Consider the following 55,794-nt stretch of genomic DNA (forward strand, 5'->3'; position numbering starts at 1 on the left):
CCATACCGAAGCCGGATGGAACCTGATTATCGTCGGCAATGCCGTGGGCTTCGTCTTCGCCGTCATCGTACTGTCGACGGTCGTGGTGTCGTTCCCGCTGCTGCTCGACCGTGATGTCGGCGCCGTCTCCGCGGTCCAGACGTCGATCCGGGCGACGCTCGTCAATCCGGTGCCGGTCGCTGTCTGGGGCCTGATCGTCGCTGTCGGGCTGCTCATCGGCTCGATCCCGGTCTTTGTCGGGCTTGCGGTGGTCATGCCGGTGCTCGGACATGCCACGTGGCATCTCTATCGCAAGATGATCGAGCCTTCCAAGATCGAATGATCAGCGGAAATATTTGAAGTAGGACGAGACCTGGGCCGAGGTGTTGGACGAGGCGTGAAGGCGGATGCCGATCCTGTCGCCCCGATACCAATGCACGATACCGGTGAGGTGGCCGAGTTCGTCGCTGTCGATCGTCACTTCCTGGCCGGTCTTGGCGTTGATGTCGAAATAAAGCTGGAAGCAGATGCCTCCGGGGGAAAGATCCTTGACGACCCCTCGGCTCTTGCCGCCCTTGCAGGCGACTTCGCCGGTAAACTTCGTCTCCGTTCTCTTGGCCTTGCGTTCGACAACCTGCGGCATGTCTCGCCTCCCGTTCTCTCTTGAAACGGCAGGATTGCACTGAAGGCTAAGGATTGGATTGAAAAAACCAGTCGCATTTGACGCAACTGGCTCAAAGCGGAACGAAAAAGGGGAGCCGCGGGGCTCCCCTGTCTCTATCAGCCGAAGACCCGGCGGAAGATCGTATCGACATGCTTGGTGTGATAACCGAGGTCGAACTTTTCGCGGATCGCCTCTTCGGAAAGGGCCGCGCGGACTTCCGCATCGGCCAGCAGTTCCTCAAGGAAATCCTTGCCCTGTTCCCAAACCTTCATGGCGTTGCGCTGGACGAGGCGATAGGCATCTTCGCGGGAAACGCCGGCCTGCGTCAGTGCCAAAAGCACGCGCTGCGAATGCACGAGGCCGCGGAACTTGTTCATGTTCTTCAGCATGTTGTCGGGATAGATGACCAGCTTCTCGACGACGCCGGCGAGACGGTTCAGCGCGAAATCGAGGGTAACCGTCGTATCCGGGCCGATGGCGCGCTCAACGGAGGAGTGCGAGATATCGCGCTCGTGCCAGAGGGCGACGTTTTCCAGCGCCGGGACTACCGACATGCGCACGAGGCGGGCAAGGCCGGTGAGGTTTTCGGTCAGCACCGGGTTGCGCTTGTGCGGCATGGCCGACGAACCCTTCTGGCCCGGCGAGAAGAACTCTTCGGCTTCCAGGACCTCCGTGCGCTGCATGTGGCGGATTTCGATCGCCACATTTTCGATCGAGGAGGCGATGACGCCGAGCGTGGCGAAGAACATCGCGTGGCGGTCGCGCGGGATGACCTGCGTCGAGATCGGCTCGGGCTGCAGGCCGAGCTTTTCGCAGACATATTCTTCGACGCGCGGATCGATATTGGCGAAGGTGCCGACAGCGCCGGAGATGGCGCCGGTGGCGATTTCGGCGCGGGCGGCGACGAGGCGGTCGCGGTTGCGGCTCATCTCGGCGTAGAAGCGAGCAAGCGTCAGGCCCATGGTGGTCGGCTCGGCATGGATGCCGTGGCTGCGGCCGATGCGCACCGTGTCCTTGTGCTCGAAGGCGCGGGCCTTCAGGGCTGCGAGAACGCGGTCCATGCCGGTCAGCAGGATATCGGCTGCGCGCACGAGCTGGATGTTGAAGGTGGTGTCGAGAACGTCCGACGAGGTCATGCCCTGATGGACGAAGCGGCTGTCGGGGCCGACGAATTCAGCAAGGTGGGTGAGGAAGGCGATGACGTCGTGCTTGGTGACGGCTTCGATCTCATCGATGCGGGCAACGTCAAATTCGGCTGCGCCGCCTTTTTCCCAGATCGTCCTGGCCGCTTCCTTTGGGATCACGCCCAGCTCGGCAAGCGCGTCGCAGGCATAGGCCTCGATCTCGAACCAGATGCGGAACTTGGTTTCGGGTGACCAGATGGCGACCATTTCCGGCCGGGAATAGCGGGGGATCATGGGCTTTGCTTTCTCAAGTGGTGACGTTGGCTGTGCCTCTAGCAAAGATGGGCGGCAAGCTCAACGCCCGAGGGGCGCGGGATGCCGCGGCTTTGCCAGCCAGAGGCTCGTGACGGCAAGAATGACGGCGCCGAACGGCATGAACAGGCGCACACCCATCACCACGAACTGGTAGACGGAAGCCGCGCCGGTGAACATGAATTGATACACCCAGATGCGGGTGCCGAAAGGTGCATGCCAGCGGGCATAGAACTGCCGGTATTGCATGGCGAAGAGGAAGGCCGTCGCCAGGATGGTGAAGGTGGTGAGGCAGAAGAAATAGGCGGCAAAGCGCGCATCCGCCCGCCGGCCCTCGGCGGAGAAGCGGGCGAAGGAGAGCGCAAAAGGCCAGGCCAGCACGCCGCCGCAGAGGTAAAGCACCAGCACGGCGAAAAGCCGCGAGGTTTCCGCCCGGTTCTGGAGGTAAAGCGCGCCAAAAGCGGCGGCCGACATCAGGATACCCCAGAGGATGGCGCCCCAGAAGAGTTCGCCGCTGCCCGGCGCGGTTCGCTTGAGGCGCAGCAGGGTGCGTTTCAGCAGGCCTTGCGGTTGAAGCGGGCCGGCATCGCCATCGGCCGTCATGGCATGTCCGTTGCGGGCACGGCGATCCAGCGGCCGTCGCTGCCTTCGAAGCCGTAGCGGAGCACCTGTACCAGCGCGACATGGACGGCGGGAGCGCCAAGCGGCTGATGTACGGCGACGGCGCCGATCCGATAATCCGTCGGGCAGCCTCGGCTTTCCGGCAGACGATCATCCTGATGCAGCAGGCGGGTCGAGGGCTTGCCGTCTTCCTGGGTGAAGGCGAGGCGGAAACCCTTGGTATCCGGCGCAAGGTCCTTGCAGCTCTCTGCGGCGGGAAGGGGGATATTCTCCAGCGTCAGCGTATAGGGGCCGCCCACGGGCGGCAGAACGGCGTGGGCGCGGTAGGTGAGCGTCCTGCCGTCACCGCCCTCCGTCACCGGATTATAGGCGGCCAGCAGGCCGGGATTGTCGGTGAGGCCATAGCGGCCGATCAGGGGGGCGGCGGCTTTGAGCGACTGCGCCCGGACGGTGCCGAGCGAAGCGTTTTCGTCGTCGATCCGCTGCCGGATCGGCGTGCCCGCGACGAAGCGGTCGGTTTTGGTATCGATGGCGTAGAGGGTCGAATAGGGAAAGCCGGAGCCGTCCTGGACGCCATATTCCTCGAAGGCGAAAATACCGCCATCAGCGGAAAAACCGATGGTCTGGAGGGAGGCGATGTCGCCGGCCAGCGCCGGCGAGGAAAAAAGCGCAAGCCAGCCCGCGATCCAGCCGATGCTGCGGGCCGGCGCGGCCATCAGCGCGCGTTCTCCGCGCGCGTGCGCAGCTCGCCGATCATGTCGCGATAGGCTTCGATCTTGCCGCCCTTGAAGATGGCGGAGCCGGCGACGAAGGCATTGGCGCCCGCTGCCGCGACATCGGCGATCGTTTCGGTGGTGACGCCGCCATCGACTTCGATTTCGATCGGACGATCGCCGATCATCGAGCGGATCTTGCGGATCTTGTCGATCACCGAGGGCAGGAATTTCTGGCCGCCGAAGCCGGGATTGACGGACATGACGAGCACCAGATCGACCGTATCGAGCACATATTCGAGCACATCCGGCGGCGTGGCCGGATTGAGCGACACGCCGGCCTTCTTGCCAAGCGCGCGGATCGTCTGCAGCGAGCGGTGCAGGTGCGGACCGGCTTCGGCATGAACGGTAATGATATCGCAGCCGGCCTTGGCGAAGGCTTCGAGATAGGGATCAGCCGGCGCGATCATCAGGTGGCAATCGAAGGTCGCCTCGCTGTAGGAGCGCAGCGATTTGATTACATCCGGGCCGTAGGAGATGTTCGGCACGAAATGGCCGTCCATTACGTCCAGATGAATCCAGTCGGCCCCGGCATCGGTGACATCGCGTACTTCCTGTCCGAGCCGGGCGAAATCGGCGGCCAGAATGGAGGGGGCGATGCGGATCGGCAGTGTCATGATGCGGGGCTCCTCAGGTTTTCCGGGCAATAGCATCGCTTCGGTCGCCAAACAAGTTTGGCCGCGCATTTCCCCGAAAGCTATTATCCTCCGCGTCTTTGCGACCATGTCGGCATCAGGTCTCCCTTCGCCGCCGTCGCATCGTGGACGCCACGGGCGATTGCGCGGGCCATGGTCGAGGCCGCAAGAGCGCAGAGCGTGACGAAACCGCGCTCATCCGGCTTGATGCCGCTTTTGCCGGTCGCCAGTGCAAAGACGATGTCGCCGTCGAAAGGCGTATGCGATGGCCAGAGCGCGCGAGCAAAGCCATCATGAGCGGCGATTGCCAGCCGCTTTGCCTCAGCCTTACTCAAGACGGCATCCGTGGCGATGACAGCGATGGTGGTGTTGCGCATTTCGGCCGGCGCGTCGCCCATCTTGGTGCGCACCTGCCGGGCGTCTGCGGGAAACGGATGGGGGAGGCCGAGATCGCCAAACTCGCCGTCTTCCTCGAAAGGAGCGGCCCAGAAATGCGGGGTGGTGCCGACGGTGGCGGAGCCGAGGGCATTGACCGCGACCAGTGCACCGATGCTCACGCCATCTCTGCTCTGGGTCGATGCTGTCCCGAGCCCGCCTTTCAGGCCTGCCGTCAACGCGCCGGTGCCTGCGCCGGCCGTGCCGGTCGAAAACTCGCTCCCGGCATTCAGGACCGCCTGATAGCCGAGTTCGCGATAGGGCGCGTAGCGACCCCAGTCCTTGTTTCCGCCATTCAGCAGATCGAACAGGATGGCGGCGGGCACTATCGGCACTCGCACCGGGCCGATGGCAAAGCCGCGCCCCTTTTCTGCAAGAGCCGCCTGCGCTCCCGATGCCGCATCGAGCCCGAAGGCTGAGCCGCCGGACAGCACGATCGCATCGACGGCCTGCACCGTGTTGTGCGGTTCGAGCAGATCGGTCTCGCGTGTGCCTGGCGCGCCGCCCAGAACCTGGCAGGCGGCCACGGCCGGCTCTTCGCACAAAACGACGGAGACGCCGGATTTCAACAGATGGTCTTCGGCATTGCCGACACGGATGCCGGCGACGTCGGTGATGGAATTGAGCGGGCCGGGCTTCATGTCAATCCACCGCCGGCGGAGCAGGGGAAAACCGGCCGTCGCGCCATTCGAGCAACTGGTACGGATTTTCCGCCAGTTCGTGATGCGCATCGAAGCTGATGGGACCAATCACTGTTTCGAACTTTCCGCGCGCCACCGCATCGCGCAGAGGGATGTCGTCCGTGCCGGCGAGATCCTTTGCCGCTTCGAGCAGGGTGCGTGCTGCAAAAGCAGGGAGCACATAGCCTTCCGCGACAATGCCGGCCTCCGACAGCGCCTTCGTCACCTCGGCCGCCTGCGGCTGGCGTGCATAGTCGGGCAAGGCAACAGCCAGAACACCGTTTTGCAGCGGCACAGGCTGGTCGGGGGCATTGAGGGTCTCGCCACCGAGGAAAGTGAGGCCGATTTTTTCGGATGCCGTATCGCGCGCCATGACGGCCATATCGGCGCGATCGCCACCGACGAAGACATGGGTCGCGCCGCTTTTGGCAAGGCGGCGCACGAGCGCGACCTGCTGCTCCTGCGACGGCCGGTAGGTATCGGTGAAGATGGCGGACAGGCCGATTTTCTCCAGCGAGGTGCGCACGGCCTCCACCAGTTCGCGGCCATGGATGGTGCCGTCGTCGATCAGCGCGAGCGGTTTGTCCTTCCAGCGGTCGAGGATGACGTCGGAAATCTTTGCTGCTTCCTTCGCCGCACCCGGCACGACGCGGTACAGCGGCCAGTTGTTCTTGGCGGCATCCTCCATCAGGATATCGGAGCGGACGCTGACGGTCAGCGCCGCGATATTCGCCTCGTTCAGCGCGGCGATGCTCGCCTCCAGGCTTTCGGTGCAAAGAAAGCCGATCGCGGCTTCCGCGCCGCTGTCGAGGATCGCCTTGGTCAGCTTTTCGCCGTCGCCGGCTTCGCAGGTTTCGGGGATGACGACGATCTGGCTACCGTGATCCTTGGCCTCAAAGGCGGCGCCATCGACGATCTGCTTACCGAGCAACGCAAACGGGCCATCCGCCGGCGCAACGACGGCGACCTTCAGGCCGGCCGCGGCGGCCGGCGCTGCGCCGAGCGCAACGATCGCGGCGAAAGGCAGGATCAGCCGACGCATTCGCAATTCCATTTCATCCACCATCGGCGCTCACCGCCGGATTGTATCCGAACGTATCGGGCTTATCGGAGCTTTTTTAAAGATGTCGGGATACGGGTCAAAGGAAAAGATGGCGATCAAGGGAAAAGATGTCGTAACGCCCTTTGTGCGGGCAATTGCCGCTTACATATTTTTTCCCAGAGACTATGTGTAGGGCCGTGAATTTTTCCGGAGCTTCGCATTGCACACGCTTGATCCCCTCGCATACCGCAACGCCATGAGCCGCTTTGCCGGCCACGTGCATATCGTAACGGCAGCACAGGGGGATATGCGCCGCGGGGTGACGATCACGGCCGCCTGCTCGGTTTCGGACGATCCGGCAACGCTGATGGTCTGCCTGAACCAGGCCAATCCGCGCAACGAGATTTTCCGCACGAACGGGTTCTTTGCGCTCAACACGCTGGCCGCGGACCAGATCGATATCGCCCACGTGTTTTCCGGGCGCGACGGCATCGATATGGCGAAGCGATTCGATTACGGCATCTGGCAGCCGCTTTCGACCGGAGCGCCGACGCTTTCCAACGCCGTGGCCGCGTTCGACTGCAAGCTTGTCGATATCAAGACCGTCGCCACCCATATGGTGCTTTTCGGCGAAGTCGTCGATATCCGTCTCGGTGACGACAGGCCGGCTCTGATCTATCTCGATCGAAGCTACAGGACGCTTTGAGCGTCATACGTTTCCTGATTCTAGCCGCCTGAGCCGGTGTGCGGCGTCGGGTCCTGATCGGTCGGGGCCAACTGCTGCTTCTCCCCGGCAGGTGGCGTGGTAGTCGGCTGGTTCGTGGAGGTTCCATCAGCAGGAGCCATCGACGGTGTCTGGGTTTCGCTATTCGTGCCCACATTGCGATCCACGCTTTCGCCGAACAACTCTGCGCCCGCCCAGGCAATCAAGGCCAGGAGGAGGCCGCACACCAGAACTACGAGGACAGGTTTACCGAGTCTGCCCTGCCGTGCCTCGCTCGTCGTTACCCGTACATCTCTGGTGTCGTCGGAAACACTGTTGCCGCGTTCGTCGATATGGGTCCCCATAGCATACTCCTCTCACGCATGATGCGTTGGAAGGGCAACGGAGAAGACGGGCAAATGTTCCTGGGAAGAGGGAATAGCGTTACGCGTGCAGGTTTTGCACACGCCCATCAGCGTTGCATTGCGCCCGAAAGAGAAGGCGCAATCAAATATGTATCGCGTGATGTGAAGTTTTGGAGGCCTCGCCCGGAATTGAACCGGGGTACAAGGATTTGCAGTCCTCTGCGTCACCACTCCGCCACGAGGCCTCTCGGACTTGATCAACAAGTCGTGGCGGGCGTTTAGAACGAATCTGACATCGGTGCAAGAGGGGCGTTGTGAATATGATCCTTTTTCCATGCTGGTGGAAGGCTTCAGCACATCCTACGTTCAGCCAAGCGGCTTGTCGTCGCCGTCATCATCGTCGTCGACATCGATGATCTGGTAGTTGTCGGCGCTTTTGAAAGCACCCCAGCCGAGGTGTCCGAGCAATACGCCGCTGAACACCAGCACCACGAGAAACCTGATAATCAACATTCGGCACCTCCTTCCTGATTTGCCCACCATACGCAGGAAGAGGTGGCTGTCCATTCACATCGAAACAAGAATCGTAACAGGCATTGCAGGTTGCAAAAGCTCCGCCTTCGATTGCTGTTGGACGGCTCACATTTCGCTCGCTCGGCCCACTACGAGCACAGTATTGCGGGCGGCCAAGAAAGGCCTGTGAAAACCTAATGATAGCGCCGTATGAGGCCGACGAGCTTGCCCTGAATCTTGACGCGGTCAGGGCCGAAGATGCGGGTTTCATAGGCCGGATTGGCTGCCTCGAGAGCTATGGAGGCGCCCTTGCGGCGGAAGCGCTTCAGCGTCGCTTCTTCGTCATCGACGAGCGCAACGACGATTTCGCCGGGGCTGGCGCTGGTGGTGTTGCGGATGATCACCGTATCGCCATCGAGAATGCCGGCCTCGATCATCGAATCACCACGCACTTCGAGCGCATAGTGCTCACCCGCGCCAATCATCTCCATCGGCACGGAAATGTCGTGGGTGTTGTTCTGGATCGCGGAGATCGGCACGCCCGCGGCGATGCGGCCCATAACGGGCACGCTGACCGAATGATGCTCCGGAACGACGGGCGCTTTTACCGGTGGCGGTGGGGCGGCGTCGCGGCTACCCTGGATAACGCTGGGCGAAAAGCCGCGCTTAGGCTGCAGGCTCGGCGAATAGGCTTCCGGAAGTTTGATGACCTCCAGCGCGCGGGCGCGGTTGGGAAGCCGGCGGATGAAGCCGCGCTCCTCCAGTGCTGTGATCAAGCGGTGGATGCCGGATTTCGAGGCGAGGTCCAGCGCGTCCTTCATTTCGTCGAATGAAGGGGGCACGCCGGATTCCTTCATCCGTTCGTGGATGAAAAGCAGCAGTTCCTGTTGCTTACGGGTCAGCATGACATTTCACTCCGGAATTGCGAAACAAATCAAGAACAGACACTATATGTTCCATTTGTGTTCCGCAAGGGCTTAAAAGCAAGTGAATTTTCCGGAATGGCATGCAGAATCATTCCGGCCAGCGGTTTGCCGGCCGGTCAGCTTTTGGGGCGGCTATACAAAATCGCTAGTGGTAGTAGAAGCAGGCGCACTCCGCCTTGGCTTCGTCGCTGTCGCTCCAGACGCGCACCGCGAGCTTGCGCGCAGCCCCCGTTTCGTCCAGGCGAATGCCGAGCAGCGATGTTGCGGCAACCTTCGGACTGAGCGCGTTTATTTCCACCGTCTTTCCGACCTGATGAACTCCGTCCTGCGGCGTCCAGGTGAAGAATTGCAGGTTGTAATGCATCGCATCTCCTCCGTCACATTTGCAGCCATACGGGTTCAAAGGCTCACATTATCATGATTTGCAGCGGTTTTCATCTTTTGTGGCTACAGACGGCATCGTTCAATGTTGAATGCATTGTTCACTTTATACAGTCTTCAAATTGTGAACGTTCGGCGCAATATTCTCCTCAACAGCTCAGGAGAAAGATCATGAGAGAGCCATTCTTGCAAATCGGAGACTTCGCCATCTGGACGCTGATTCTGGGGAGCGTAATCGGCTATCAGCTTTGGACTCATTCCGACCCGGCACCTCTGACGACAGCTTTTGTGATGGTCGCCGGTTAAAAGGTCGCGAAAAAAACGCAAACGAAAACCGCCTGCCGGGAAACGACCTGGCAGGCGGTTTTATTATGGGAAGAAGCGTCGCTTCCGATCAGGCCTTGCCGGCGATCAGCATGAAGGCCGGGATATCGTCGCCGAAGCCGACCGGGGTCGGGCCGTCGTCCTGGTCGCGGCGATAGCGGTTGCGGCGATCGCGATTGTCGTTGTTGGCAGCGTGCGAGGCCGAGTTGTTCCGGTTGCTGGTCTGCGGCTTCGGTTCTGCCTTGCGTTCTGCTCTCACGGGTTCTGCCTTTGCTGTGACCGCTGCTTCGGTCGTGACTGCACTATCGTCGCGTTTGGTGTCGGATTTGTGACCGGCTGCGCGTTCCGTCTCCCGTTCGGCCCCGCGATCACGATCGCGATCACGGCCTCGACCGCCACGCTTGCCGTCGCGCTCGGATTTGCGACGGTCGGACTTGCCGTTCTCGTGGCTTTCCATAGGGGCGGGGAGTTCGGAAAGATCACCGTTCAACCATTCGATCTTCAGGTCGATCAACTTTTCGATGGCGTCGGTGAACTTGGTATCGCGCTTGGTGACCAGCGTGAAGGCGGCGCCCGGGCGGCCGGCGCGGCCGGTGCGGCCGATGCGGTGGACATAGTCTTCCGCGTGGATCGGCACGTCGAAATTGAAGACATGGCTGACATCGGGGATGTCGAGGCCACGGGCTGCGACGTCGGAGGCGACGAGCAGTTGGATGTTGCCGTCCTTGAAGTTGGCGAGCATCGTGGTGCGCGAACGCTGGTCCATGTCGCCGTGCAGCGCGCCGACGGAAAAGCCGTGGCGTTCGAGCGAGCGGAAGAGGTCGGCGACATCAAGCTTGCGGTTGCAGAAGATGATCGCGTTCTTCAGCTCTTCCTGGGCGCGGATGAGGTCACGCAGCACTGCGCGCTTCTCGTAGTCTTTCGCATGGGCGGCGACGAAGCGCTGCGTCACGGTCTTGGCGGTGGAAGACGGCGGGGCGACTTCGACCCGCTCCGGGTTCTGCAGGAAGCGGTCGGCGAGCTTCTGGATTTCCGGCGGCATGGTCGCCGAGAAGAACAGCGTCTGGCGCGTAAAGGGGATGAGCTTGGCGATGCGCTCGATATCCGGGATGAAGCCCATGTCGAGCATGCGGTCGGCTTCATCGATGACGAGGATTTCGACGCCCGTCATCAGCAGTTTGCCGCGTTCGCAATGGTCGAGCAGGCGGCCGGGGGTGCAGATCAGCACGTCTGCGCCGCGCTCCAGCTTGCGGTCCTGCTCATCGAAGGAGACGCCGCCGATCAGCAGCGCGATGTTGAGCTTGTGATTCTTGCCGTATTTTTCGAAGTTTTCGGCGACCTGTGCAGCGAGTTCGCGCGTCGGTTCGAGAATCAGCGTGCGCGGCATGCGGGCGCGGGCGCGGCCCTTTTCCAGAAGCGTCAGCATCGGCAGAACGAAGGAGGCCGTCTTGCCCGTACCCGTCTGTGCGATGCCGAGGATATCGCGACGCATCAGGGCCGGGGGAATGGCTCCCTCCTGGATCGGCGTCGGAATGGAATAGCCCGCATCGGCAACAGCGGAGAGTACTTTTTGGCTCAGGCCAAGATCAGAAAACGTGGTCAATTGGAAATCTGTTTCCGTTCCGGTTCGCAAAGAACACTGGTGACATCGCACTCACACTTGGGGTGCGTTGTGGGGGCTCATAGGCTCAAAGCGGAACAAAGTCAAGAAAACCGGGCGTTTGATCGATCGGGCCGTCAATAAAAAGAAGTATTTTCGCGTCGCCTTTTAAAGAGTGCGCGAACAGTCGGCGTGGCGGTGCGCGGTTTTCCAGGCCGCATCTCGTCGATGCGCGTCAGTTGACCAGCTTGTCGAGCTTTGTGCCGGCCATCAAAAACCGCATCGGGTCAACGGCTTGCCCGTTCAGCCTCACCTCATAGTGGAGGTGCGGGCCGGTGGAGCGGCCGGTGCTGCCGGTCAGCGCGATCGCTTCGCCGGCATTCACATGGTCGCCGACCTTGACGAGAATGCCGGAGAGGTGGGCGTAGCGAGTGGAAACGCCGTTGCCGTGGTCGACTTCCACCATATTGCCGTAGCCGCCGCTGCGGCCGGCCGAAACGACCGTACCCGGCGCGGTCGCGGCAATGCGGGTGCCGGTCGCGGCACGAAAATCGATGCCGGCATGCAGTGCAAGCCGGCCGAGGAAGGGATCGACCCGGTTGCCGAAGCGGCTGGTGATGTCGCTTGCCGGCGAAGGGTTGGAGAAGGGCAGTTTTTTCACTTCGCCGCGCATGTGTTCGAGCCGCACCAGCGCATTGTCGAGCGCCACCAGCGAATTATCGAAATCCTCGGTGGTTTCCGGCGCCACATAGGGGCCGCCGATGGCCGTGTCGTCCGCAGCCGGGGTGGCCTCGGCGGTCTCGGGCGTGTCGGTATCGACATCGAGCCCGGTACGCTCGACGATGGCGGCGATTTCATCGGCCGTTTCGGAGGTCTGCTCGGTCAGGTCCTTGATGCGGGATTTCTGTGCCCGATCGATATTCTTCAAGGACAGGGTGATGCGCGAGAAAAGCCGGTCCGAGCGATCGCCGAGCGATTCGCGCATCGGCATCTCGGCATAGGCGAGCGCCGTTTCTCCCGCAGGCTTTGCCGAGGTGTCGGCGGAGGCGAGACCCATCAGCCGCTCGATCGCCTTGATGCCGCCGGAAGCGTCGGCGCGTTTCTGATAGGCATTGATCGGGGCTTCGAGCGGGGCAGACTGCTCGTCTTCGACAGGGATGCCGGCGTTTTCGGCCCGGTCGAGCAGCGAGCCGAGCTTACCGTGGCGTGAGGTCAGGGCAAGCTGTTGCTGCAGCAGCTTTTCGACCTTCTCTTCGACCACCTGCTGGTCGAGGAGCTGGCGGCTGGTGACACGGTCGACCTGGGCGCGCAGCGCTGCGATGCGGTCTTCATATTCGTGCTGCATGCGCGCCTGGCGCGCCATGGTGCCGCCGATCAGGTCGTCGCGCAGCACGAGATAGGAGGTGGCGGCGAGATAGCCGATGCCGAGCGCGCAGACGACGGAAACCGAAAGCGCGGCCATCCAGGGCTGGAGGGTGATATGCCGCACCTTGTCGCCCCTGGCGAGAATCAGGATGTGTTTTTCGGCCTTCTTCCCGAAAACGCGACTTTCCGTCCGCCCTGACACCCGACCGCCCCCGTCATACCCGTGCGCTTTTACTGGCAACGATTAGACCTTGTTAAGGTTAACAAAGCCTTTCATCGGTGACTTTTGGCAGCAGTTTCAGATGTTGGTGGAGGCCGTCATCGAACGGTAGAAAGACGGCGTCAGGCCGGCCTCGGCGCGGGCGATATCGTTGAACGGGGCTTTAAGCGGACCGCGAAAATTGGTGCGGACCAGCGCCTGGAACGTCGCGGCCGGATCTTTCTTCTGGCGGGCGCAGAGAAAGCGGAACCACTTGGCGCCGACGGCGACATGGCCTTTTTCGTCTTCATAGATCACGTCGAGCACGGCGACGCTTTCCATGTCGCCGGCCTCGCGCATCTTTGCCTGCAGGGCCGGCGTCACATCGAGGCCGCGCGCTTCGAGAATCAGCGGCACGACGGCGAGCCGCGCCGTCAGGTCGTTGCGGGTGTCGTGGGCGGCCTGCCAAAGACCGTCATGGGCGGGCATGTCGCCGTAATCGGCGCCGAGTTCCCGCAAGCGGCCGCGCACCATGCGAAAATGCTTGGCCTCCTCGAAGGCAACTTTCATCCAGCCGTCGAAGAAGGAATTCGGCACACGCTCGCTGGCGAATCGCGCGACGATATCGAGGGCGAGATCAACGGCATTGAGTTCGATATGGGCGATGGCGTGCAACAGGGCGATGCGCCCGCGGGTCGAATGCAGCGAACGGCGCGCGACCTTGGTCGGGGCGATGAGTTCAGGCCGGGCGGGGCGTCCCGGCCGGTCGGGTACAGCAAGGTCGAGCGGCGAACGCAGCGAGAGGGTGCGCTCGTGCCAGCGCCGGGCGGTTTCCTGGGCAAGCTCGGTCTTCAGGTCGAGATCGGCAGTGGCGATCGCCCTTGCGGCGCCGTCGCGAAGGCTGTGGATCGCGGGAAGGCTGCTCATGCAGGCGCGCCGGCAGCGCGTGCCGTGGCTTCCTGCAGTACCTCGTCGATATGGCCTGAGATTTTGACCTTCTCCCAGAGCTTTGCCACCGTGCCATCCGGGGCGATCAGCAATGTCGTGCGTTCGACGCCCATATATTTGCGGCCGTAGAGCGACTTTTCGACCCAGACGCCATAGGCCTCGCAGATATCCTTGGTCTCGTCGGATGCGAGAGGGGTCTTCAGGCTGTATTTCTTGACGAACTTGTCGTGTTTTTTCACCGGATCGGGAGACATGCCGAGCAGGCTCACGCCCGCAGCCGTGAAAGCGTCGGCTTTCGCGCTGAAATCGATCGCTTCGGTGGTGCAGGTGGGGGTATCGTCCTTGGGATAGAAGAACAGGACGAGCCATTTTCCCCTGAAATCGGAAAGCGAGACCGTGCCGCCGCCATCGCGGGGCAGCGTGAAGTCCGGGGCCTTGTCGCCGGTTGCCACTTTCGCCATGAATTCACCTCGCTTTCGACCATTTCATACTCTAGCTCGCGCCACCTCGGCTTTAGCGGCTTCTGCCCCCGCACGTAAAGCCCTCGCGCCCGCGATGCGGGCCGACATCGCAAGCCCGCACTTGACGGGCGGCAAAGGTCTATTCGATATGCGGTGAGACCTGTGCTGCATATTCGGGGTATAATGAAAACGGCGCTCCTTTTTGGGGCGGGACTGTCCGGCAGGAAACGGTGGACCATATGACTGGACAGAACTCGATCGGGGAAGGCACGCAGCGTCGATGAGCGACATCCGCGGCGAAAAGGTAAAGTTCCGCAGACACGAGATCGTGGCGCTGCACGATCTGCCTTCGGCGCAGGCCCACGACCCCTGCATCGTGCATCCGGGCAGCCGCGGCACTTTTCGGACGGCAGCCGGCGTCTTTCTCGGCATCGCCGCCTTTGCCGTGGCGCTGGTTCTGCTGCTGGTCGTGGCGATCGAAGGCGGGTTGATCGACAGACCGCTCAATGCGCGCGCAACAGCTGCGCTCAATGCCGCCCTCGGCAGCGGCTATCATGCGGAGGTCGGCAATACCGTTCTGCGCATGACATCCGGCGGATCGTTGGCGCTGAAGGCGAGCGATGTGACGCTGGTCGAAAACGCCTCCGACAAGCGGCTGATCACCACGCGCTCCGTCTATATCGAATTGAATTCTCTGGCTTTGTTGGCCGGGCGCCTGTCGGTCTCGCAGATCGAGGCGGAAGGGGCCATGCTCGATCCGACGCTTCTGCCGCAGGGCAAGCCGATCGATCTCACCACCATCCGCATCAGCCAGATCGGCGATGGCCTCGAAGGCGTCTTTACCCAGATCGATGCGATCTCGCGGCTGATCGCCCGCAGCAACACCCAGAACATGCGTATCGCCGATATGCGGCTTTCGCTGTCCGGCCCGCGCAACAAGGTCGTGCCGATCCAGATCGATACGCTCGATTTCAGCCGTGATGTCGACGGCGCGCTTCGTATCGAGGGCGCTTTCGATATCGACGGAACGCCGGCGCAACTGCATCTGGCCGCGACCGGCCGTCCTGACCGGACGATGCAGCTCGACGGCGATGTCAGCGGCCTGCCGCTGGCCGCTCTTTTGCACCGCACTGCAACCCCGGCCGAGCCGGCCTTCGGCATCGACAGCACCGCGAGCCTGACGATCAAGGCCCTGCGCGGCGCGGAGGGCGGTGCGCCGACGCTGAATGTGAGCGCCAAATCCGAAGACGGTACGTTCGAGGCCGGTGGGCTGTCGTCCTCGCTCAAATCGTCCGAACTCAATCTTTCCTATGATTTCGGGCGCGGCTCGATCGAAGTGTTGCCGTCCATCGTTCGCGTCGGGCGTTCGTCCTTCCCGTTCTCGGGTGCAGTCATCGATCTCGACAAGATCAACAACGACCCGCGCAAAGGCTTTGCCCTCGACCTGCTTGTTCGCGCGGCCAGCTCCGCACCGGTGGATGTTTCCGATCCGCCGCTGATCTTCGACGCCAAGGCGAGGGGGCAGTTCCTGTCGGAAACCCATGAGCTGCTGTTCGATCAGTTGAAGGTCGCGAGCGGGCAGGGCTCGGTTGCCGGCTCGCTGTCGGTGCGATTCGGAAAGACATCGCCGCAAATCAGCTTTGCCGCCCTGAGCGACGAGTTGCAGCCCGCCGCCGTCAAGCAGCTCTGGCCCTGGTGGGTGGCGAAGACCGCCCGCAAATGGGTGGTGGCCAATATTTTCGGCGGCACCGTCACCAATGGCCGCATCGAGGTCTTCTTGCCGGAAGGGCGCATTGCCGAGAATATCGGCCCGCTGCACCTGAACGACCAGGAACTCACCATCGGCTTCGATATCGCCGATACCCGCGTGAACCTGCCGGGCGATATCCCGCCGCTTCGCGACGCCGCCGGCACTTTCCGCCTGAAGGGGCAGGACCTCGATGTCGACCTGAAGGCCGGTGCGGCCTATTTCGGCTCCGGCCGGACGGTGACGCTGACGGGCGGCGATTTCGCCATTCCCAATACCTATGAGAAGCCGCTGATGGCGGAGATGCGGCTCGATCTTGCCGGCAATGCCGATGCGATCGCGGAACTTGCAAGCTTCCGGCCGATCGATGCGCTGAAGCACACGCCGTTCAAGATCGAGGATTTTTCCGGTCCCGTCACGGCGCAGGTGGGCGCGCGTTTTGGCCTCGTTGCCGACCAGAAACCACCGCCGCCGCAATGGCAGACGCAGATCGCGCTTGACGGGGTCGATCTGAAGACGCCGATCGCCGGCCGCGCCATTACCGCCGTCAAGGGCACGCTCAGAATCGACCAGAACCAGGCGGAGCTGAAATCCACAGCCGATATCGATGGCGTGCCGATGGAGATTTCGGCGCTGGAGCCAGTCGGGGCGAAAAGCACGGTCAAGCGGCAGCGGGATATTTCCGGCACACTCGACGACAAGGCGATCGCCAAGCTCGCGCCGGGGCTGGGCGGTATCCTCAGCGGCCCGGTCGGCATCGATATCGCCGCGGACGATACGAACGTGCAGAAGATCACGGCCGATCTCGACAATGCTTCTCTCGTTTTGCCCTGGGTCGGGTGGTCGAAGGGACGCGGAATCGATGCGAAGGTCGATTTTTCCACGAAGACGACCGACGGGGTGACCGAGATCAGCGACCTGACGCTGAAGGGCGACGGGTTTGGCGCAAGCGGCGATCTGGTCATCGACAAGAGCGGCTTGCGCAAGGGCGATTTCACCTCCGTCCGCCTTGCCTCCGATGACGATTATCGCGTTGCCATCGAGCGGCAGAAGGGCGGCTACGGCGTTGTCGTCAATGGCCGGGCGGCGGATTTCCGCCCGCTCATCATGAGCATGCGCACCCAGGACAAGCCGCGCACCGGCGGCGATGCCCAGCAGGTGTCGGTTTCGGCAAACCTCGATACGGTTTCCGGCTTCCATTCGGAAAACCTGTCAAACCTCAACCTTCGCTATTCGGCGCGCGGCAGCCGGATCGATAGGCTCGATCTGTCCGCCGTCACCAAGAGCGGCCAGGCGGTGGTTGCCAAGATGGTGGCGAACGGGCCGGACAACACATTGCAGCTAACCAGCGGCGATGCCGGCGCGCTGGCGCGCTTTGCCGATCTCTACGGCAACATGCGCGGCGGCCTTTTGAATGTGAAGCTGCGCGACCGGGGCGCTAATTCCTGGCGCGGCAGTATCGACATCCGCAAGTTCTCGCTCGTCAACGAGGCGCGGCTGCAATCGCTGGTCTCGACGCCCACCGGCTCGGACGGCAGGAGCCTCAATCAGGCGGTCAAGCGCGATATCGACGTGCGCTCGGCCCGTTTCGAGCGCGGCTTTGCCAATCTGGCGATCGACCAGGGTATGGTGGCGCTCGATGACGGCATCGTGCGCGGCGTCGATATCGGCGCGACCTTCCAGGGCATACTGCGCGACAAGAACGGCAATATGGATATGACCGGCACCTTCATGCCGGCCTATGGCCTCAACCGGTTGTTCGGCGAACTGCCGCTGATCGGCGTGTTGCTCGGCAACGGCACCGACCGCGGCCTGCTCGGCATCACCTTCAAGCTGACCGGTTCCTTCGAAAAACCGGACCTGATGATCAACCCGCTGTCGATCATCGCCCCCGGCGTCTTCCGCAACATCTTCGAATTCCAATAAAAAAGCCGGCGTCTTGCGCCGGCTTTTCCGTGATCAGCAGGTTGAGGGGAATCAGGCGGGACGCACCAGCGCGTGCTTCTTCTTGCCGACCGAGAGCTTGACGATGCCCTCTGCGGTAATATCGCCGGTGCCGATCAGCTGCCGCTCGTCGGAAACCGCCTTGTCGTTGATGCGGACAGCGCCGCCCTGCACATGCCGGCGGGCTTCGCCGTTGCTGCCGGCAAAGCCGGCCCGCACGATCAGTGCCAGAAGGCCGATGCCGGCTTCGAGTTCGCCGGTGGACACATCGACGCTCGGCAGGTTCTCGGCGATAGCGCCTTCCTCGAAGGTCTTCCGGGCTGTTTCGGCGGCTTCCTCGGCGGCGGCGCGGCCGTGAAGGATCGCCGTCACTTCCGTTGCGAGGATCTTCTTCGCTTCGTTGATTTCCGAACCGCCGAGCGCGCCGAGGCGGGCGATCTCGTCCATCGGCAGGGTCGTGAACAGCTTCATGAAGCGGATCACGTCGGCATCCTCGGTGTTGCGCCAGTACTGCCAGAAATCATAGACCGGCAGCAGTTCGGCATTGAGCCAGACCGCGCCCGAGGCCGACTTGCCCATCTTGGCTCCGGAGGAGGTGGTGAGCAGCGGCGAAGTCAGCGCGTAGAGCTGCGGCGTGCCCATGCGGTGGCCGAGATCGATGCCGTTGACGATATTGCCCCACTGGTCGGAACCGCCCATCTGCAGCCGGCAGCCGGTGCGCTTGTTCAGTTCGACGAAATCGTAGGCCTGGAGGATCATGTAGTTGAATTCCAGGAACGACAGCGACTGTTCGCGGTCGAGGCGCGTCTTGACGCTGTCGAAGGACAGCATGCGGTTGACCGAGAAGTGACGGCCGACATCGCGCAGGAATTCGAGGTAGTTAAGCGGGCGCAGCCAGTCGGCATTGTTGATCATCAGCGCCGGATTGCCGGCGCGATCGTAGTCGAGATAATTCGAGAAGCAGCGCTTGAGCGAGGCGATATTGTCCTCGATCATATCGACGGTCATCAGCTTGCGCGCTTCCTCCTTGAAGGAGGGATCACCGACCATGCCGGTGCCGCCGCCCATCAGCGAGATCGGCTGGTGGCCGGTTTCCTGCAGCCAGTGCAGCATCATGATCTGCAGCAGATGGCCGACATGCAGGCTCGATGCGGTCGGATCATAGCCGATATAGGCCGTCACTTTTTCCTTGGCGAAGAGGGCATCAAGACCAGTCTCGTCGGAGACCTGGTGGATGAAACCGCGCTCTTTCAGCGTGCGCAGGAAATCGGACTTGTACTCGGACATGAGATCGTCTCTCTCGGTGGCGTGTTGGGGATCGAGCAGCGCTCTTGTTGGATAACGGCCGGGCGTTTACCACTGTTTTTGCAAAGATGCACCTGTTTCGGCAGCAAACGGGCGAGGGCAAGGGAAGAAAGACAGGCATGACGGCTATACGCACGGCAATCGGGCTCATGAGCGGCACCAGCATGGACGGCATCGATATCGCCCTCCTCAAGACCGACGGGGAAGACCATGTCGAGCGCGGCCCTTCCATGGGCGTCGGATACGAGCCGGCGTTCCGCGACCGACTGAAACAGGCGCTCGTGGAGGCGAGCGGCCTTACCGAGAGGACCGAGCGGCCGGGCGATCTCGCTGCCGTCGAACGAAACCTGACGATGCGCCATGCGATCGCCGTAAATGATTTCCTCCATCGCAATGGGCTGAAGGCCGCCGATATCGATGTGATCGGCTTCCATGGACAGACGGTGTTGCATCGGCCGGACGCGGCGCTGACAGTGCAGCTCGGCGACGGCCAGCTGCTGGCCGATCTCACCGGCATTCCCGTCGTTTTCGACATGCGCGCCAACGACATGGTCCACGGCGGGCAGGGGGCGCCATTAATCCCGGCCTATCATCAGGCGCTGGCTCGCGGGCAGGGCACGTCTTCGGCAACCGTGTTCGTCAATATCGGCGGCATCTCAAACCTCACCTATATCGGCTCGAACGGCCAGATCGCCGCCTATGACAGCGGCCCCGGCAATACGCTGATCGACCAGTGGGTGGAGGAGCATACCGGCAAGGCCTTCGATGCTGGCGGCGAGATCGCGAGCCGCGGCAGGGTCTTATCCGCGCTCGCGGGACGCTATCTCGATCATCCGTTCTTTTCCGCCAATGTCCGCCGTTCGCTGGACCGCAACGATTTTCACCCGCCGGTGCGAACGGAGGCAGGCTTGGAAGACGGAGCCCGCACGCTTGCCTATGTGACGGCGGCGGCGATCCTGAAATCCGCGTCGCATCTTCCCGAGCAGCCGGCGCGCTATGTTGTCTGCGGCGGCGGCCGGCTCAATGAGGTGATCATGGGGCATCTACGGGAGCTTGCGGCCCGAGATGGCGCGGATGTCGTGCCGGCCGAAGCGCTCGGTTTCAACGGCGATTCGATGGAGGCGGAGGCCTGGGCCTATCTGGCGGCGCGCTCGAAGCGGGGACTTCCGCTGACCTTTCCGGGAACGACGGGTGTGGCGCTACCGGTCAGCGGCGGCGTGTCCGTCATACCCCGGCCGTAAATGGAAATTAACGGTTCCTTTGCCGGAAGGCGCTAATATTGCAACGATCCTCTCTTGTGGACGCCGGCCGCGCCCATGGGGGAAAGGGCGCGAGGGGCGCCCGCCACGGACGGATATATGAACGGCGCGCTTTTTCTCCTGATCGTCAACTTCCTGATCGCGCAGCTGTTCTGCGTCTTTTTCCTGGTCATTGCCGGGCGCAGCCGTTTTCCCGCCGCCGCCCGCTGGTTTGCCGTCGCCTTCGCCACCGCCTCGCTTGCCGCGATCTTCGAGATGCTGATCCGCATCGACGATTTCGATCGTCTTTGGGCTTTCTGCGCCTTCTCGTCGCTGCTTTTGGGGGTCTATTTCATCCGGGTCGGCATCGGTTATATCTATTCGTTCCCGGTGAATATCGGCGGCGCGCTGCTGCTGTTCGGCGTGTCGGCCACGGTAAACCTTGCGATCTTCGATCTGCCGCGCAACAGCTGGACCCATGCGCTGGGTTATCAGTTGCCGTTCTTCGTCGTCGAGGTGGTGTCCGCGCTGGCGGTCTATCGTTCCGGAAGAAAGGCCGTTGCCGACAGGACACTGATGATCCTACTTCTGCTGACGGGCCTGCATTTTCTCAGTAAATCCTATTTCGCGGTGATGATGGCGGGAGCCGATGCGCAGGCCTATCTTTCCACCGTCTATGCGCTGGTATCGCAGAGCCTGGGCGCCATCCTCGTCGTTTCGACCGGGCTGACGCTGCTTGCCGTCATCGTCGTGGAGATTATGGACGAGGCGAAATTCCGCTCCGAGGTCGATCCGCTCTCGTGCCTTTTGAACCGGCGCGGTTTCTTCGAACGGGTGAACCAGGTGCTTGCCCGGCCGATCGCTGCCTTCCCCCATTGTGTCGTTCTCGTCGATATCGATCACTTCAAGACCGTCAACGATACCTACGGCCATTTTGCGGGCGACCAGGTGATCGTTCGGCTGGCCCAGACCCTCCTGGAGCAGGCGCCCGCGGATGCCATTTGCGCTCGGCTCGGCGGCGAGGAATTCGCGGTGTTCCTGCCCTCGACGGGCGATGCGACGGGATATCTTTATGCGCAGGCGGTCCGTGGAAACTTTTCCGCGCATAAATTCGCCGGCATGCCGGACGATGTGCGTCTGACAGCGAGTTTTGGGGTCTGCATCATGAGGGATGCGCGCGAGCCGATCGATACCATCCTGCATCTCGCCGACAAGGCGCTCTATGAGGCTAAACGCAACGGCCGCAACCGCGTGGTACGAGCCAATCAGGCAGGTCGGGACTCGGTGGCTTATCTCACACGCCAGGTCAGTGCCTGACGAAAATTCTTATCAATAGTTTGAGGGCGGTCGATGACCGCCCTCAATTTTTTATTAGAGTCTGTCTGGTTCAGTCTGAATCAGACTCAGGCGAGCTTTGCAGCGATCTTTGCCACATGCGCGCCCTGATAACGGGCGGCTTCCAGTTCGATTTCCGAAGGCTGGCGCGAGCCGTCGCCGCCGGTGATCGTGGAAGCGCCGTAGGGCGAACCGCCCTTGATCTCGTCGAGGCCCATCTGGCCCTGGAAGGCATAGGGCAGGCCGACGACGACCATGCCGTGGTGCATCAGGGTCGGGATGAAGCCGAGAATGGTCGATTCCTGGCCGCCATGCTGGGTGGCGGAGGAGGTGAAGACCGAGCCGACCTTGCCGACCAGCGAACCCTTCATCCAGAGAGCGCCGGTCTGGTCGATGAAGTTGCGCATCTGCGAGGCGACCGTGCCGTAACGGGTGCCGGCGCCGAAGATGACTGCATCATAATCCGCAAGTTCTTCCGGCTTGGCGATGGGGGCCGCCTGATCGGTCTTGAAGTGGGAAGCCTTGGCGACCTCTTCGGGCACGAGTTCGGGAACGCGCTTGACGGTGACATCGGCGCCGGCGGACTTCGCACCCTCGGCAACGGCGTAAGCCATGGTTTCGATGTGGCCATAAGCCGAGTAGTAGAGGACCAGTACCTTTGCCATTGTGTTCTCCTGTGAAAAGGACCATTCGTTGTCTGTTCGCCATCACTCTATCCATTTGCCGGCGCAGAGCCAGAACGCAAGCGGACGACAGACTGTTTGATGATAGTTGACAGTGCTACGACGCCTATGAACAATCCCGTGATCCGGAACAGACCATGACAGAGAAGACGATCGTAACGGCCGCTATCCTCGCTATCGGAGACGAACTGCTATCGGGTAGAACCAAGGATAAAAATATCGGCCATCTCGCTGATCTATTGACGCTTTCCGGTGTCGACCTCAAGGAGGTCCGCATCGTTGCCGATGACGAGGAGGCCATCGTCGAGGCAACCAACGCTCTGCGCTCCCGATATGATTATCTCTTCACCTCCGGCGGCATCGGCCCGACCCATGACGACATCACGGCGGATGCGATTTCCCGCGCTTTCGGCGTGCCCTGTGTCTACGATCCGGAGGCGATGAGGCTGCTTGCCGCCATGTACGAGCGCCGCGAGATGGAATTCACCGACGCCCGCAAGCGCATGGCCCGCATGCCGGAGGGGGCAAGGCACATCCCCAATCCTGTCTCGACCGCCCCCGGCTTCAACATCGGCAATGTCTATGTCATGGCCGGGGTGCCGCAGGTTTTCCAGGCGATGGTCGATGCCGTGCTGCCGACGCTGAAGAGCGGAACCAAGGTGATATCGCGCGCCGTGCGCTCACCTTTCGGCGAAGGCGATATCGGCGGCCCGCTGACGGAGGTGCAGAAGCGTCACCCCGAAACCAGCATCGGTTCCTATCCGAAATATGACGGCAAGTTCTTCTCGACCGAACTCGTCATCCGCGCCCGCGACGAGGCGGTGCTTACCGCAGCGGAAGCCGATGTCATTGCGATGATCGAGGACATCAAGCGCGCCAAAGCGGCTGAACAGCCCTCAGCGTAGGTTCCGCAAGGTTTCGTTGAGGTCGCCGAGGTCGGCGATCTCGCGAAACCGCGGATGGTTTTCCGGCTTTTCCGCGTGCTCGTAGCTCCAGGTCAGCGCATGCGGCACGTAGACGCTCCAGCTGCCGGCTTCCAGCGCAGGAAGCACATCTGATTTCAGCGAATTCCCGACCATCAGGCTGTGCTCGGCCCCGTCGCCATGGCGAGCGAAAGCTTTGCTGTAGGTAACGGGCGACTTGTCGCTGACGATCTCGACAGCGTGGAAAAAATCGCCGAGGCCGGACGCCGCAAGCTTGCGCTCCTGATCGAAAAGATCGCCCTTGGTGATCAGCACCAGCCGGTAGTCGCGGTGCAGCGCCTGCAGCGTCTCGCGTGCATGCGGCAAGACCTCGACCGGATGCTTCAGCATCTCGCGGCCCGTCGCCAGGATTTCGTGGATGAGGCTGGCCGGCACATCGCCGCTGCTCACCTCCAGCGCCGTCTCTATCATGGACAGCGTAAAACCCTTGATGCCGAAACCGTAGAGCGCAAGATTGCGCTTCTCGGCAGCGAACAGCCGCTCGGAAAGATGATCCGGCTCCGCATAGTCGCGCAGCAGCGCCGCAAACTGGGCCTGCGTCAGCTTATAGAAATGCTCATTCTGCCAGAGCGTATCGTCGGCATCGAAGCCAATCGTGGTGATCTGCTGCGTCATCGGTCTGTCTTACGGCGCGGAGACGGTGAAAGCCTGTTCGACGCTTGCCGTCTTCTTGCTGTTGGCGTCGTTGAAGTGGAAGCGCAGGATGTAATCGCCCGCCGGCGCTCCGGTCACGTCGATGGAGAGGGTGGCATAGATTTCCTGATTGCGGAAATAGCCTGTGAAGGTGAAATTGCCGAAACCCTTCTGGCTCGCCAGCACTTCGCCCTGCTTGTTGAGAATATCGAAATCGACGGTGAAATGGGTCTGGATCTTGCCCTGCGTAGTGGAGGGCACCCAACTCAAGCCGATTGGCTCGACATAGGAAACCAGCGTTTCGCCCGGTTTGAAGATCGAGGTATCCTTGGTGTCGTACATGGCGTAACCGGCCGGATCGCCCTTCACGAACACGGCCTTGCCGATCGAAAATGGCAGGCCCGCGGAAAAATCGCTGACGGCGCTGCGCAGCACGTCATAGGCCCCGACCGTATCGCCTGCCGCCGCCAGGCTTTCCGCTTTTGCCGCTGCTTCTTGCAGAGGTCCGGCAGAAGCAATCGTCGGCAGAAATCCGGCAAGGGCCGCAGCGAGACAGAGCCGTTTCAGGCCCGCCCTCGGAAAATCGATCACCGCCATACCCGCCTCCCAGCTTTTGTTTCCGGCGATCATCGGCATTTGCTTTTATGAGTCAAGCCGATGCAGCCGTTTCCGCAAGGGCTATAAAACATGAAATTGCAATTCATGTTTATAATCGAAACGGTAGCCTTGACCGTGCGGCTGTGGCATAGCCAAGCGATGCAAAAACAGGCAGGACCCACACGATGAAACTCGACGTTCCGACGGCTACCGAAGCGCTGCGCACGCTCTTCCCGCCGACCCCGCTGCAGCTCAACGAACATCTGAGCGCGCGCTACGGAGCGAGCATTTATCTCAAGCGCGAGGATCTTTCGCCGGTGCGCTCCTACAAGATCCGCGGCGCCTTCAATTTCTTCCGCAAGGCGATTGCGGCGGGCGCTGCCGACAAGACCTTCGTCTGCGCCTCCGCAGGCAATCACGCCCAAGGGTTTGCGTTCGTCTGCCGGCATTTCGGCGTTCCGGGCGTCGTCTTCATGCCGGTCACCACGCCGCAGCAGAAGATCGACAAGACCCGCACCTTCGGCGGCGAATTCATCACCATCCGCCTCGTCGGCGATATCTTCGACCAGTGCTACAAGGCCGCCCGCGATCATGTCGAGGCAATCGGCGGCGTCATGGTGCCACCCTTCGACCATCAGGATATCATCGAGGGGCAGGCGACCGTTGCCGACGAACTCATCGAACAACTGCCCGAGGGCGTGACCCCGGACCTCGTGATCCTGCCGGTCGGCGGCGGCGGGCTTTCGGCCGGCGTGACGACGTTTCTTGCCGACCGCCTGCCGGCGGAGGCTTTCGTCTTCTGCGAGCCGAGCGGCGCGCCGAGCCTGAAGCGCAGCCTCGAAACCGGCTCCGTCGTGACACTCGAGCAAGTCGATAATTTCGTTGATGGCGCAGCCGTCGGCCAGATCGGTGACCTCAATTTCGCGGTGCTCAGCCGCTTTTCGCCGGATCAGGTGCTACTGCTTGCGGAAAACGCGATCTGCGAGACGATCACCGACATGCTGAATGTCGAGGGTGTGGTGCTCGAGCCGGCCGGTGCGCTGTCGATCACCGCACTCGAAACGCTCGGCCGGGAGGCGTTGGAGGGCAAGACGATCGTTGCCGTCGTCTCCGGCGGCAATTTCGATTTCGACCGCCTGCCGGACGTGAAGGAGCGCGCCATGCGCCACGCCGGCCTCAAGAAATACTTCATCCTGCGCATGGCCCAGCGTCCGGGCGCCCTGAAGGATTTCCTGAGCCTGCTTGGCGAGGAAGACGATATCGCCCGCTTCGAATATCTGAAGAAATCCGCGCGCAATTTCGGCTCGATCCTGATCGGCATCGAGACCAAGCATCCGCAGAATTTCCCGGAACTGAAAGCGCGCTTCGATGCTGCCGGCCTGCGCTATCAGGACATCACCGACAATGAGATTCTTTCCAATCTAGTAATTTAAAATCAAACGCCTATCTATTGTTTCTAATCCATTTGATTAACTCTGCAGCAAGCCTTTGCGTGCTGCCGGGTGAAAGTGCGTCGCCGGCGGGAAGGTGGAAATCGATATCACCGATTTCGCCCGGATCGATCATCGTGACCGGTCCGCCCCAACGCCGGGCGACATCGGCGGTGCGTTTGGGATCGACCACGGTATCGCGCGGCGAGGCGATGAAGAGCGCCGGCACCGAGGCTTTCTCGAACGCAATTGCGGCAACCCGTTTCACCAGCGCGGCCATCGGCAACAGGGCCTCGACCGGATAGCTGTTGGTCCAGTAGGCCGCATGCAGATCATTGCGTGGCTCGAAAGCGCGTTCCTTGCCGATGATCAGGCGTGCCAGCAACCTGGAAAAAGGCCCGGTCAACAGCCGTGCGGCCTTGGCCTTGATGCCAAAATTGGGCGAGAGAAAAACCACGCCCGCGACGCGCTCGGAATTCACCGTGGGCGAGAGGATAGCGTCCGCGCAGAGCGGCGCGCCGGTAGAGGTTGCGATGACCACCATCCTTTCGCCAAGCAGTGCGCCGATTGCGAGCGCCTCGGCCATATCGGCTTGCCAGTCCGCAACGGTCGCCTCGGCCATGGCCTGGCCGCTGCGCCCGTGGCCGGCGAGGCGGGTGTAGAACAGGTTGGCGCCGAGCGCGCGGGCGACAAGATCGGGCAGGGGCCGGACCTCGCCCTTGGAGGCCGAAAACCCGTGCACGTAGACGACGCTGAGCGGCGTCTTCTCCTTGACCTCGGACCAGATGATTTCCTTCGCGAGCCCCGGCCGGATATCCGAAAAGGCCGCCTCGCGGTCGGTAAGCCAGGTTTCGAGGTCGGATGCGTCGAGAGGGATATCCGGCATGTTTCGCGTAACGGCTCCAAACGGTGGGGATCGCGCGAAGTTATGCTTTGCCGGGGGCAAACACCATGCTAGGTGTTCGCCATGGCTTCGTTCTTTTCAAAATTATTCGGTCTTTCGGGCGGCTCGGAAAACAAGGCCGCCGAGGTCGGCAGCGCTCCCAAAACGGAAACCTATGCCGAATGCCTGATCAAGGCGACACCGATGCGGGAAGGTTCGCAGTTTCGTCTCGCCGGCTCGATCGAGAAGGTGGTGGGCGGTGAGACCGTGGTGCGGACCTTCATTCGCGCCGATCTCTTTACCTCCGAGCAGGATGCGATCGACGCCACGCTGCGCAAGGCGCACCAGATCATCGACCAGAACGGTCCGTCGCTGTTTTCCGATGGAACAGCGCCGCGCGCCGTCTGACTGGATTATCCTAAAGAATTCTTTAAACTTTCGGGCTATGTTCAGGGATAAGGAATTTCTCTGAGCGCTTGCCATGACCAATCTTTTTCTCCTCGTCAGCGAGGGGCTCGTTTATGCGACGGTGATGGTCGGGCTCCTGCACATGCGCCACAGGCTGGGCCTGGGCGTGTTCGTCGCGGCACTCGGCGTCCTGCATTTTATCGAAACCTATCTGGCGGCCGTGTTCTACGTGGACCTGCCGACCGGCTCGATTTCTCCCGGTTCCGTCGTGCTGTTCTCCGGCAAGCTGATGATGATCCTGCTTCTCTACGTGAAGGAGGATGCCGCCACCGTTCGTCAGCCCATCTACGGCCTGCTCGTCGGCAATTTCCTGACGGTCATCCTCGGTTTCATCCTGCGGCAGCATGAGATGACGATGCTGCCCAGCGGCCGCAACGCCGATTTTGCCTTCATCGACGAGATGGGCGGCCTGATGGTGTGGGGCACCCTGCTGCTCTATGTCGAATCGATCCTGATGATTCTGCTTTACGAACGGCTAGGCCGCTGGCTGCGCCATTGGCCGGGCCTGCGCTTTTTCATCTGCGGCGCCATTATCCTCACCTTCGACCAGCTCGGCTTTTATGCGGCGCTGCATGCGCTGACGGGTGCGCCGCTGCAGGTTCTCTGGAGCGGCTGGATCGCCAAGATGGCGGCGGCCGTCTTCTATGCCGTCCTGCTGGGCGCCTATCTCAACCTGTCGCGCTTTTCGCCCACGGGGCCGGATCGCCCGATCGGCGATATCTTCAACACGCTGACCTTCCGTGAGCGCTACGAGGACCTGCTTTCCCGCTCGGGCCGCGATACGCTGACCGGCATCTATGACCGCAGCCGCTTCGAATTCATGGCGCCGCGGCTGGTCCGCAACGCCACCACCTCTGGAAACAGGATGAGCCTGATGATGATCGATGCCGATCACTTCAAGAGCATCAACGACCGTTTCGGCCATCTGGAAGGCGACCATGTGCTGAAGGCGATCGCCCATACACTATCGCAGGGCTTGCGCCAGAACGATCACCTGTTCCGCTATGGCGGCGAGGAATTCGTCGTGCTTTGCGAAGGGCTCGATGCCGGCACGGCGGCCCTGCGAGCCGACAGCATCCGCCAGCTGGTGACGGGCAGTCATGACGCCCGACCATATGCCCGTGACGATCAGCATCGGCGTCGCCGGTGCACCGAATGACGGCGAGAGCGTCAGCGCGCTTCTGTCGGTGGCGGACGAGCGGCTTTACCGGGCCAAGAATCTTGGGCGCGACCGCGTCGTGGGTGCTGACGGCGCCGTCGTTCGTGGATCAAATCCCGACATTCGGCCGGTCGATGATTTCGCGAAGTGAGAAGCTGGAATTGATCTTCACCACATGCGGCAGCGCCGAAAGCCAGTCGCGATGGATGCGCTCGTAGTCTTCGAGATCCTTGGCCGCGACGCGCAGGATATAGTCGTATTCGCCGGACATCAGGTAGCAGACGAGCACGTTGGGGCAGAGCTTGACCGCGGCTTCGAACTCCGAAAGCGTCTTGGCGAATTGACCTGACAGCGAGATATGGACGATGGCGATGATGCGGTAGTCGAGCGCCTTGTGGGACAGTCGTGCGTGATAACCGCTGATGACGCCCGACCGTTCGAGGATATCGACCCGACGCGAGCAGGCCGAAGCCGAGAGCCCGACCCGCTCGGCGAGTTCCGCATTGGCAATTCGGCCGTTCTGCTGGAGAATCCTGAGGATCGCAGTATCGATCGTATCCAGGCTCGCCATTCGCATATCCTTCGAATTATCTGCTTAAAAACGCATTTTCATTCGAGAAATTTGCGCTTTTCTGGGCGATTTTGCAAGGACATGCAGCGCTCTTCCTGTTTCGCTAGTGCCTGATTTGTTGTCAGCCAGGAGAGGAGCGCGCCATGCGTGTCGGTTGCCCGAAGGAAATCAAAAATCATGAATATCGTGTCGGCCTGACACCGGGAGCCGTCAGGGAATATGTCGCCCACGGCCATGAGGTTCTTGTCGAGACGAAGGCGGGTACCGGTATCGGCGCGGAGGATGACGCCTATCGTGCCGCCGGCGCAAAGATCGTCGGCACGCCCAAGGAAATCTTCGAGAAATGCGACATGATCGTCAAGGTCAAGGAGCCCCAGCCGGGCGAATGGGCGCAGCTGCGCGAAGGCCAGATTCTTTACACGTATCTTCACCTGGCGCCCGATCCGGAACAGACGAAGGGGTTGCTCAATTCGGGTGTGACGGCCATCGCCTATGAGACGGTGACCGACGAGCGCGGCGGCCTGCCGCTTCTGGCGCCGATGTCGGAAGTCGCCGGGCGTCTTGCGATCCAGGCCGGCGCGACCGCGCAGCAGAAGGCCAATGGCGGCCGCGGCATACTCCTCGGCGGCGTGCCTGGCGTGCTGCCTGCCAAGGTGACTGTCATCGGCGGCGGCGTCGTCGGCCTGCACGCGGCGCGCATGGCGGCCGGTCTCGGTGCCGATGTCTCGGTCATCGACCGGTCGGTTCCGCGCCTGCGCCAGCTCGACGATCTCTTTGCCGGCCGCATCCACACCCGGTACTCGACCATCGAGGCGCTGGAAGACGAAGTGTTCTCGGCCGATCTCGTCATCGGCGCCGTGCTCATTCCGGGCGCCGCGGCACCCAAGCTGGTGAGCCGCGAAATGCTGTCGGGCATGAAGAAGGGGGCGGTGCTCGTCGATGTCGCAATCGATCAGGGTGGATGCTTCGAGACCTCCCATGCCACCACCCACTCCGATCCCACCTATGAGGTCGACGGTATCATTCACTACTGCGTCGCCAACATGCCGGGCGCGGTTCCGGTGACGTCGACACAAGCGCTGAACAACGCGACGCTGCCCTATGGCCTGAAACTTGCCGACCGTGGCGTGGCGGCCATTGCCGAGGATCGCCATCTGCGGGCGGGCCTCAATGTCCACCGCGGCCGTGTCACGAATGCCGCCGTGGCGGAAGCACTGGGCTACGAAAACCAGGCGCCGGAATTGGCCCTGAAGATCGCCTGATCCTTGCGGGAAGGCCCGCCATTGACGGGCCTTCTCCGTTTATGCCGCATCGATGCGGCACTGGTAGCAATTGTTGCGCGCCGAGCGCACATGCACATAGGCAACCTCGTCCTGCCCGAGAATTTCCGAGGCTTTCGTGGAAAGTTCCTCCATCGGCGTTACCGCGCCGGTGCCATAGACGATCCGGTCGTCGCTGCTGTAGCCGCGCAGCAGATAATCCTTGCTCGTCGTCAGGATCGGCGGAATTTTCTCTTCTTCATAGGTGGCGCATTCCTGCGCGTGCAGAAAGATCGGGCCGGTTTCCGCATAGGGCTGCAGGGCAGGAAAGGGGCGGTAGGCGAGGATGAGATAGCCGTCCCCGGCGGCGATATTCTTCAGGCAGTGGCGGCAGGGCATGCCCTCGCCATCCGAAACATGTTGCTCGGGAGTCATGCCATAGGCATCGGGCTCACCGCGGCGGAAACCCGCAGCAACGGTTGACGGCATCGGTGTGTAACGCAACATGGCAATCTCCTCTGGAATGATGGGAGGAGATTGCATCCTGCGCTTTCGCAGCGACACCCGAAACTTGCGCCGCGATCAGAAGCGGTCGCTCAATGCCGCCAGTTCGGCCTCGCTCAGCGGCAGGAGCGTCGTGTCCCGCGTCGAGACCGGCGAGAAACCGAAGCGCTGGTAAAGCTGCAAGGCGCGCGGATGATCGAGATCGTTGGTGGAGACGCGAACAGTCTTCGGATTCGAACTCCAGGCGGCGTAGAGGGCCTGCAGCAGGAACCATTTGCCGAGCCCGAGCCCCAGAGCGTGTTCGAACAGGCCGAAATGGCTGAGTTCGACCAGATCGTCATCGACCTTCAGCAGTTCGAAGAAGCCCGCAGGCGCGCCGTTGACATAGAGCACGGACACCGAATTGCGGGGCTCGTGCAGAACGGCGGCAAGCGCTTCGTCATCCATCCGCAGCCGCTCGACCCAATGCCAGCGCCGCCCGACCTGCAGATAGAGGAAACGATAGAAGGCCGGCGGAATGCCCGGCACGCGCATGATCGCCGTCTGGATATTGACCGGCACCGGCAGGCTCTGCTTCGGCGGCGCGGTCATCTCCAGCTCGGTGATGTGAATCGCGATCGGCTGGGCGGCTTTCGGGTTTGCCATCGCTCAGGCCTTGCCGGTGGCGACGGCCGTATCCGGCCGGCTGCCCCATTCCGACCAGGAGCCGTCATAAAGCGAGTTGTTCTCGTGGCCGAGGGATTGCAGCGACAGCATGATGATCGCCGCGGTAACGCCGGAACCGCAGGTCGTGACCACAGGCTTGTCGAGGTCTATGCCTGCATCGGTGATGATCGTGCGAAGCTCATCCAAAGGTTTCAGCCGACCGTTTTGCGAAAACACGCCCGAGGGCAGGTTTTTCGCGCCCGGCATATGGCCGGAGCGCATGCCCGGACGCGGCTCGGCTTCGTCGCCGGTAAAGCGGCCGGGGCCGCGGGCATCGGCGATCTGCTTTGCGCCGCCGGCCACGATATCCTTCATCGCATCGAAGGAGGTGACCGCAGCCGCATCGAAGCTGGCGTTGAAAACGGCCGGCACAGGCGAGGGGACTTCGCTCGAAAGCGGCCGCCCTTCCGCCTTCCAGCCATCGAGGCCGCCATTCAGCACAAAGACGTTCTTCGCGCCGAAGGTCCGCAGCAGCCACCAGACACGCGGAGCGCTGAAGATTCCCGGACCGTCATAAACGACGATCGTATCGCCATCGGCAATGCCGAGTTCGCCCATGGCGGCAGAAAAGGCCCCCGGTGAAGGAATGGTGTGTGGCAGGCCACTCGTCAGGTCGGCAATCTTATCCTGATCGTAGAAGACGGCGCCCGGAATATGGCCGGCGCTGTATTCCGCCTTGGGGTCCCGATTCTGGGCCGGCAGATACCAGGAGGCATCGACGATGCGCAGCGTGGGGTCGCCGAGGCGGGCTTGCAACCAGTCGGCGTCGACGATGAAACGGCTCTGTGTCATGTTTTCCTCCTTTGGAGTATGTTTGGTACATACTCCGGATTATTTTGTTTTGGTTTGTCTTTGCGGGAAAACCGGGTTCGGCTTTTCCCCGACAAACTCTATGGAGCAGCCGTTTCCGGCGCTCCGAACCTGATTCTGAAGCGGCGGTTTTCCTTGCCCTTCTTTTCGATGCGGGCGATGTGGATCTGGCCGACTTCCTGGGTTTCCGAGACATGGGTGCCGCCGCAGGGCTGGCTGTCGATCGCCGCATCCTCGCCGATGCAGACGAGGCTGACGCGGCCGAGCCCCATGGGTGGACGAACATTCTTCGACTTGACGATGCCGGGATTGGCGGCAAGCTCTTCGTCGGTAATCCACTGCAGATAGACCGGGTGATTTTCCTCGACGATCTTCATCAGCTGCGCGGTGACGGCATCGCGGTCGATGGTCTCGCTCATGTCGAAATCGACTCGGCTTTCGTCCTCGCCAACGGCAGCGCCGGTGATGGGATACTGGCAGACGACCGAGAGCAGATGGCAGGCGGTATGCATCCGCATCAGCCGATAGCGGCGCTGCCAGTCGATGTGGATCACCAGCTTTTCACCAACCAGCGGCACGGGCTGGTCCTCCGCCGGCACATGAATGATCACATCCTTGGTATCGCCATGGCGTGTGACGGCGATATCGATGCGGTCGCCGTCATGGCGCTCGAAAAAGCCGGTATCCCCCGGCTGGCCGCCGGAGGTGGCATAAAAACAGGTCTGGTCGAGGATAATTCCGCCATCCTCCCTGATTTCCGTGACGGTTGCTTCGGCTGTTGAAAGATAGAAGTCGTCGCGGAACAGGGGCAGGGTCATGGCTTATCCGGCGGGTTCGTATGGTATCTCGATTTCCGCCGTCTTGCTCATCCAGGCCGGAACGGGCAGGCCCTTGGACTTGAGGAAGGACGGATTGAAAAGCTTCGACTGATAGCGGTTACCATAGTCGCACAGGATCGTCACGATAGTATGTCCGGGGCCGAGATCGCGCGCAAGGCGAATGGCGCCGGCAACGTTGATGCCGCTGGAGCCGCCGACACAAATGCCTTCCTTCTCGACGAGATCGAAAACCAGCTGAACGGCCTCCGAATCGGGAATCTGGTAGGAGAAGTCCGGTGTAAAGCCTTCGAGATTGGCGGTGATTCTACCTTGGCCGATGCCTTCGGTGATCGAGCTGCCCTCGGCCTTCAACTCGCCATGGGCATAAAAGTTGTAGAGCGCTGCCCCGTCCGGATCGGCAAGGCCGATCTTGATGTTCGGGTTCTTGTCTTTCAGGCCCTTTGCCACACCGGCCAGCGTTCCGCCCGAACCGACGGCGCAGATGAAGCCATCGACCTTGCCATCGGTATCGCGCCAGATTTCGGGCGCGGTGGTTTCGACATGGGCGTCGCGATTAGCGACGTTGTCGAACTGGTTTGCCCAGATCGCGCCGTTCGGTTCGGTCTTCGCCAGTTGCTCGGCAAGGCGGCCGGACAGCTTCACGTAGTTGTTGGGGTTCCTGTAGGGCACGGCCGGAACCTCGACGAGTTCGGCGCCGAGCAGCCGCAGCGCATCCTTCTTTTCCTGGCTCTGCGTTTCCGGGATGACGATCACGGTGCGGTAGCCGAGCGCCTGGGCGACCAGCGCAAGCCCGATGCCGGTATTGCCGGCCGTGCCCTCGACGATCACGCCACCGGGCCTCAGCGCGCCGGAACGCTCGGCCTGCCTGATGATCGAAAGTGCCGCGCGATCCTTCACAGACTGGCCGGGATTGAGAAATTCCGCCTTGCCCAGGATCGTGCAGCCGGTCGCCTCCGAAGCGCCCTTCAGGCGGATCAGCGGCGTGTTGCCGATGGCTTCAAGAACGGAAGGCAGGACTGACATGGACAAACCTTTCAAGGGGCTAGGCGGGGATCGGATCGCCGTAAACACGACGACCCGCAGCGGAGAACACCGCTTCGGATGAGCGCGTTTTCCGTCGATAGCGACTTTTGTGCAAGGAATACAGTTTTAACCTCTGCCTCCCGCGGGCAAAAATTGCCCACGGGGGCATGCGATGGTCATTCGTATACGACCTGTCGCACGTCGATATTGCGGGCGCGAAAACCGGCCTCGCAATAATAGAGGTAGAACTCCCACAGCCGTTTGAACCGCGTGTCGAAGCCGAGCGGCTCGACTTTGTGCCAGACTGTGCGGAAGCGTTCACGCCATTCTGCAAGCGTGCGGGCGTAATCGAGGCCGAAGCCGAAATCCCCGCTCATCTTCAGCCCGACCTTGCGTCCGAGATCGACGAGATGCTCCCGCGTCGGCAGCATACCGCCGGGAAAAACGTACTTCTGGATGAAATCGGGGTTGGCGCGGTATTCCTTGTAGGCTTCCGGCTTGATGGTGATGATCTGAAGCCCCGCCTTGCCGCCGGGCTTCAGGCAACGTTGCAATTGCGAGAAATAGGCCGGCCAATATTTCTCGCCGACCGCCTCGAACATCTCGATGGAGACGATGCGGTCGTAGAGCCCGGTTTCATCGCGGTAGTCCTGGAACTTGATCTCGACCTTGTCGGAAAGCCCTGCCTTCTCCATGCGTGCCTGCGCGAAGGCGAGCTGCTCGCGGCTGATCGTCAAGCCTGTCACCTTGCAGCCGATCTCGCTTGCGGCATATTCGGCAAAACCGCCCCAGCCACAGCCGATCTCCAGTACATGATCGCTGCGGCGGATTCCGGCAGCTTCTGCAAGCGCCCTGTATTTCGCCCGCTGGGCCGATTGCAGATCGTTGGCCCCGGTCGAATAGAGCGCCGAGGAATAGGTCATCGTCGGGTCGAGCCATTCCTTGTAGAAGGCGTTGCCGAGATCGTAATGGGCGGAGATGTTACGTTTGGAGCCGGCCTTGGTGTTGGCGTTCATCCAGTGGCGGAATTTTTCGACCAGACGCAGCAGGCCGCGCGCGCCATTCGGAAATTTCTCGCCTATATCGGCATTGATCAGGAAGAGTTCGAGAAAGGCGCCGACATCGGGGCTATCCCAGTCTCCATCCATATAGCTTTCAGCAACGGCTATCGTGCCGCCGGTCAGGGCGCGTTGCGGCAAATTCCAGTTATGCAGCGTGACGGCGGCGCTTGGTCCCTGCAGGGCCCCCTTGACGAGAACCGTGCGCCTGTCCGGCAAGGTCAGCTTCAGCGAGCCGACCTTCAGATGTACGATGCCTTTAAGCACCATCTGAGCTTTTGCTGGAAAGTCTTTGATAACGCGGGAAATATTATCGGACGAAAGGCGAATGATATCCTTGCAGTCCGACAAGTTAACGTCTGCAGTTTTCATACAGCATATCCTCGGCAATCATTGCGCGTGACATAAAATAATCTCATTTTGCCGAAGCGCCAACCGCGTCATGCCGGGAAAAATTCCGTAAGCACCTCCACAGGCTCCTCGACGAGGCGACTCTCACGGCGGGAAAACACGCGCTCGTAAAAGAGTTTAAGAGGCAAGGACCACGCGGCAAGTGGCGAAATCTTGCCGGTTCGACCGCCTCAATCGTGGGAGAGAGCATTGAGGGCCGCCAATGCGCGATCACGGGCCATGGCATGTTCTACCACCGGTTTCGGGTAGGTTTTACCGAGCACGACACCGGCGTTCTCCAGAACGTGAGCGGGGGCGTCGAAGGGACGGTGAATGAACTTGTCGGGGAGTGCGGCAAGCTCCGGCACAAAGCGCCGGACATAGTCTCCGGCGCTGTCGAATTTCTCGCCCTGCAGGACAGGATTGAAGATGCGGAAGAACGGCGAGGCATCGGCGCCGCTGCCCGCCACCCATTGCCAACTCGCGGCATTGGAGGCCGGGTCGGCATCGACGAGCGTATCGCGGAACCATTGCTCGCCGCGACGCCAGTCGATCAGCAGATCCTTGATCAGGAAGGAGGCGGCGACCATGCGGACGCGGTTATGCATGTAGCCGTGTCGCCAGAGCTGGCGCATGCCGGCATCGACTATGGGATAGCCCGTTTCGCCCCGTGTCCATCGCTGAAACCCGTCGTCGTCATCCCGCCAGCGCAGATCGTCATATTTCCGATGGATGTTGACGGAAGAAAGATGCGGGTTGTGAAAGAGGAGATGGTAGGAAAAATCCCGCCAGGCGAGTTCCTTGCGAAAGGTGATGACATCGCTGGCCGGGACATCCTTCAGCCCCTGTGTCGCATGCCAGATCTGGCCGGGCGTGATCTCGCCGAGGGCAAGGTGCGGTGAGAGCAGGGAGGTGCCATCCCGACCTGGGAGATCACGCGCCTGCCCATAACCGGCAAGGCGCTCCTCGGTGAATTCGGCAAGTTTTTCCTGCGCTGCCGCTTCGCCGGGCGTCCATTGATCTGCAAACGCCGCCGCCCAATCCGGCCTGGAAGGCAGAAGCTTCCAGTCATCGAGACATTCACTAGGAAAATCGCCATCGGAAACTGGAATCATCTCCGGGACCGGGAGCGGTGACGCGGGCTCTCCGTTTCCTTCCAGCGCGCGCCAGAAGGGAGTGAACACGCGGTAAGGCGTCCCCCCGCCGGTCTTCAGTCGCGACGGCTCATGGAGCAATTGGCCTGAAAAGCTTCTTGCCGAAAGCCCGCGTTCCGCCAGATTGTTTTTCAGGGCGGTATCGAAGGCGATTCCCGCGGGATCGTAACGGCGATTCCAATAGACGCTGTTCGCGCCGCTTTCCGCAATCAGCGCGTCTATCACCTTATCGGCACGGCCGGACCGCAGAATGAGCCGGCCACCGTGGGTGCTCAGCGCCGTTTCAAGCGAATTGAGAGAATGATGCAGCCACCACCGCTGGGCGGCCCCCAAAGGCCCATTGCCGCTCTCCGGTGCTTCCCGGATGTGCACGGCAAGAACCGGCCGTCCTGATTGGCAGGCAGCCGAAAGCGCATGATTGTCGCCAAGCCGCAGGTCCTTACGGAACCAGACGATGACGGGTGGTTCGGCTTTCGTGTTCATGGAATTCCCCTGGTGACCGGCATGACCATATAGCGTTGGCCAGGCCATGGGACAGGGCAAAAAGATATGGGAGGTGGAAACCAAAAGACCCACATTGCGTTAGCAAACGTGGGTCTTGGAAATTGGCTCCCCGGGCCGGATTCGAACCGGCGACCTGTCGATTAACAGTCGAATGCTCTACCGCTGAGCTACCAGGGATCATCTGCGCGGCGGTGCGCTGCAGAAGTGAGGCTGCTAATACAAATGCTTTTTCGATTTGCCAAGCGCTTTTTTCCAAAAAAGTCTCACAATCTTGTCTGAAGGTGGAGAAGACCCCATGTGGGAGTGACGGCAAAAGCCTGTGCAGCAAGGCCCACAGCCGTTCCTGTGGAAAAAGTCGAAAGCTAGGGAAAATTGATGGCAGAGCAGAAAACAAAAAAATTCGGTATCGATGCGGCGACGCATGAACTCGTTTTGGGTCGATTCCGCATGCCTCTGCCACAGTCGCGCCTGTTCCGCATAACGATCGGCGTTGTGCTCGTGCTGCTCGGTTGCCTTGGATTCCTGCCCATCCTCGGTTTCTGGATGATTCCGCTCGGGCTTCTGGTGCTGTCGCACGATCTTTCCTTCGTGCGCCGCCAACGACGCCGGCTGACCGTCTGGTGGGCGCGCCGCTCTCAACCCAACACCTGACCCGTCCTTTGCGTTTCCATGCAAGCAATTGTGAGCCGGGAACAAGCAGGGATTTGTTAACGTTTCTGCTAGGTGCACTACAAATCCATGATATGCTTGTTTTTAGGAGGAACGGTTCATGGAAAATTTTCTGGCATTGCTGGCTGTTGCTATCGGGACCGGTATTCTCGGCGTCGGCGTTGCATATGCGATGCGCTGGCAACGGGACCATCAACGCGCCGCTTCCCCGCGGCATGATATCGATAAGGTCTTTTAGGCGAAGCTTGCTTTAAGCGGATGTCTGCGCGGCAAGCATGTTTGCGAGCGCTTGTCGTTGGATTTGCTTGCCATCAAGGCGATGGAAGCAGCGTCTTCCACGATATGACCACTAATGCTTCTCAAGCCACAACGATCTCCGGCACACACCCGGTTGACGCCTCGGGCGATCAGGCTGTAAAGCGAACCCATGGCCGCGCGGCGCGCGGCGGGGAAGAGTGTCCGAGTGGTTTAAGGAACCGGTCTTGAAAACCGGCGTGCGGGAAACCGTACCGTGGGTTCGAATCCCACCTCTTCCGCCAATTTTTCAAAACATCGAGAGCCGCAGATCCCGCCGTTTCCGGCGGAATTATGTTTGCGAGGAAAGCTTCACGCCGCGCGGGAAAGCGCTACGGCATCGGCTCCTGCGGGAAAATGAAGCTTGCCGGAAACGTCGTTCGCCGCCTGCCATACAGCTTCGGCCACGTCGATCTCACGGGTGGTGAGCGATGGCCGCGCGAACTGTTCAAAAACGGGAGCGGCAAACCCGGCATAGGCTTCCGGGATAAGATCTTCGACCCGAAACGGGGTGTTTTGCGTGAAATTCGTCGTCGGGGCGTAGCCCGGCTCGACGAGCTTGGCATAAACATCGAAATAGGCGAGTTCGTGGGCCAATGAGCCGGTAAAACCTTCGATCGCTTTCTTGCTCGCGGTATAGGCGGCCGCCAGCGGGAAGGGCGCCAGCGTGACGCTGGAGGTGACATTGATGATCGTGCCGGAACGCCGCGCGCGCATCTGCGGGATGACAGCCTGCGTCATCGCCATGACGCCGAAGGTATTCGTCTCGAAGACCTGGCGGATGTACGACATCGGCGTCGCTTCGAAAGCGCCGACGATGCCGATACCGGCATTGTTGACGAGCACGTCGATCGGACCGGTGGCGTCGATCATCGCCCTTATGCTTTCCTCGCTCGTGACATCGAGCGGCAGGATGCGCAGCGATGGCGTCGCCGGCAGGATGTCCGCGCGCGGCTTGCGCATGGTTGCGATGACATTCCACCCCCTTGCAAGAAAATGGCGGGTCGTTTCGAGGCCGTAGCCGGAAGAGCTGCCGGTGATGACAATGGTTTTCATGGATCGTCTCCTTTGTTTGAGCCGCCGCCATCTTGCCATCGCCGTTCAGGACGATATACAATTTATCGTCCGTATTTTATTTGCAAAAGTCCGGAAATGACCGATCCACTCTCCGATATCATCGCCTTACTCCGGCCGCGTACCGTCTTCACCAAGGGGATCAGCGGGGCGGGGCGTTGGGGCGTGCGCTATGGCAATTTCGATCATCCAAGCTTCTGCGTCGTAATCGAAGGCGCGTGCCGCCTGGCGGTGGACGGGCAGGCGGCGCTGAAGCTGGAGGCTGGCGATTTCGTGCTGCTGCCGACCACGCCGGGCTTCGTTCTCTCGGGTTTCGAGCCGGTAATCCCGGTGCTGCTCGACCCGCATGCCTCAGCGCAGGCAAGCGGGGAGGTGCGTCATGGACGGCAGGATGGTCCGCCGGGCGTTCGCATTCTTGGCGGCTACTTCGTTTTTGACAGCGAGGATTCGGGTCTCCTCGTCTCCCTGCTGCCGCAGCAGGTTCATGTTCGCGGCGTGGAGCGGCTGTCGGTTCTGGTCAAGCTCCTGATCGAGGAGGCGGCGGAGCGGCGGTCGGGGCGCGATCTGGTGCTGGCCCGCCTTGTCGAAATCCTGCTGGTCGAATCCCTGCGGCTGACCCAGGCGCCCGATGCGCCGCCGGGACTGTTGCGCGGTCTGGACGACGCACGGTTGGCGCAAGCGATCCGGCAGATCCACGCCGATCCCGGCCGTCCCTGGACCATGGCCGAACTGGCGCGGGAGGCAGCCCTTTCCCGCTCGGCCTTCTTCGATCGCTTTACCCGAAGCGTCGGCGTGCCGCCGATGGAATATCTGCTGGCTTGGCGCATGGCGCTTGCAAAGGACATGCTTCGTCATGGCGAAATCGACATTCCCGAAATTGCCGAGCGGGTCGGATATGCCTCGGCAAGCACTTTCAGCACGGCCTTCAGCCGGCATGTCGGGCAACCGCCCGGCCGCTTTTCGAAACGGGCTGTGGAGAAGAACGGCGGGACGGCTTGAACGCGGGGCCGATCTGTCGGATATCGAAACGGAAGCAGGCAAGACTGTTCCGCTATCGGACAGAGCCGGTATCGCCACCAGCGGCGGCTGTCCCGTTAAGTATTCATAAACCATAAATTACAATAGTCTTAGTCTGCCGCATCCAGCATTCGCATTTTGGCCACGTTGTTGTCATGATTAATGGGCCGTTACGTTTCGTGACGCCGGTTTTCCCGCTGAGGACAGCAGGGGGATAGTACCGAGTACGGCCAATGCGAATGACGATGTGGGACCTATGACATCCAAGAAGAGTGGGGCGGGCCATCTGGCGGTGGGCCTGCGTATCGCCGCGATCCCGATGATGTGCGCAGCCTTGACGGCCTGCGGCACGACAAAGACGGTCGAAAACAAGAAGACGCGCAGCAAGGAATACTTCGCCGAGTCCATCTATGGCGTGAAGGCGAGCCCGCGCGTTGCCACCGGCAAGAATATTCCCAAGGGCGGCGGCCGTTATCAGGTCGGCCAAGCCTATCAGGTCAAGGGCAAGTGGTATCAGCCAAAGGAAGAGCCGGGCTATAACAAGGTCGGCATGTCCTCCTGGTACGGCTCCGCCTTCCACGGCCGCCTGACCGCCAATGGCGAGGTCTACGACACTTATCATCTCTCGGCCGCGCACCCCACATTCCCGCTGCCGAGCTACGCCCGCGTCACCAATCTCGAAAACGGCTCCTCCGTCATCGTCCGCGTCAACGATCGCGGTCCTTACGAATATGGCCGCATCATCGACGTCTCGTCCAAGACCGCCGACCTGCTCGACATGAAGCGCAAGGGCAGCGCCCAGGTGCGCGTCCAGTACATCGGCAAGGCACCGCTCGAAGGCAACGATGCGCCTTACCTGATGGCCTCCTATGTCCAGAAGGGCGAGCGCGGCCGTGGCGTCTTCCCCGAGGGACAGATCGCATCGGGCGTGATGGTCGCTTCCAACGAGCCGCTGAAGAAACAGGTCAATTCGCTCGGTACGCTGACGATCCCACCGAAGTCGAACCTTGATGCCGGCGTGCCGATTACGGCTTTCGAAGAAGCTCCGAAGGCAACGGCGGCAAGTGCGGCGCTCGATACCTTCGCCATGCTGCCGGAAATCGGCCCGATCCCGCGCGAGCGGCCGGAGTATATTCCACTTCCCGATGGCAACGTGGCCTACGCCGCCGCTTACGTGGAAGCCCGCGTCAGCGATTCCGAAGCGGCCTTCGACGCCATTCTGGTCGACAAAAACCCGCTCACCCCGGCCTCGATCCTCGCCCACGCCGAACGGCAGTCCGGCACGCGCTAATCGTCGGGCAGGGGGCGTCTGTTCCCTATACCCACCGAGACAGGCGGCGGGAATCGTGGTTCAATTCAGCTTCATGCGGGACAGGTCCGCGTCAAACCGGAGACCATGATGCTGGCACGGCTGGTTGCGTCCCTTTTCATCGTTTTCGCCTCGATCGTACCAGCGGCTGCTGCGGCCACGGCGCCCGCCTTCGAAACGAAGGCCAAGCAGGCCTACCTCATCGATGCTGAGACCGGCACGGTGCTGTTTGCCAAGAACGAGGAGGCCGCCGTGCCGCCGGCCTCGCTGGCAAAGCTGATGACCATGGAGGTGGTCTTTGACGCCCTGAAAAAGGGCGAAATCCACCTCGACACCAGCTTTCCTGTTTCCGAACATGCCTGGCGTACCGGCGGCGCGCCGTCGGGCACCTCGACGATGTTTGCGGCGCTGAAATCGCAGGTTCCCGTCGCCGACCTGATCCGCGGCGTCGCCGTGCTGTTTGCCAATGATGCCTGCATCATTCTGGCTGAAGGCATGGCCGGCAGCGAGGATGCCTTTGCCGCGCGCATGACCAAGCGGGCCGGGGAACTGGGCTTGAAAGCCTCCTCCTTCCACAATGCGACCGGCCTTCCGAACCCGGACAATACGATGACGATGCGCGATCTCGTCACGCTTGCGCGGCATGTGCAGACGACCTATCCGGATATTTATCCGCTTTATTCCGAAGTCGATTTCGAGTGGAACAAGATCCGCCAGCGAAACCGCAACCCGTTGGTTTCAGCCAATATCGGCGTCGATGGCTTCGTGACCGGCTTTGCCGAAGGCTATGGCTACTCCATGGTCGCCTCGATGCAGCGGGACGGCAAGCGTGTCTTCCTTGCGATCGGCGGCCTTGACACGGACAAGGATCGTATCGAGGAAACCCGCAAGATGCTCGAGTGGTCGATGTCGGCCTTCGAGAAACGGCGGCTGTTCGAAGCCGGCGAGCCTGTCGGTGAGGCTGCCGTCTATGGCGGTACGGTGGGCCATGTGTCGCTCGTCACGGCCGAACCGGTCGATGTGCTCGTTCCCGTCAACAATCCAGACCGGCTGGTGGCCCGCGTCGTCTATCGCTGGCCGTTGCCGATGCCGATCAAGGCGGGCCAGCCGGCCGGTACGCTGAAAGTCTGGAACGGCGACCGCCTGCTGCGCGAAATACCGGTGACCACGGCGGCAGCCGTCGAGACCGGCTCGCTTTCCAGCCGGGCGCTGGATGCGCTGCAGGAAATGCTGTTCTTCTGGCTTTGATGCCGCTCTCTGGAATGCCTGGAGGACGCGCTTTAGCGGTTTCACCAACCGGAACAATCGTCTAAACAGGGCGCAAGAAACGCCGGTTTCGGCAGAATTGACGTGTGGGAAAGCAGAGTGCCAAGCGGTTTGTTCGTGACATTCGAGGGCGGCGAGGGGGCCGGGAAATCCACCCAGATCAAGCTGCTCGCCGCAGCGCTCAGGGACCGCGGCTGCGAGGTGTTGACGACGCGCGAGCCCGGCGGCTCGCCGGGGGCCGAAGCTGTGCGCCATGTGCTGCTTTCTGGTGCTGCCGAGGAGCACGGTACCCGCATGGAGGCGGTGCTGTTTGCCGCCGCCCGCAGCGATCATGTCGAGGGCGTCATCCGGCCGGCCCTGCAGCGTGGCGCCGTCGTGCTCTGCGATCGTTTCATGGATAGTTCCCGCGTCTATCAGGGTGTTACCGGTAATCTGGAACCGGCCTTCATCGAGGCGCTGCAACGGGTCGCGGTCAACGGTGTCGTTCCCGATTGCACTGTCATCTTCGACCTGCCGCCGAACGTCGGCCTCGAGCGCGTGCGAAATCGCAGCGCGGGCGAGGGGGAAAAGCCGGCCGGGGTCACCGATTTCGACCGTTTCGAAAAGGAAGAGCTGGAAACCCAGGAAAAGCGCCGCGAAGCTTTCCTCGATATTGCCGCCCGCGAGCCGGAACGCTGCCATGTCATCGATGCGACGGCCTCACAGGAAGAGGTCGCCGCCGCCGTGCTGCAATTGATCGAGCCGATGCTTGCGGAGGCCCAATCATGACGACGGAGCGACCGGGCGTACTGGATGGTGCGATCCCCCCGGCTGAAAACACCTGTCTTTTCGGCCATGCCGAGGCAGAGCATTTTCTGGCGCAGGGATATCGCTCCGGCAAGGGCCATCATGCGATCCTGATCGAGGGACCGGAGGGCATCGGCAAGGCGACGCTTGCCTTTCGTTTTGCCAATCATATCCTGTCGCATCCCGAACCGGCTCTGGCGCCGGCCGAAATCGCCGATCCCGATCCGGCCAGCATCGTCAGCCGCCAGATCGTCGGCGGCGCTTCGCACAATCTGCTTCATCTGACACGGCCGGTCGATGAAAAGACGGGCAGGGCGAAGGGCGCCATCACCGTCGATGAGGTGCGCCGCGCCGGAAAATTCTTTTCCCAGACCTCCGGCACGGGAAACTGGCGCATCGTCATCATCGACCCCGCCGACGATCTCAACCGCAACGCCGCCAACGCCATCCTGAAAATCCTTGAGGAGCCGCCGAAGCGTTCGCTGTTCCTCGTGCTGACCCATGCGCCGGGCAAATTACTGCCGACCATCCGTTCGCGCTGCCTGCCGCTGAAACTGAAGCCGTTGAGCGACGAGGCGCTTCGAAATGCACTTGGCAATCTCGGCCTTGCTTCGGAAGCAAGCGATACGGTCGTCTCAGCTGCAGATGGCAGCGTCTCCGAGGCCCTGAAGCTGATCAACTACGGCGGTCTGGATATCAAGGCCGCTTTCGACAGCATCCTTGCCAAAGGGCAGGGCGGCCGCGCCGAAATGCACAAGCTCGCAGACGTGCTCGCCGGCAAGGACAGCGAGACGATATACGATTTCTTCGTCGAGATGGCCGGCGCTCATGTCGTCTCCGCAGCTCGCGAGGCCGCCCTTGCCGGTGATATCGTGCGCGCCGAGCGCATGGCGCGGCTTTCCTCCCAACTCACCGAAAAACTGACGATCGCCGAAGCCTATAATCTCGATCGGAAGCAGGCGATCCTGTCGCTGCTCGATGATCTCAGGGCCGCAGCGGCGTAAGCTTTCCCGCCGCGATGCAGCAACTTGTTGTTTCCCTTGAAGACCGCTTGCGCTAATAGCAGTCTACAAAAATTGAGAACACAAGGCTGAAGCCGACATGACAGATACGTCCCCGTTTTACATCACGACCGCGATTTCCTATCCGAACGGCAAGCCGCATATCGGCCACGCCTACGAGCTGATCGCGACCGACGCCGTGGCGCGCTTCCAGCGTCTTGACGGGCGCGATGTCTTTTTCCTGACGGGCACGGACGAACACGGCCAGAAGATGCAGCAGACGGCGCGCAAGGAAGGCATCACCCCGCAGGAACTCGCAGACCGTAACTCGGCCGAATTCAAGGCCATGGGCAAACTGCTGAACGCCTCCAACGACGATTTCATCCGCACCACCGAGCCGCGCCACTACGAGGCGGTTAAGGTGATCTGGAGCCGCATGGCCGACGCAGGCGATCTCTACAAGGACAGCTATTCCGGCTGGTACTCCGTGCGCGATGAAGCCTACTATCAGGAAGGCGAAACAGAGCTGCGCGCCGATGGCGTGCGCTATGGGCCGCAGGGCACGCCCGTCGAATGGGTGGAGGAGGAAAGCTACTTCTTCAAGCTTTCCGAGTATCAGGACAAGCTCCTGAAGCACTATGAGGAAAACCCGGATTTCATCGGTCCCGCCGAGCGCCGCAACGAAGTGATCTCCTTCGTGAAGTCCGGCCTGAAAGACCTTTCCATGTCACGCACGACGTTCGACTGGGGCATCCCGGTTCCGAACGATCCGGGCCACGTCATGTATGTCTGGGTCGATGCGCTGACAAACTACATCACCGCAACCGGCTATCTCACTGATCCCGAAGGCTCACGTGCCAAATACTGGCCGGCCGATATCCACATGATCGGCAAGGACATCATCCGCTTTCACGCTGTCTACTGGCCAGCCTTCCTGATGTCGGCGGGCCTGCCGCTGCCCAAGCGCGTCTTCGCCCACGGCTTCCTGCTCAACAAGGGCGAGAAGATGTCGAAGTCGCTCGGCAACGTCGTCGATCCCGTCAATCTGGTCGAGCATTTCGGGCTCGATCCGATCCGCTATTTCTTCCTGCGCGAAGTCTCCTTCGGCCAGGACGGCAGCTATAGCGAAGAAGCGATTGCCACCCGCATCAATTCCGACCTTGCCAACGGCATCGGTAACCTCGCCAGCCGCTCGCTGTCGATGATCGTCAAGAACTGCGATGGCCAGATCCCGGTCTGCGGCGAACTGACCGACGAGGACAAGGCGATGCTGGCCTCCGCCGATGCGCTGCTCGCCTCGACCCGCGCCGACATGGGCGCACTCGCTATCCACCGCGCGGTGACCGCAATCATCGCCGTCGTCTCGGAAGCCGATCGTTATTTCGCCGGCCAGGAGCCGTGGGCGCTGAAGAAGACGGATCCGGCCCGCATGAGTACGGTGCTTTACGTCACCGCCGATGTGGTGCGTCAGGTCGCGATCCTGTTGCAGCCCTTCGTGCCGGAATCGGCAGGCAAACTGCTCGACCTCGTCGCGGTCCCGGCCGACCGGCGCAGCTTTGCCTTCCTCGGTGAAAAGGGCCGTCTGGTCGCGGGCACGCCGCTCGAAGCGCCGAAGCCGGTTTTCCCACGTTACGTCGCACCGGAAGCGTGAGCGCATGCTGATCGATACCCATTGCCATCTGGATTTTCCGGATTTCGAGCCTGAGCGCGACGCCGTCGTGGCGCGCGCGATGGCCGCGGGCGTCAGGCAGATGATCACCATCTCGACGCGGGTGAAGAAATTCGACACGATCCTCGGCATCGCCGAGGCCTATGACAACGTCTTCTGTTCGGTCGGAACCCATCCGCACAATGCCGATGAGGAACTGGATATCGAAACCGCCGATTTGGTGCGGCTATCGGCTCATCCTAAGGTGGTGGCGATCGGCGAAGCCGGGCTCGATTATTTCTACGACAACGCGCCACGCGATGCGCAGGCGATCGGCCTTCGCCGCCATATCGCCGCTGCCCGCGAAACCGGCCTGCCGCTGGTCATCCACAGCCGCTCGGCCGATGAAGACATGGCCGCGATATTAACCGAGGAAACAGGGAAGGGGGCCTTCCCTTTCCTTCTGCATTGCTTCTCTTCCGGCCCGGAGCTCGCCCGGATCGGCGTCGAACTGGGTGGCTATGTCTCTTTCTCCGGCATACTGACCTTCCCGAAATCGGAAGAGCTGCGCGAGATCGCCAAGACCGTGCCGCATGACCGGATGATCGTCGAAACCGACGCGCCGTATCTCGCGCCAAAACCGTACCGCGGCAAGCGAAACGAGCCGGCCTATGTGGCGCACACCGCCCAGGTTCTGGCCGAGACGATCGGCGTCAGCGAAGACGAAATCGCTGAAATCACGACGGAGAACGCTTTCCGCATCTTTTCCAAGATGCCGAGGGTGGCATAAGTCATGGCCGTGCGGCGGACCTTCACCATATTGGGCTGCGGTTCGTCTCCGGGCGTGCCGCGCATCACCGGTGACTGGGGTGCCTGCGATCCTCAAAACCCCAAGAACCGGCGCACGCGCGCGGCCTTGCTCGTCGAGCAGACGGGCGAAAATGGCGGCAAGACCACCGTCGTCATCGATACCGGCCCGGATTTTCGCCAGCAGATGATCGATGCCCGCGTCGATCATCTCGATGCCGCGATCTACACCCATCCGCATGCCGACCATATCCATGGCATCGACGATCTGCGCGGTTATGTCATCAATTCCTCACGGCGCATGCCGATCTGGGCCGATGCCTTCACCATGGAGCGCATCCGCGAAGGGTTCCGCTACTGTCTGGAAACGCCGGAAGGCAGCGGCTATCCGCCCATCGTCGAAGCAAATCTTTTCGATGAAAAACTTTCGCCGATAACCATCGATGGCGCCGGTGGGCCAATCCCGTTTCAGCCGCTGAAACAGCATCACGGCAGCATCACGTCTCTGGGCTTCCGTATCGGCGATTTTGCCTATTGCTGCGATGTCAGCGATTTTCCGGCTGAAACCATCGACAAGCTGGCCGGTCTCGACGTGCTGGTCATCGATACGCTGCAATACCGCTTCCATCCGAGCCATCTGTCGGTGGAGCAATCGCTCGGCTGGATCGAGCGCATCGCGCCGAAGCGCGCCGTGCTCACGCATATGCATGTGCCGCTGGACTACGACACGGTGATGCGCGAAACGCCGGATCATATCGAGCCGGCCTATGACGGCATGCGGCTCGACGTTTCGCTCTGATCAGCTGAAATACGGCCTTAGATTGCCGCGAATGCGCTCCAGAACCGTGCTGCCGGAAAGATCGGGCACGAAACGCTGGCCGGTAATCGTCTCGAACGCTTCGATATAGACCTTGGAGGTCTGCTCGACGAGTTCTCTCGGGATCTCCGGGATGGCGTCCTTATAGGGATCGCAACGCTCGGTGACCCAGGCGCGAACGAAATCCTTGTCGAAGCTTCTGGGCCGTGCGCCGGTGGCAAAGCTCTGTTCATAGCTTTCGGCGATCCAGTAGCGGCTGCTGTCTGGCGTGTGGATTTCATCCGCAAGAACGATGCGGCCATCCTTGTCCGTGCCGAATTCATATTTGGTATCGACGAGGATCAGGCCGCGCTCGGCGGCGCGTTGCTGGCCGCGTTCGAACAAGGCCAGCGCATAGCGCGAGACCGTTTCCCATTGCTCGGGTGTCAGGAGCTTTTGCGCGAGAATTTCATCGGCTGACAGCGGCTCGTCGTGGCCGCCATCGAAGGCCTTGCTCGTCGGCGTGATGATCGCTTGCGGCAGCTTTTCATTGTCCTTCATGCCATCCGGCAGCGTAATGCCGTACATAGCGCGTTCGCCATTGCGATATTTGGTCAGGATCGAGGTGCTGGTCGTGCCGGCCAGATAGCCGCGCACCACAATCTCGACCGGCAGTATATCGAGCCGCGTGCCGATGACGACATTCGGATCGGGATAGCTGATGACGTGGTTCGGGCAGATATCGGCGGTCTGTTCGAACCAGTAGCGCGCCGTCTGGGTCAGAACCTGGCCCTTGAACGGGATGGCCGTCAGGATGACGTCGAAGGCGCTCAGGCGGTCCGTCGCGATGATGATGCGGCTGCCATCCGGCAGGTTGTAGTTCTCGCGAACCTTGCCGTTGTAGCGTCCCGGCAGTTCGGGAATGAAAGCATCTGAAAGAATGCGCAAATCGCTCATCGGCTTGGGTCTTTCGCTAACGATTGAGACTGGCATCGCTTAAGCCCGGAGGATATTCAAGGTCAAGCGGGGATCGGGGCGGCAGGCCGGTTTTGCGAGATTTGCCACATAAGATAGTTCCATAATCTATCTTATGTGATATTTGTATGTGGTATTGCCTGGCCCTCTTTCCCAGAAAACCGGAGCGTTTGGCCTCACGTCTTTAAACTTCGACTAAAATACCGCCACGTAAATTGACCCGGTGGCAAAGCACACCGTGCGAAGGTCCTCCCTCGTATCAACGGAGGTCCTTCGGGAACCATGGCAACGGTCGTCACCATGTCTGCGGTGACGGCGGCTTATGCGGCGGAAGCCGTGAAGCCGTCGGCGCGCGTGCGCGGCGATGGTCCGGCCGAACAGGCCATGGACATTCTTTCAGCCGAGAACCGGCAGGAAGTCGCAAGCGTCCATGCCGCCCTCGCGGCATTGCGCAGCCCGAGTTCTCTTTCGCTGATGTTTCTCGCCGGCCGCGAACGGCTGCCCCAGCGCAGCCAGCACGATGCCCTGCGTTTCTACCGCGAGTTCCTCGACGACGATCCGCCGCCGGACGAACCCGAGGAAGATGCGGACGACGGCTGAAATTGCGGACATGCAGCGATTTGTTGTAATCATGCCACAGGTCTGATGTGGCGGGAGGTGCAGCATGGAACGATATACGGGTGGCTGCCTGTGCGGCAATGTTCGCCTTGTCGCGACAGGTCACCCATACCGGGTAGGCCTTTGCCACTGCCTCGATTGCCGCAAGCATCACGGCGCCCTCTTCCATGCGTCGGCGATCTTTCCCGAAGCTTCGGTAACGGTCGAAGGTGAAACGCGCGGCTATGCCGGGCGGTTTTTCTGCCCCACTTGCGGCTCTCCGGTTTTCGGGCAAACCGGTGATGAAATCGAAGTCAATCTCGGCTCCCTCGATACGCCCGACCAATTGAAGCCGACTTACGAACTCTGGACGATCCGCCGCGAATCCTGGCTGCCGCCATTCCCGCTGTCGAAAAGCTACGAGCGCGACCGGGAAAGCACCGGCCGCGCCGAAGAATAGAACCCGGCTGCGAACGGCCGGGTTTCTATCATTTATCAACCGCCGTGCTGATGGCCACCGGCAACGTCGCCGACCGGCAGCGTATAGTCGACCTCTCCGGCCTTCTCGAAGGTCAGCGTCACCTTGACGCTGTCACCCTTGGCGAAGGGCTTGGCGACATCCATGAACATCAGGTGCATCTTGTCGCTGATATCGACGGTCTGGCCAGCCGGCAGAGCGATACCGCCGTCGATCTTGCGCATCTTCATCACGTCGTTTTCCATGGTCATTTCATGGAGTTCGACGCGGCCGGCCGCCGGGCTTTCGACCGAAACCAGCCGGTCTTCTTCCTTGCCGCCATTGCGGATCGTGAGACCGCCGCCGCCGACCTTGGCACCGGGTACCATGGCCTTGAGGCTGCCGGCGCTGAGTTCGAGCGCCCCGGCCTTGACGGTGTCCGGCGCGCCGCTGCCATGGCCGGCATGTTCGTCGGCAGCGGAGGCCGGGACGACGGTAATCGTCGGCGCCGGGCTCTTCAGGTCATGCGGGCTCTGGCCTTCGGCCGCGACCTGATCCCAGACCACCTTGCCTTCCGTCCCGCAAAGCTGGGTCACCGGAAAGGCCAGCACCGTTTCCTTGTCGAAGCCGGAAATGCGGCCGCTGATGACGAAGGTGTCGTAATAATCGTCCGACAGTTCCCCGCCCTTCCAGCGGATTTCCAGCGGGCCGGATTTTACCGGCGTGCCGTGGTTGTCATAGGTCTTCTGATAGTCGCCCTTGATGATTTCCAGCGTCCAGCCCGGCTTCGGCTGCGGCTTGGCGAAGACGAAGCCTTCCGGCAGCTTGATCTGCACGTCGGTCGTCGGCTTGCCATCGCAGCCATGGGGAATCTGCAGGATGGCCTTGAAGCCGCGCTCGGATACGGCCTTGTCGATCTCGAAACTGGCATGGGCAAAGGCCTGCGCGGCGCCAACGAGCGAAAATCCTGCAGCAAGCAGGGAAATGGAAATACGGTTCATCTGTCTGTCTCCTTGCCGACATCTGTGTCGGTCTTCGCCGACGTCTGCGTCGGTCTCGTCATGATTGTCTGCCGCTATGCGGCGGTGCGATCAGGCGAGAAAAGGAGGTGCGCGCGAGCGCGGACGGGGCTGCTGATAGGCGATAAGGACTGGCTCGAAGACCGCCCTCTCCCCGAGATCGACGAAGCGACGGATCGGATGATGTTCCTGCGGCGGCTCGGGCAGCAGCGTCGTGCTCGCCAGCCGGCAATAGTCGCAGAACGGCGCCTGCTTCTCATGCGGAACGGAATGGCCCTGATCGGAAACCCCGTCCGATCCGAAGCAGATGTCGGCAATCGTGCCATCAGGCAGTGTGAGGTTCGCCGCGGTAACGGGATCGAGCACCCGTGCCGCCGGCACCTGGTGGGCGAAAACGGCAAACAGGAGCGCGATCGCCGTCAGAAGGCGCGTCGCCAGTCCCATATCGCCTCGTCTTTGCATTCCGCATCCTCAATCGGGTTGGTCCGGGCATAATCCCAAGCCTCGGAAAAAGCAAATCGCCCTTCCCCCTCATTCTATTAAAGAGCGGCCGTCCCTACTTTGCGAAAGCGCAAATTTCTTCCCGATAGGCTGCCTTCCTGGGCATGAGTTTTCAGCATTTCCGGGCGACATGATATGAAGCGACGAAAATCTATTCGGCTGCGACATTTTGCGCTTGCCAAGTCTCCGATATCGCCGTTATCTGAAGCCGATCTTGTTGGGAGAATCCGGCGTTTGCCGGTGCCGAAGGAGCAACCGCCCCGGAAACTCTCAGGCCAAAGGACCAGCAAGGTGCCGATAGGACTCTGGAGAGAAGCGCTTGCGCTCGCCGAAGGGATAACAATCTCAGGCAAAGGGACAGAGGGGGCTCTAAGAACGGCGCCGTAAGTGTGCCGACGAGTTGGAGCCGGCGCGTTGCGCCAAACCTGGAGGCCGGATTTGGACGACCATTCCCTTTTGAAACAGACACCGCTGCACGCCCTGCATCTTTCGCTTGGCGCCCGCATGGTGCCCTTTGCCGGCTATGACATGCCGGTGCAATATCCCGCCGGCGTCCTGAAGGAACATCTGCACACCCGCGTCGCCGCCGGCCTGTTCGACGTTTCGCATATGGGCCAGATCCGGCTGACGGCGAAATCCGGCAAGCTCGAGGATGCGGCGCTGGCGCTGGAAAAGCTCGTTCCCGTCGATATCCTCGGCCTCGGCGAAGGCCGCCAGCGCTATGCCCTCTTCACCAATGCTGAAGGCGGTATTCTCGACGACTTGATGGTGGCAAACCGGGGCGATCATCTGTTCCTGGTGGTCAACGCCGCCTGCAAGGACGCCGATTTCGCCCATCTCAAGGCCCATCTCGGCGACAGCTGCGATCTCGAAATGCTCGATGATCGCGCGCTGATCGCGTTGCAGGGGCCGCATGCCGTCACCGTGCTCGCCGAACTCTGGGCCGATATCGCGCAGATGCGCTTCATGGATGTCGCCGAAGCCGAACTGCATGATGTGCCCTGCATCATCTCCCGCTCTGGCTATACCGGCGAGGACGGTTTCGAAATCTCCATCCCCTCATCATCCGCCGAAGATGTCGCCCGCCGCATTCTCGAACATCCCGATGTCCTGCCGATCGGTCTCGGTGCCCGCGATTCACTGCGGCTCGAAGCCGGCCTGTGTCTTTACGGCAATGATATCGATACCGGCACGACCCCGGTCGAGGCCGCCCTCGAATGGGCGATACAAAAGGCCCGCCGCGTCGGCGGGAGCCGCGAAGGCGGCTTTCCGGGCGCAGATGTCATCCTCGGCCAGTTCGCGAATGGCGCAAGCCGCCGCCGCGTGGGCCTGAAGCCGGAAGGCAAGGCCCCCGTTCGTGGCGGCGCCGTTCTCTTTGCCGATGCCGAGGGGCAGAAAGAGGTCGGCTCCGTCACCTCGGGCGGCTTTGGCCCGAATGCGGAATCGCCGGTCGCCATGGGCTATGTCCCGACCGACCTCGCCTCGCCCGGCACCATCCTTTTTGCGGAAGTCCGCGGCAAGTATCTGCCCGTGACCGTCTCCGCCCTTCCCTTTGTCACCCCAAGCTACAAGCGCTGATCAGGAGCTGAACCTATGCTGAAATTTACCGATGAACATGAATGGCTGAAGATCGAAGGCGACGTGGCAACCGTCGGCATCACCGCGCATGCCGCCGAACAGCTGGGCGACCTGGTTTTCGTCGAACTTCCGGAAGGCGGCTCCGCCTTCGCCAAGGGCGACACCGCTGCAACCGTCGAATCCGTCAAGGCGGCCTCCGACGTCTATTGTCCGCTTGACGGCGAGATCGTCGAAAGTAACCAGGCCATCGTCGACGACCCGTCGCTGGTCAACAGCGATCCGCAGGGCGCCGGCTGGTTCTTCAAGCTGAAGCTTGCCGATCCTTCGGCCGTCAATGCGCTGCTCGACGAAGCAGCCTACAAGGAGCTTATCGCCTGATGAGCATGCCGACCGACTTCACCTTTACGGATTACAAGCCGTATGACTTCGCCAACCGGCGGCATATCGGCCCCTCGCCCGACGAGATGGCCGCCATGCTCAAGGTCATCGGCTATCCGAGCCTCGATGCGCTGATCGACGACACCGTTCCGCCGTCGATCCGCCAGAAAAGCCCGCTCGAATGGGGGGCGCCGATGACCGAGCGCGAAGCGCTCGACAAGATGCGCGAGACCGCCAACCGCAACAAGAAGCTGGTCTCGCTGATCGGCCAGGGTTATTACGGCACGATCACGCCGCCGGTCATCCAGCGCAACATTCTGGAAAACCCGGCCTGGTACACGGCCTACACGCCCTACCAGCCGGAAATCAGCCAGGGCCGCCTCGAAGCGCTGCTCAACTACCAGACCATGGTCTGCGACCTGACCGGCCTCGACGTTGCCAACGCCTCGCTTCTCGATGAGGCGACCGCTGCCGCCGAAGCCATGGCCATGGCAGAGCGTGTTTCGAAATCGAAGGAAAAGACCTTCTTCGTCGACGAGAGCTGCCATCCGCAGACCATCGCGCTGCTCAAGACCCGCGCGGAACCGCTGGGCTGGTCCATTCTCGTCGGTGATCCCGACAAGGATCTGGTGGCCGCCGATGTCTTCGGCGCGATCTTCCAGTATCCCGGCACCTACGGCCATGTTCGCGATTTCTCGAACCTGATCGCCCGCCTGCACCAGACCGGCGCCATCGCCGTCGTCGCGGCCGACCCGCTGTCGCTGGCGCTCCTGAAGTCGCCGGGCGAAATGGGCGCCGATATCGCCATCGGCTGCACCCAGCGTTTTGGCGTGCCGGTCGGTTACGGTGGTCCGCATGCCGCCTATATGGCCGTCAAGGATGCCTACAAGCGCTCCATGCCGGGCCGTCTTGTCGGTGTTTCCGTCGATGCCCGCGGCAACCGCGCCTATCGCCTCTCGCTCCAGACCCGCGAACAGCACATCCGCCGCGAAAAGGCGACGTCGAACATCTGCACCGCGCAGGTTCTGCTCGCCGTTATGGCCTCGATGTATGCCGTGTTCCACGGCCCCAAGGGCATCAAGGCGATTGCCCAGAGCGTGCACCAGAAGACCGTGCGCCTCGCCATGGGCCTGGAAAAGCTCGGCTATACCGTCGAGCCCGAGGTGTTCTTCGACACGATCACCGTCGAAGTCGGCAAGCTGCAGGGCATCATCCTCAAGACCGCGGTCGCCGAGGAAGTGAACCTGCGCAAGATCGGCGACACCAAGATCGGCATCAGTCTCGACGAGCGCTCGCGCCCGGTCACGCTGGAAGCCGTCTGGCGTGCCTTTGGCGGGGATTTCAAGGTTGAGGAATTCGAGCCGGATTACCGCCTGCCGGAAGCCCTGCTGCGCACCAGCGAATACCTGATGCACCCGATCTTCCACATGAACCGCGCGGAAAGCGAAATGACCCGCTACATCCGCCGGCTCGCCGACCGCGACCTCGCGCTCGACCGCTCGATGATCCCGCTCGGTTCCTGCACGATGAAGCTGAATGCGACGGCGGAAATGCTGCCGATCACCTGGCCGGAATTTTCGGAAATCCATCCCTTCGTGCCTGCGGATCAGGCTGAAGGCTATCGCTATATGATCGACGACCTGTCGCAGAAGCTCTGCGTCATCACAGGTTACGACGCGATCTCCATGCAGCCGAACTCAGGCGCACAGGGCGAATATGCAGGCCTTCTGACAATTCGCGCCTACCACCTTGCCCGCGGCGACGACCATCGCGACGTCTGCCTGATACCGACCTCAGCCCACGGCACCAATCCCGCCTCTGCTCAGATGGCGGGCATGAAGGTCGTGGTCGTCAAGGTCTCGGACAATGGCGACATCGACATGGATGATTTCCGCGCCAAGGCGGAGCAGTACGGCCCCAACCTCTCCTGCTGCATGATCACCTACCCCTCGACCCACGGCGTGTTCGAAGAAAACGTCCGTGAAGTCTGCGAGATCGTCCACAAGCATGGCGGTCAGGTCTACATGGACGGCGCCAACATGAACGCCATGGTCGGCCTTGCCCGCCCCGGCGATATCGGCGGCGACGTCAGCCACCTCAACCTGCACAAGACCTTCTGCATTCCGCATGGCGGCGGCGGTCCCGGCATGGGCCCGATCGGTGTCAAGGCGCACCTCGCCCCCTACCTCCCGAGCCACCCGGAAATTCCGGGTCTCGGCGGCACAGGCGCGGTGTCGGCGGCTCCCTTCGGCTCGGCCTCCATCCTGCCGATCTCCTGGAGCTACTGCCTGATGATGGGTGGCGAAGGCCTGACGCAGGCGACCAAGGTGGCGATCCTCAACGCCAACTA

At 61.6% G+C, this 55,794-nt stretch carries 56 protein-coding genes, 3 tRNA genes, 1 pseudogene and 1 riboswitch (2 of these 61 cut by a window edge); of the genes and pseudogenes, 26 read left to right on the forward strand and 34 right to left on the reverse strand.

From position 1 onward, the window contains the following. Positions 1–322: the final stretch of a DUF2189 domain-containing protein gene (locus ASC86_RS21460; protein ID WP_056326554.1), read on the forward strand. 485 nt of this gene lie to the left of the window's left edge; 322 of the gene's 807 nt are visible here — the last part of the coding sequence; its start codon lies beyond the left edge, outside the window; it ends in the stop codon at positions 320–322. On the opposite strand, the gene ASC86_RS21465 is transcribed toward ASC86_RS21460, so the two are convergent. The 7 genes from ASC86_RS21465 to ASC86_RS21495 all read right to left on the reverse strand — a co-directional run bounded on the left by ASC86_RS21465 (position 323) and on the right by ASC86_RS21495 (position 6,265). After that, a complete protein-coding gene (locus tag ASC86_RS21465; RefSeq protein ID WP_056326114.1) occupies positions 323–622 on the reverse strand; it encodes a PilZ domain-containing protein in 300 nt (99 codons plus the stop codon). Positions 623–759: 137 nt separating this feature from the next. Continuing rightward, on the reverse strand, positions 760–2,061 hold the full coding sequence (gene purB, locus ASC86_RS21470) for an adenylosuccinate lyase (protein ID WP_056326119.1): 1,302 nt from the start codon (positions 2,059–2,061) through the stop codon (positions 760–762). Positions 2,062–2,121: 60 nt separating this feature from the next. Continuing rightward, the gene (locus ASC86_RS21475) at positions 2,122–2,682 is read right to left on the reverse strand and encodes a hypothetical protein (RefSeq protein WP_056326121.1); all 561 of its coding nucleotides are present in this window, start codon (positions 2,680–2,682) and stop codon (positions 2,122–2,124) included. Beyond that, positions 2,679–3,416, reverse strand: coding sequence for a DUF2259 domain-containing protein (locus tag ASC86_RS21480; RefSeq protein ID WP_056326124.1), 738 nt, complete (start codon positions 3,414–3,416; stop codon positions 2,679–2,681). Before ASC86_RS21480 ends, ASC86_RS21475 begins: the two co-directional genes overlap by 4 nt. Continuing rightward, positions 3,416–4,090 carry a ribulose-phosphate 3-epimerase gene (gene rpe / locus ASC86_RS21485; RefSeq protein ID WP_056326126.1) on the reverse strand — a complete coding sequence of 225 codons (675 nt, stop codon included), beginning with the start codon at positions 4,088–4,090 and terminating at the stop codon, positions 3,416–3,418. The genes ASC86_RS21480 and rpe overlap by 1 nt, the downstream gene beginning before the upstream one ends. Positions 4,091–4,173: 83 nt before the next feature. Then, complete coding sequence (locus ASC86_RS21490) at positions 4,174–5,184, reverse strand: P1 family peptidase (protein ID WP_056326129.1); 1,011 nt, start codon at positions 5,182–5,184, stop codon at positions 4,174–4,176. A 1-nt stretch (position 5,185) separates the two neighbouring features. Further along, a complete protein-coding gene (locus ASC86_RS21495; RefSeq protein ID WP_056326133.1) occupies positions 5,186–6,265 on the reverse strand; it encodes a branched-chain amino acid ABC transporter substrate-binding protein in 1,080 nt (359 codons plus the stop codon). 256 nt (positions 6,266–6,521) lie between these two features. Between ASC86_RS21495 and ASC86_RS21500 the strand changes: the two genes are divergently transcribed. Further along, the gene (locus tag ASC86_RS21500) at positions 6,522–6,971 is read left to right on the forward strand and encodes a flavin reductase family protein (protein WP_082510386.1); all 450 of its coding nucleotides are present in this window, start codon (positions 6,522–6,524) and stop codon (positions 6,969–6,971) included. A 20-nt stretch (positions 6,972–6,991) separates the two neighbouring features. Here ASC86_RS21500 and ASC86_RS21505 read toward each other — a convergent pair whose 3' ends face one another. The 9 genes from ASC86_RS21505 to ASC86_RS21545 all read right to left on the reverse strand — a co-directional run bounded on the left by ASC86_RS21505 (position 6,992) and on the right by ASC86_RS21545 (position 14,050). Next, a complete protein-coding gene (locus ASC86_RS21505; protein ID WP_056326138.1) occupies positions 6,992–7,333 on the reverse strand; it encodes a hypothetical protein in 342 nt (113 codons plus the stop codon). 171 nt (positions 7,334–7,504) lie between these two features. After that, positions 7,505–7,578, reverse strand: a tRNA-Cys gene (locus ASC86_RS21510). 121 nt (positions 7,579–7,699) lie between these two features. Further along, positions 7,700–7,846 (reverse strand): hypothetical protein, encoded by a 147-nt coding sequence (locus tag ASC86_RS25980; RefSeq protein WP_156387155.1) that lies wholly within the window; start codon positions 7,844–7,846, stop codon positions 7,700–7,702. 194 nt (positions 7,847–8,040) lie between these two features. Further along, a complete protein-coding gene (lexA, locus tag ASC86_RS21515) occupies positions 8,041–8,751 on the reverse strand; it encodes a transcriptional repressor LexA (protein WP_056326141.1) in 711 nt (236 codons plus the stop codon). Positions 8,752–8,917: 166 nt separating this feature from the next. Continuing rightward, the gene (locus ASC86_RS21520; RefSeq protein ID WP_056326143.1) at positions 8,918–9,136 is read right to left on the reverse strand and encodes a hypothetical protein; all 219 of its coding nucleotides are present in this window, start codon (positions 9,134–9,136) and stop codon (positions 8,918–8,920) included. A 411-nt stretch (positions 9,137–9,547) separates the two neighbouring features. Then, entirely contained in the window at positions 9,548–11,080 is a 1,533-nt protein-coding gene (locus tag ASC86_RS21530) for a DEAD/DEAH box helicase (protein ID WP_056326148.1), read from the reverse strand. 232 nt (positions 11,081–11,312) lie between these two features. Further along, on the reverse strand, positions 11,313–12,644 hold the full coding sequence (locus tag ASC86_RS21535; RefSeq protein ID WP_056326152.1) for a M23 family metallopeptidase: 1,332 nt from the start codon (positions 12,642–12,644) through the stop codon (positions 11,313–11,315). Positions 12,645–12,740: 96 nt separating this feature from the next. Further along, entirely contained in the window at positions 12,741–13,568 is an 828-nt protein-coding gene (locus tag ASC86_RS21540) for a ferritin-like domain-containing protein (RefSeq protein WP_056326155.1), read from the reverse strand. After that, positions 13,565–14,050, reverse strand: a complete 486-nt coding sequence (locus tag ASC86_RS21545) for a peroxiredoxin (protein ID WP_056326157.1) — start codon at positions 14,048–14,050, stop codon at positions 13,565–13,567. Before ASC86_RS21545 ends, ASC86_RS21540 begins: the two co-directional genes overlap by 4 nt. 280 nt (positions 14,051–14,330) lie before the next feature. Here ASC86_RS21545 and ASC86_RS21550 point away from each other — a divergent pair, with 280 nt between their 5' ends. Next, on the forward strand, positions 14,331–17,723 hold the full coding sequence (locus ASC86_RS21550; RefSeq protein ID WP_056326160.1) for a DUF3971 domain-containing protein: 3,393 nt from the start codon (positions 14,331–14,333) through the stop codon (positions 17,721–17,723). 51 nt (positions 17,724–17,774) lie between these two features. Here the strand turns inward: ASC86_RS21550 and tyrS are convergent, their stop codons facing one another. Further along, the gene (tyrS, locus tag ASC86_RS21555; protein WP_056326163.1) at positions 17,775–19,028 is read right to left on the reverse strand and encodes a tyrosine--tRNA ligase; all 1,254 of its coding nucleotides are present in this window, start codon (positions 19,026–19,028) and stop codon (positions 17,775–17,777) included. 137 nt (positions 19,029–19,165) lie between these two features. Here tyrS and ASC86_RS21560 point away from each other — a divergent pair, with 137 nt between their 5' ends. Together ASC86_RS21560 and ASC86_RS21565 are read left to right on the forward strand one after the other, a co-directional pair. Next, on the forward strand, positions 19,166–20,287 hold the full coding sequence (locus ASC86_RS21560; RefSeq protein WP_056326166.1) for an anhydro-N-acetylmuramic acid kinase: 1,122 nt from the start codon (positions 19,166–19,168) through the stop codon (positions 20,285–20,287). A gap of 117 nt (positions 20,288–20,404) precedes the next feature. Next, complete coding sequence (locus ASC86_RS21565) at positions 20,405–21,601, forward strand: GGDEF domain-containing protein (RefSeq protein ID WP_056326169.1); 1,197 nt, start codon at positions 20,405–20,407, stop codon at positions 21,599–21,601. Positions 21,602–21,687: 86 nt separating this feature from the next. Here the strand turns inward: ASC86_RS21565 and wrbA are convergent, their stop codons facing one another. Next, on the reverse strand, positions 21,688–22,284 hold the full coding sequence (wrbA, locus tag ASC86_RS21570; RefSeq protein ID WP_056326172.1) for an NAD(P)H:quinone oxidoreductase type IV: 597 nt from the start codon (positions 22,282–22,284) through the stop codon (positions 21,688–21,690). 155 nt (positions 22,285–22,439) lie between these two features. Here wrbA and ASC86_RS21575 point away from each other — a divergent pair, with 155 nt between their 5' ends. Next, entirely contained in the window at positions 22,440–23,207 is a 768-nt protein-coding gene (locus tag ASC86_RS21575; RefSeq protein WP_056326175.1) for a competence/damage-inducible protein A, read from the forward strand. Here ASC86_RS21575 and ASC86_RS21580 read toward each other — a convergent pair. Next, positions 23,199–23,900, reverse strand: a complete 702-nt coding sequence (locus ASC86_RS21580; protein ID WP_056326178.1) for an HAD family hydrolase — start codon at positions 23,898–23,900, stop codon at positions 23,199–23,201. The two genes, ASC86_RS21575 and ASC86_RS21580, sit on opposite strands and share 9 nt — an antisense overlap. A gap of 9 nt (positions 23,901–23,909) precedes the next feature. Then, positions 23,910–24,515, reverse strand: coding sequence for a hypothetical protein (locus ASC86_RS21585; protein WP_244477671.1), 606 nt, complete (start codon positions 24,513–24,515; stop codon positions 23,910–23,912). A gap of 185 nt (positions 24,516–24,700) precedes the next feature. On the opposite strand from ASC86_RS21585, the gene ilvA reads away from it, so the two are divergent. After that, a complete protein-coding gene (ilvA, locus tag ASC86_RS21590; protein WP_056326180.1) occupies positions 24,701–25,948 on the forward strand; it encodes a threonine ammonia-lyase in 1,248 nt (415 codons plus the stop codon). A gap of 10 nt (positions 25,949–25,958) precedes the next feature. Here the strand turns inward: ilvA and ASC86_RS21595 are convergent, their stop codons facing one another. Continuing rightward, positions 25,959–26,831 (reverse strand): alpha/beta fold hydrolase, encoded by an 873-nt coding sequence (locus ASC86_RS21595; RefSeq protein WP_056326183.1) that lies wholly within the window; start codon positions 26,829–26,831, stop codon positions 25,959–25,961. 81 nt (positions 26,832–26,912) lie between these two features. On the opposite strand from ASC86_RS21595, the gene ASC86_RS21600 reads away from it, so the two are divergent. Next, entirely contained in the window at positions 26,913–27,236 is a 324-nt protein-coding gene (locus tag ASC86_RS21600; RefSeq protein WP_056326186.1) for an HlyU family transcriptional regulator, read from the forward strand. Positions 27,237–27,309: 73 nt separating this feature from the next. Then, positions 27,310–28,606: pseudogene (locus ASC86_RS21605) on the forward strand (GGDEF domain-containing protein). On the opposite strand, the gene ASC86_RS21610 reads toward ASC86_RS21605, so the two are convergent. Further along, positions 28,565–29,026 (reverse strand): Lrp/AsnC family transcriptional regulator, encoded by a 462-nt coding sequence (locus ASC86_RS21610; protein ID WP_056326189.1) that lies wholly within the window; start codon positions 29,024–29,026, stop codon positions 28,565–28,567. The pseudogene ASC86_RS21605 and the gene ASC86_RS21610 sit on opposite strands and share 42 nt — an antisense overlap. Before the next feature lie 143 nt (positions 29,027–29,169). Here ASC86_RS21610 and ald point away from each other — a divergent pair, with 143 nt between their 5' ends. Continuing rightward, positions 29,170–30,288: an alanine dehydrogenase gene (gene ald, locus ASC86_RS21615; protein WP_056326191.1), complete on the forward strand. Its 1,119-nt coding sequence runs from the start codon at positions 29,170–29,172 to the stop codon at positions 30,286–30,288. A 39-nt stretch (positions 30,289–30,327) separates the two neighbouring features. On the opposite strand, the gene ASC86_RS21620 is transcribed toward ald, so the two are convergent. The 8 genes from ASC86_RS21620 to ASC86_RS21655 form a co-directional block, all read right to left on the reverse strand. Then, complete coding sequence (locus tag ASC86_RS21620) at positions 30,328–30,792, reverse strand: DUF1203 domain-containing protein (protein ID WP_056326194.1); 465 nt, start codon at positions 30,790–30,792, stop codon at positions 30,328–30,330. Positions 30,793–30,867: 75 nt separating this feature from the next. Continuing rightward, positions 30,868–31,434 (reverse strand): GNAT family N-acetyltransferase, encoded by a 567-nt coding sequence (locus tag ASC86_RS21625; protein WP_056326196.1) that lies wholly within the window; start codon positions 31,432–31,434, stop codon positions 30,868–30,870. A gap of 3 nt (positions 31,435–31,437) precedes the next feature. Continuing rightward, positions 31,438–32,286 (reverse strand): 3-mercaptopyruvate sulfurtransferase, encoded by an 849-nt coding sequence (gene sseA / locus ASC86_RS21630; protein ID WP_056326199.1) that lies wholly within the window; start codon positions 32,284–32,286, stop codon positions 31,438–31,440. A 98-nt stretch (positions 32,287–32,384) separates the two neighbouring features. After that, complete coding sequence (locus tag ASC86_RS21635) at positions 32,385–33,122, reverse strand: alanyl-tRNA editing protein (RefSeq protein WP_056326202.1); 738 nt, start codon at positions 33,120–33,122, stop codon at positions 32,385–32,387. Positions 33,123–33,125: 3 nt separating this feature from the next. Then, on the reverse strand, positions 33,126–34,166 hold the full coding sequence (locus ASC86_RS21640; protein ID WP_056326204.1) for a cysteine synthase A: 1,041 nt from the start codon (positions 34,164–34,166) through the stop codon (positions 33,126–33,128). Between the two features lie 176 nt (positions 34,167–34,342). Next, on the reverse strand, positions 34,343–35,596 hold the full coding sequence (locus ASC86_RS21645; protein WP_056326207.1) for a cyclopropane-fatty-acyl-phospholipid synthase family protein: 1,254 nt from the start codon (positions 35,594–35,596) through the stop codon (positions 34,343–34,345). Between the two features lie 209 nt (positions 35,597–35,805). Next, positions 35,806–37,251, reverse strand: coding sequence for a deoxyribodipyrimidine photo-lyase (locus ASC86_RS21650; RefSeq protein ID WP_056326209.1), 1,446 nt, complete (start codon positions 37,249–37,251; stop codon positions 35,806–35,808). A gap of 123 nt (positions 37,252–37,374) precedes the next feature. Then, positions 37,375–37,449: transfer RNA gene (locus ASC86_RS21655), tRNA-Asn, on the reverse strand. 195 nt (positions 37,450–37,644) lie between these two features. Here ASC86_RS21655 and ASC86_RS21660 point away from each other — a divergent pair. From ASC86_RS21660 to ASC86_RS21665, 3 genes are all read left to right on the forward strand, one after another. Then, entirely contained in the window at positions 37,645–37,923 is a 279-nt protein-coding gene (locus ASC86_RS21660; RefSeq protein WP_200943842.1) for a hypothetical protein, read from the forward strand. 118 nt (positions 37,924–38,041) lie between these two features. Next, complete coding sequence (locus ASC86_RS25985) at positions 38,042–38,179, forward strand: hypothetical protein (RefSeq protein ID WP_156387156.1); 138 nt, start codon at positions 38,042–38,044, stop codon at positions 38,177–38,179. 211 nt (positions 38,180–38,390) lie between these two features. After that, positions 38,391–38,480, forward strand: a tRNA-Ser gene (locus tag ASC86_RS21665). A 67-nt stretch (positions 38,481–38,547) separates the two neighbouring features. Here ASC86_RS21665 and ASC86_RS21670 read toward each other — a convergent pair. After that, complete coding sequence (locus tag ASC86_RS21670) at positions 38,548–39,291, reverse strand: SDR family oxidoreductase (RefSeq protein ID WP_056326214.1); 744 nt, start codon at positions 39,289–39,291, stop codon at positions 38,548–38,550. Between the two features lie 96 nt (positions 39,292–39,387). On the opposite strand from ASC86_RS21670, the gene ASC86_RS21675 reads away from it, so the two are divergent. From ASC86_RS21675 to ASC86_RS21710, 8 genes are all read left to right on the forward strand, one after another. Beyond that, positions 39,388–40,308, forward strand: coding sequence for an AraC family transcriptional regulator (locus ASC86_RS21675; RefSeq protein WP_056326216.1), 921 nt, complete (start codon positions 39,388–39,390; stop codon positions 40,306–40,308). A gap of 274 nt (positions 40,309–40,582) precedes the next feature. Beyond that, positions 40,583–41,617 carry a septal ring lytic transglycosylase RlpA family protein gene (locus ASC86_RS21680; protein ID WP_056326219.1) on the forward strand — a complete coding sequence of 345 codons (1,035 nt, stop codon included), beginning with the start codon at positions 40,583–40,585 and terminating at the stop codon, positions 41,615–41,617. A gap of 108 nt (positions 41,618–41,725) precedes the next feature. Then, positions 41,726–42,883: a D-alanyl-D-alanine carboxypeptidase family protein gene (locus ASC86_RS21685; RefSeq protein WP_056326220.1), complete on the forward strand. Its 1,158-nt coding sequence runs from the start codon at positions 41,726–41,728 to the stop codon at positions 42,881–42,883. 117 nt (positions 42,884–43,000) lie between these two features. Beyond that, complete coding sequence (gene tmk / locus ASC86_RS21690; RefSeq protein WP_056326222.1) at positions 43,001–43,669, forward strand: dTMP kinase; 669 nt, start codon at positions 43,001–43,003, stop codon at positions 43,667–43,669. Continuing rightward, complete coding sequence (locus ASC86_RS21695; RefSeq protein ID WP_056326225.1) at positions 43,666–44,691, forward strand: DNA polymerase III subunit delta'; 1,026 nt, start codon at positions 43,666–43,668, stop codon at positions 44,689–44,691. The genes tmk and ASC86_RS21695 overlap by 4 nt, the downstream gene beginning before the upstream one ends. 97 nt (positions 44,692–44,788) lie before the next feature. Beyond that, positions 44,789–46,339, forward strand: a complete 1,551-nt coding sequence (gene metG / locus ASC86_RS21700) for a methionine--tRNA ligase (protein ID WP_056326228.1) — start codon at positions 44,789–44,791, stop codon at positions 46,337–46,339. 4 nt (positions 46,340–46,343) lie between these two features. Beyond that, entirely contained in the window at positions 46,344–47,126 is a 783-nt protein-coding gene (locus ASC86_RS21705) for a TatD family hydrolase (protein ID WP_056326230.1), read from the forward strand. Between the two features lie 3 nt (positions 47,127–47,129). Further along, positions 47,130–47,942: an MBL fold metallo-hydrolase gene (locus ASC86_RS21710; RefSeq protein WP_056326233.1), complete on the forward strand. Its 813-nt coding sequence runs from the start codon at positions 47,130–47,132 to the stop codon at positions 47,940–47,942. Here the strand turns inward: ASC86_RS21710 and ASC86_RS21715 are convergent, their stop codons facing one another. Then, positions 47,943–48,887 carry a phosphoribosylaminoimidazolesuccinocarboxamide synthase gene (locus tag ASC86_RS21715; RefSeq protein ID WP_056326559.1) on the reverse strand — a complete coding sequence of 315 codons (945 nt, stop codon included), beginning with the start codon at positions 48,885–48,887 and terminating at the stop codon, positions 47,943–47,945. It abuts the gene before it with no gap. Between the two features lie 309 nt (positions 48,888–49,196). Between ASC86_RS21715 and ASC86_RS21720 the strand changes: the two genes are divergently transcribed. After that, a complete protein-coding gene (locus tag ASC86_RS21720) occupies positions 49,197–49,514 on the forward strand; it encodes a hypothetical protein (RefSeq protein WP_056326235.1) in 318 nt (105 codons plus the stop codon). 64 nt (positions 49,515–49,578) lie between these two features. Further along, positions 49,579–49,971, forward strand: coding sequence for a GFA family protein (locus tag ASC86_RS21725; protein ID WP_056326238.1), 393 nt, complete (start codon positions 49,579–49,581; stop codon positions 49,969–49,971). Between the two features lie 35 nt (positions 49,972–50,006). On the opposite strand, the gene ASC86_RS21730 is transcribed toward ASC86_RS21725, so the two are convergent. Both ASC86_RS21730 and ASC86_RS21735 read right to left on the reverse strand, forming a co-directional pair. After that, positions 50,007–50,969, reverse strand: coding sequence for a DUF1775 domain-containing protein (locus ASC86_RS21730; protein ID WP_056326240.1), 963 nt, complete (start codon positions 50,967–50,969; stop codon positions 50,007–50,009). A 90-nt stretch (positions 50,970–51,059) separates the two neighbouring features. Further along, entirely contained in the window at positions 51,060–51,449 is a 390-nt protein-coding gene (locus ASC86_RS21735; protein WP_156387158.1) for a DUF2946 family protein, read from the reverse strand. Between the two features lie 247 nt (positions 51,450–51,696). Further along, positions 51,697–51,784: riboswitch (glycine riboswitch) on the forward strand. A gap of 142 nt (positions 51,785–51,926) precedes the next feature. Here ASC86_RS21735 and gcvT point away from each other — a divergent pair. The 3 genes in view from gcvT to gcvP are tightly spaced (at most 15 nt apart) and all read left to right on the forward strand, a layout consistent with a single transcriptional unit that may run on beyond the window. Continuing rightward, positions 51,927–53,066, forward strand: coding sequence for a glycine cleavage system aminomethyltransferase GcvT (gene gcvT, locus ASC86_RS21740; RefSeq protein ID WP_056326245.1), 1,140 nt, complete (start codon positions 51,927–51,929; stop codon positions 53,064–53,066). A 15-nt stretch (positions 53,067–53,081) separates the two neighbouring features. Further along, entirely contained in the window at positions 53,082–53,444 is a 363-nt protein-coding gene (gene gcvH / locus ASC86_RS21745; RefSeq protein WP_056326247.1) for a glycine cleavage system protein GcvH, read from the forward strand. Continuing rightward, a protein-coding gene (gcvP, locus tag ASC86_RS21750; RefSeq protein WP_056326250.1) for an aminomethyl-transferring glycine dehydrogenase crosses the window boundary here: on the forward strand, positions 53,444–55,794 show its 5' portion. The gene runs 520 nt beyond the window's last position; only the first 2,351 of its 2,871 coding nucleotides appear in the window; it begins with the start codon at positions 53,444–53,446; its stop codon lies off the right edge, out of view. The genes gcvH and gcvP overlap by 1 nt, the downstream gene beginning before the upstream one ends.

The organism is Rhizobium sp. Root1212, assembly GCF_001424985.1.
Taxonomy (GTDB): domain Bacteria; phylum Pseudomonadota; class Alphaproteobacteria; order Rhizobiales; family Rhizobiaceae; genus Pararhizobium.

Excerpts from the sequence above, each read along its gene's own strand:
- ASC86_RS21675 (WP_056326216.1), top strand. The coding sequence starts at position 39,388 with ATGACCGATCCACTCTCCGATATCATCGCCTTACTCCGGCCGCGTACC.
- ASC86_RS21540 (WP_056326155.1), bottom strand. The coding sequence starts at position 13,568 with ATGAGCAGCCTTCCCGCGATCCACAGCCTTCGCGACGGCGCCGCAAGG.
- ASC86_RS21480 (WP_056326124.1), bottom strand. The coding sequence starts at position 3,416 with ATGGCCGCGCCGGCCCGCAGCATCGGCTGGATCGCGGGCTGGCTTGCG.
- ASC86_RS21575 (WP_056326175.1), top strand. The coding sequence starts at position 22,440 with ATGACAGAGAAGACGATCGTAACGGCCGCTATCCTCGCTATCGGAGAC.
- ASC86_RS21680 (WP_056326219.1), top strand. The coding sequence starts at position 40,583 with ATGACATCCAAGAAGAGTGGGGCGGGCCATCTGGCGGTGGGCCTGCGT.
- ASC86_RS21495 (WP_056326133.1), bottom strand. The coding sequence starts at position 6,265 with ATGCGTCGGCTGATCCTGCCTTTCGCCGCGATCGTTGCGCTCGGCGCA.
- ASC86_RS21565 (WP_056326169.1), top strand. The coding sequence starts at position 20,405 with ATGAACGGCGCGCTTTTTCTCCTGATCGTCAACTTCCTGATCGCGCAG.
- ASC86_RS21505 (WP_056326138.1), bottom strand. The coding sequence starts at position 7,333 with ATGGGGACCCATATCGACGAACGCGGCAACAGTGTTTCCGACGACACC.
- ASC86_RS21545 (WP_056326157.1), bottom strand. The coding sequence starts at position 14,050 with ATGGCGAAAGTGGCAACCGGCGACAAGGCCCCGGACTTCACGCTGCCC.
- ASC86_RS21625 (WP_056326196.1), bottom strand. The coding sequence starts at position 31,434 with ATGGCAAACCCGAAAGCCGCCCAGCCGATCGCGATTCACATCACCGAG.
- ASC86_RS25980 (WP_156387155.1), bottom strand. The coding sequence starts at position 7,846 with ATGTTGATTATCAGGTTTCTCGTGGTGCTGGTGTTCAGCGGCGTATTG.
- ASC86_RS21685 (WP_056326220.1), top strand. The coding sequence starts at position 41,726 with ATGCTGGCACGGCTGGTTGCGTCCCTTTTCATCGTTTTCGCCTCGATC.
- purB (WP_056326119.1), bottom strand. The coding sequence starts at position 2,061 with ATGATCCCCCGCTATTCCCGGCCGGAAATGGTCGCCATCTGGTCACCC.
- ASC86_RS21500 (WP_082510386.1), top strand. The coding sequence starts at position 6,522 with ATGAGCCGCTTTGCCGGCCACGTGCATATCGTAACGGCAGCACAGGGG.
- ASC86_RS21550 (WP_056326160.1), top strand. The coding sequence starts at position 14,331 with ATGAGCGACATCCGCGGCGAAAAGGTAAAGTTCCGCAGACACGAGATC.
- ASC86_RS21580 (WP_056326178.1), bottom strand. The coding sequence starts at position 23,900 with ATGACGCAGCAGATCACCACGATTGGCTTCGATGCCGACGATACGCTC.
- ASC86_RS21695 (WP_056326225.1), top strand. The coding sequence starts at position 43,666 with ATGACGACGGAGCGACCGGGCGTACTGGATGGTGCGATCCCCCCGGCT.
- ASC86_RS21465 (WP_056326114.1), bottom strand. The coding sequence starts at position 622 with ATGCCGCAGGTTGTCGAACGCAAGGCCAAGAGAACGGAGACGAAGTTT.
- lexA (WP_056326141.1), bottom strand. The coding sequence starts at position 8,751 with ATGCTGACCCGTAAGCAACAGGAACTGCTGCTTTTCATCCACGAACGG.
- ASC86_RS21720 (WP_056326235.1), top strand. The coding sequence starts at position 49,197 with ATGGCAACGGTCGTCACCATGTCTGCGGTGACGGCGGCTTATGCGGCG.
- ASC86_RS21735 (WP_156387158.1), bottom strand. The coding sequence starts at position 51,449 with ATGCAAAGACGAGGCGATATGGGACTGGCGACGCGCCTTCTGACGGCG.
- ASC86_RS21475 (WP_056326121.1), bottom strand. The coding sequence starts at position 2,682 with ATGACGGCCGATGGCGATGCCGGCCCGCTTCAACCGCAAGGCCTGCTG.
- ASC86_RS21635 (WP_056326202.1), bottom strand. The coding sequence starts at position 33,122 with ATGACCCTGCCCCTGTTCCGCGACGACTTCTATCTTTCAACAGCCGAA.
- ASC86_RS21595 (WP_056326183.1), bottom strand. The coding sequence starts at position 26,831 with ATGCCGGATATCCCTCTCGACGCATCCGACCTCGAAACCTGGCTTACC.
- ASC86_RS21585 (WP_244477671.1), bottom strand. The coding sequence starts at position 24,515 with ATGGCGGTGATCGATTTTCCGAGGGCGGGCCTGAAACGGCTCTGTCTC.
- ASC86_RS21610 (WP_056326189.1), bottom strand. The coding sequence starts at position 29,026 with ATGGCGAGCCTGGATACGATCGATACTGCGATCCTCAGGATTCTCCAG.
- ASC86_RS21725 (WP_056326238.1), top strand. The coding sequence starts at position 49,579 with ATGGAACGATATACGGGTGGCTGCCTGTGCGGCAATGTTCGCCTTGTC.
- wrbA (WP_056326172.1), bottom strand. The coding sequence starts at position 22,284 with ATGGCAAAGGTACTGGTCCTCTACTACTCGGCTTATGGCCACATCGAA.
- ASC86_RS21600 (WP_056326186.1), top strand. The coding sequence starts at position 26,913 with ATGGCTTCGTTCTTTTCAAAATTATTCGGTCTTTCGGGCGGCTCGGAA.
- ald (WP_056326191.1), top strand. The coding sequence starts at position 29,170 with ATGCGTGTCGGTTGCCCGAAGGAAATCAAAAATCATGAATATCGTGTC.
- gcvH (WP_056326247.1), top strand. The coding sequence starts at position 53,082 with ATGCTGAAATTTACCGATGAACATGAATGGCTGAAGATCGAAGGCGAC.
- ASC86_RS25985 (WP_156387156.1), top strand. The coding sequence starts at position 38,042 with ATGGAAAATTTTCTGGCATTGCTGGCTGTTGCTATCGGGACCGGTATT.
- ASC86_RS21560 (WP_056326166.1), top strand. The coding sequence starts at position 19,166 with ATGACGGCTATACGCACGGCAATCGGGCTCATGAGCGGCACCAGCATG.
- ASC86_RS21620 (WP_056326194.1), bottom strand. The coding sequence starts at position 30,792 with ATGTTGCGTTACACACCGATGCCGTCAACCGTTGCTGCGGGTTTCCGC.
- ASC86_RS21520 (WP_056326143.1), bottom strand. The coding sequence starts at position 9,136 with ATGCATTACAACCTGCAATTCTTCACCTGGACGCCGCAGGACGGAGTT.
- rpe (WP_056326126.1), bottom strand. The coding sequence starts at position 4,090 with ATGACACTGCCGATCCGCATCGCCCCCTCCATTCTGGCCGCCGATTTC.
- ASC86_RS21670 (WP_056326214.1), bottom strand. The coding sequence starts at position 39,291 with ATGAAAACCATTGTCATCACCGGCAGCTCTTCCGGCTACGGCCTCGAA.
- ASC86_RS21705 (WP_056326230.1), top strand. The coding sequence starts at position 46,344 with ATGCTGATCGATACCCATTGCCATCTGGATTTTCCGGATTTCGAGCCT.
- ASC86_RS21645 (WP_056326207.1), bottom strand. The coding sequence starts at position 35,596 with ATGAAAACTGCAGACGTTAACTTGTCGGACTGCAAGGATATCATTCGC.
- sseA (WP_056326199.1), bottom strand. The coding sequence starts at position 32,286 with ATGACACAGAGCCGTTTCATCGTCGACGCCGACTGGTTGCAAGCCCGC.
- tyrS (WP_056326163.1), bottom strand. The coding sequence starts at position 19,028 with ATGTCCGAGTACAAGTCCGATTTCCTGCGCACGCTGAAAGAGCGCGGT.
- ASC86_RS21650 (WP_056326209.1), bottom strand. The coding sequence starts at position 37,251 with ATGAACACGAAAGCCGAACCACCCGTCATCGTCTGGTTCCGTAAGGAC.
- ASC86_RS21640 (WP_056326204.1), bottom strand. The coding sequence starts at position 34,166 with ATGTCAGTCCTGCCTTCCGTTCTTGAAGCCATCGGCAACACGCCGCTG.
- ilvA (WP_056326180.1), top strand. The coding sequence starts at position 24,701 with ATGAAACTCGACGTTCCGACGGCTACCGAAGCGCTGCGCACGCTCTTC.
- ASC86_RS21710 (WP_056326233.1), top strand. The coding sequence starts at position 47,130 with ATGGCCGTGCGGCGGACCTTCACCATATTGGGCTGCGGTTCGTCTCCG.
- ASC86_RS21490 (WP_056326129.1), bottom strand. The coding sequence starts at position 5,184 with ATGAAGCCCGGCCCGCTCAATTCCATCACCGACGTCGCCGGCATCCGT.
- ASC86_RS21730 (WP_056326240.1), bottom strand. The coding sequence starts at position 50,969 with ATGAACCGTATTTCCATTTCCCTGCTTGCTGCAGGATTTTCGCTCGTT.
- metG (WP_056326228.1), top strand. The coding sequence starts at position 44,789 with ATGACAGATACGTCCCCGTTTTACATCACGACCGCGATTTCCTATCCG.